Source organism: Limnobacter litoralis (assembly GCF_030160455.1).
In the GTDB taxonomy this organism is placed as follows: Bacteria; Pseudomonadota; Gammaproteobacteria; order Burkholderiales; family Burkholderiaceae_B; genus Limnobacter; species Limnobacter litoralis.
The window spans coordinates 57,672-115,342 of sequence record NZ_BSOJ01000012.1 but is presented as its reverse complement, the minus strand read 5'-3'; the positions used below and the strand labels follow the sequence as shown (position 1 = coordinate 115,342).

The following is a 57,671-nucleotide window of genomic DNA, read 5'->3' as shown; positions in this document are numbered from 1 at the left end:
GTTAAAAAGAAGTGCCACCCACTTCCCTTGAGCCCGACCATGCGCAACTATCCAAACCGCAGCGCCTTTTCTCTGAAAATCAAGCTGGCTGTGCCCATTTTGGTCAGTTTGCTGGGGTGCGTGTCTGCGCTGGTTTTTGCACTTCAGGCCAATGAAGTAGAAAGCGGGCAGCTTGCGAACGCCCGCAAAGCGATCGCACTGGTAAAAGTGACTCAACCTTGGTTCAATGCCGTTCAACTCGAATTGAACCAACGGGTGTACCCCGTCAAAAACTTCAAATCCAGGTTAAATGACACTGAAAAAGCATTTACGCAAGCATTTGATCGAGCCCCCGCCCAATTCAAATTGAAAAGCCCGGCTGCTGATCTGCAAAAAAAATCAGCAGAACTGATTCAATCGATCAAAGCCACCAGCAAGCCCGACGAGGTGGCCGCCCTGCTCAAAGAACAAAATGCATTTTACTGGTCGATCATTGATCAATCCGGATTGGCGCTACCCCCAAGCCTGGAGGCCAGCTATTTGCTGAGTACCGGAACTCAAGGTATGCCAGAGCTGATGCAAGACCTGCGCAGCACACTGGCACAACTGGGATTTGCTTTGGTGGGTGGGGCGGACAAGCAAAAGGCATTGTCAGCCATGGCTGTGCTCAAGAACTCTGCGATCCGCCTTGAAAACCTTTTCTCGAGGCGTGCAGCGCAGGACCCGGTTCATCAAAATGAACTGAATGCGTCACGACAAAACATCGAACACATCGTGACTGCGCTTGAGCCAAAAATCAAAGAAATGACCGACAATCTCGAACTTGGTTTTGAATATGTCTCCGATGCAGCCGCACTTTTGAATACTGCGGCCACGCAAGCCATGTTTTCATTGGAAGGACTGTCAGCACAAGATTTGGGCAACACAGATCAGGCCCTGCTTACAAAACAGGAAACGCTGAAAAAACAAAGAACCGCCCTTTTACTGGGTGCGGGTCTGGCCATTTGCCTTGCACTGGGCGCCACAGTCGCCATCCTCCGGGGGCTGCTCAAGGCGGTCAAGCGCATTCAACAACAAGCCAGCCTGTTTGCCCAAGGAGATCTGACCAAGCAAATACAGCCGCTGGGCAGCGATGAAATCAGTGACATTTCCAGAGGACTCGGCCATGCGCAGAACACCATGAGGCAATCACTCCAGGCCATTCGCAACACGGTCAACAGCGCCGCAGACCATTCACGTCAGCTGGTCAACATCAGTCAGGCCATTGAAACGGTGACTCAAAGCCAAACCGGCGCTTCGGCAAGCCTGTCAAACACCTTTGAGCAACTCAGTGATGCACTGGGCAGGGTTTTCGAACAACTGGACACTTTGAAAGCCCTGGCGCTGGACGGAGAACGAAAATGCGGGCAAGGCCAGGCTATCGCCGACAACGTCAGTCGAAACTCCACCTTGCTTAAACAGCAAGCCCAGAATTACCAGCAAGTGATGCACAACTTGGCGGAAGAAGCCAACGCCATACAGGCGGTTACCTCAGTCATCGATGAACTGGCCGAGCGTACCAATTTACTGGCACTCAATGCGTCGATTGAAGCGGCACGCGCTGGGGAACAGGGACGCGGCTTCGCGGTGGTTGCCGACGAGGTTCGACGCCTTGCCGATCAAACCACGACAGCGACTCAGACCATCCGTGAGCGGCTTGGCGGATTGTCTTCAAACACTGACAACGCCTTGTCTCAACTCAAGCAATGGCTGGAAATCGTCGCGCAATCCGGTCAGCATGCAGAAAACGTGGTGGGGCACATTGGTGATCTGGGTCAATTTGCAAGCCACACCTCGGGCAGCCTCGCACAAATCGCCTTCATGCTGGAGGGCCCGGAAAAGGGCAGCAAAGCCATTGGTTTGGTCATCAGCCAACTCAATGACTTGATACGTCAGGGTCAAAGTGCCGCGCAGGAACTGCTGATCAACGCCGGTCACATCGAAACAGGCGCGCAAAATGCCACCCAGGCCATGCAACAGTTCAAAATCGACTGGAAGAACTGCGGCGCTTCACGCATCGGGCAACCACCAATTCCCACAACAGAGCCAACTTGGGTATCCTTTCAGTATCTTTGAAAGGACACCTGCAGCATGAACGCCCCCACAGAAGAGTTCCAGATTTCTCTGGCGCAACGCAACGCCGTGATTGAAGGCTTGAAGAAAATTCTGCCTTCCCATTCGGTGCTGGATGACTACGAGCGGAAGAAGCCCTACGAATGCGATGGCTTGTCGCTGTTTCGCGAAATGCCGCTGGTGGTTGCATTGCCAGAAACCGAGGAACAGGTGGTGGCCATCTTGAAGCTGGCCAAATCGTTGAATGTGCCCGTTGTTGCGCGTGGTGCAGGCACAGGCCTTTCCGGTGGTGCACAGCCCCACCCCGCCGGCATTTTGCTGGGCATGGCCAAATTCAACAAAATCCTGAAAGTCGACCAGCATGCGCGCACGGCTCTGGTTCAGCCCGGGGTGCGTAATCTGGCCATTTCCGAGGCGGTTGCCCACCTGAATTTGTACTACGCGCCAGACCCCTCCAGCCAGATTGCCTGCTCCATTGGCGGCAACATCGCCGAAAACTCCGGTGGCGTGCACTGTCTGAAATACGGCCTGACCGTGCACAACGTTCTGAAAGTGCGCGCTGTCACCATCGAAGGCGAGATTGTCGAGTTTGGTTCCGAGGCACCCGACAGCCCCGGGCTGGATTTGCTGAATGTGCTGATTGGCTCTGAGGGCATGCTGGCAGTGGCCACGGAAATCACCGTCAAACTGGTGCCAAAACCTGCCCTGGCGCAGGTCATCATGGCGTCATTCGACAATGTGGTCAACGCTGGCAACGCGGTGGCTGCGGTCATCAAGGCGGGCATTATTCCGGCCGGTCTGGAGATGATGGACAAGCGGGCTTCGCAAATGGTCGAACCCTTTGTGAACGCCGGTTACGACACAGAGGCTGAAGCCATTTTGTTGCTTGAATCCGATGGCACCCCCGAAGAAGTGACCGAAGAAATTGAAGCGATGACACAGGTTCTGAATGGCTGTGGCGCCACTGCAATCAAGGTGTCGCAAAGCGAAGCCGAACGCATGCGTTTCTGGGCAGGTCGGAAAAACGCCTTCCCCGCAGCAGGTCGAATCAGCCCTGACTATTACTGCATGGACGGCACCATTCCCCGCAGCCAGCTGGCGCGGGTATTGACGGCAATTACCGAAATGGAAGTGAAGTACAACATGCGTTGCGCCAATGTGTTTCACGCGGGCGATGGAAACCTTCACCCATTGATTCTGTTTGATGCCAACAAACCGGAAGAAATCAAGCGTGCCGAAGACTTCGGTGCTGAAATTCTGGAACTGTGTGTGGAAGTGGGTGGCACCGTCACCGGTGAACACGGCGTGGGCATCGAGAAAATCAACCAGATGTGCGTTCAATTTTCACGTGCCGAACTGGACACTTTCTTTGCCGTGAAGCGTGCATTCGACCCGGTCGGCCTGCTGAATCCGGGCAAGGTCATTCCCACACTGGCGCGATGCGCCGAATACGGACGCATGCACGTTCACCACGGCAAAATGCCGTTTGCCGACCTACCCCGTTTTTAAAAGCCAGACATGAGCGATTTCATTGAAACACTGTGCGCACAGGTGGAAGCCTGTGCGCGATCCGGAACGGCACTGCGCCCGCAGGGTGCAGGCAGCAAGCACTTTTACGGCGGCCCGCTGCAAGGTGAAGCGCTTGATATGCGCGCGCACAGCGGCATTCTGGAATACGAACCCACGGAACTTGTGATCACCGCCAAGGCGGGCACACCACTGGCTGAAATTGAAGCTGCGCTGGCCGAAAACCGTCAAGAACTGGCGTTTGAGCCGCCCCGATTTTCTGCAGAATCCACCCTAGGCGGCACAATTTGCGCCGGGCTGTCCGGGCCGGGCCGCCTGGCTCGTGGCCCAGTCAAGGATTACGTGCTCGGCTGCACGGTGGTGGATGGCAAAGGCCAACTGCTGCATTTTGGCGGTACGGTCATGAAAAACGTGGCTGGATACGACGTGTCACGCATGTTGCCCGGCAGCATGGGCACCCTGTGTATCGCGGTGGATTTGTCGATCAAAGTGATGCCGCAGGCCCCGGCGGGTGCAACACTGCGGTTCGATTTCAACCAGAACGAAGCCATCAGCCAGATCAACACCTGGCTTGGGCAACCCCTTCCCATTTCAGCAAGCGCGTGGGAAAACGGTGTACTTTGGGTTCGCCTGCGTGGCGCGCAAGCCGCTGTCACAGCCGCCATTCAAACCATGGGCGGCGAGGTGGTTGCAGAAGAGGTGGCCAGTGCATACTGGCTCTCACTGCGGGACCAAACCCACGCATTTTTCAAGACCAGTGCAGACATTTGGCGTCTTGCAGTGCCCCCCACCACGCACGACCTCGGCCTTGAAGGGGACATGCTGGTGGAATGGGCAGGTGGCCAGCGTTGGCTGAAAGCTGTGCCCGGCTTGTCTGCCGACATGATTCGCGGCGCAGCAAGCCGCGCGGGCGGCCATGCCACGCTTTACCGCACCGAATCTTCTGACGCCCGCCTGAATGCGTTTCAAATGCCTTCAGCCGCGATGCTGACCCTGCAGCGCCGCCTTAAACAGGAACTGGACCCCGTCGGGATTTTAAGCCCACAACGGATTGCGCCAATCCTCTAACCTAGCCAGAGACCCCATGGATACCCATTTAGCCGATTGGATCAAAGACACCCCCGAGGGCAAAGCCGCTGAAACCATTCTCCGCAAATGTGTGCATTGCGGATTCTGTACAGCCACCTGCCCAACGTATCAAATACTGGGGGACGAACTGGACAGCCCGCGGGGCCGGATCTACCTGATCAAGCAAATGCTGGAAGGCAAAGAGGTTACCCGCAAGACCCAACAGCATCTGGACCGCTGCCTGACTTGCCGCAACTGCGAAACCACTTGTCCCTCTGGTGTTCAATACGGCAAGCTGATCGACATCGGCAAGAAAATCGTGGATGAACAAGTGCCGCGCCCCGCAGCAGAGAAAGCCATGCGTGCAGGCTTGAAAGGCCTGATGACCAACCGTGCCTTGTTTGACACCGGCATGGTCATGGGGAAAATGGTGCGTGGCCTTCTGCCCGCCAGTGTGAAGGCCAAAATACCGGCCAAACGCTACACGCCGGCTTGGCCCACAAGCAAGCACACCCGCAAGGTCATCCTGTTGAATGGGTGTGTTCAACCGGCCATGATGCCCTCCATTGACCCGGCTACGTCTGTCGTGCTGGATGCACTGGGCGTGCAAGGCATGATTGTGAATGAATCGGGTTGCTGCGGCGCAGTGAAATACCACCTGAACGACCATCAGGGTGGGCTCGAACAAATGAAAGCCAACGTGGACGCCTGGTGGCCTTTGATCGAGAGCGGTGAAGTGCAGGCACTGGTGATGAACGCATCCGGCTGCGGCGTCACCGTTCGGGAATACGGGCACTACCTGGCCGACCATCCAGACTACGCTGCCAAGGCAACGCGTATTTCGGAATTGACCATGGACCTTGGCGAATTCGTGGCGGCTCAAAGCACAGAAGCTCTGCATCAGCTCGCCCCCAAAGTGAAGGCTGCCATTCAGGCTGAAGCCATTCCCGGCAAAATTGCGTTTCATCCACCCTGCACCCTTCAGCATGGCCAAAAAGTGAAAGGCGTGGTCGAGAATGTGCTCCGCACACTGGGCTTCGAACTGACCCCAGTTCAAGACAGTCACCTGTGCTGCGGCTCCGCCGGCACGTATTCGGTGTTGCAGCCTGAACTGTCGGCCGAACTGAAAAAACGCAAGTTGGCGAGCCTGATGGCAGGCAATCCGCAAGCGATCGCCTCAGCCAATATTGGTTGCCTGGGTCACCTGGAAAGCGGTGCCAGCATTGAAGTGCGACACTGGGTTGAATGGGTGGCAGAGGCGCTGGGCCGATAGGCAGAACGGAACCTTGCGGGAACCAGAGACGATGGGACGGTAACGTAGGCCGTCTTCTTCTGGAGGTTCCGCAAATGCAAAATTACATCAACCCGGCTTCTGCCGCCGGCAGTTCAAGTGCATCCCACCCAACCGACATTGCACCAACACCTGCCACTGGCCCCATTGAAAGACCAGTCTATTTTAGTCAGTCCGCGAGCTTCATCGCGCAACACATTGTTGCCAGGGCACCCTTTCTGGCCAGTCACTGGCGACAGCTGGCACAGTACATGTTGAATCGCGAGGCCAGCCTCAACAGTGCCGTATTTGCGCAAGTGTGTCTTTCCAATCAGTCCGCTGAAGCCATGAATGCAACAGGCGCAGCAGTCATCGCACTTCAATTGCATCCGCAATCACCCGAAAACTGGGACACCCTTGCGAACATCATTCGACCTGATGAATTCATACCCCTATTTTTGCAGGGTCAGCATCGTGTCTATAGTGGTGAATCGCTTCGGCAAGTTGCGGCTTTGCTCAGGCAACAAAGCCAAACCACACAAACCTAAGGTTTTCTGCAGATCAACTGTTTGCGCGTGTAAAACCCGGGGTGTGAACGGTCCATCACCATGCTCACACCCCCGTCATCGATGCTTGCCAATACGTCACTGCTGCAAGCCACAATGTCCAGCTTGGCCAGCCACTTGACTGCCTGCTCATCGGCGTCCAGCTCGAATTGACGATTCAGGGCATCCAGCTTTTCCTGCTGAACAGGCTGAGAAGCCAGCGCCTCAAAGGCCATCTCCGGGGTTGGCAATGCCGCCAACTGCATGGCCTCGACACCCAGCTTTTCCTGATGGTGAAAATACACATGCGCGTACTCATGGGCCACAACAAACAACAACGCTGTCGGACTGATGAAATTCAAAAAATCCGGGTCAATGGTCAAGACTGACCCACCCTGCTTCTCTGACACATAAGCACGGCTGCGAGTTCTCTCAACGGTGTAATCGAGTTTGAAATCCGGAATGATTTTTGACAGCTGAGTAATCACGGTCGGCAAGTCCGACTCTTCAGCAGCCAAAGTGACCGCGGGAAGAAGGCACATGAATGCAACCAACCAGGCCATTGACCAACGCACCATGAACACTCCTTGAAATTACATAGCACACGAAACATTTAACACATGTGGGAACAAATCAACAAGGAAAACCACTTAAGCGTTCTTTCAAAATTGATTTCCAGGAAAACCGAACCATGGGCAACTTTTATTCTATCGACACTCCTCCACCCGCCGTAGACCGGGCTTTGCTGGCCCGCTTTGCAAAACTGGCGAACTACTCGCAAAACAACCCAAGCAGCCTTTGCGTGGTTGTTCACGACATGGCCAAACTGTTTTTAAAGGACCATGCAACCAGCCACGAGGGTGGCGCACCCGTGGATGTATTTGAGATTCAAAATACCGCTTTGAAAAACCTTTGGCAAAAAGCCGAGGCAGGCACCGCCACACAGGAAGACTGGCAAAAACTGTCAGATGAATTCTCGAATCATGACAAACAGGCCAATCGCCGACTTGCTTATCAGCGAATTGGACGACAAAGCAACGCATTCATGTTCACCGCCTTGAACTGTGCCACCAAGGCACTCGAATTTGGTGAATCATCCGACGCCTTGGAAAGCCTTCAAAACGCACTGCAGCCCGGCGAAGTAACTACCGTCAGGGCTGACGGGTTCATCAAGACCTATTACAAAACTGAAGAGGACTTTCTTGGCATGGAACAGCCCCTTCTAGATCCGGGTGCTTGGGTTCACCGCGACGTGAAATAATCAGGCAAGCTCAACCTGCTTGCGCTGCTTCTCATACAAGAACGTGAGCACAGCGTGTCGATAATGGTTGTACTGGGGGTCGTCGGCCAGTTCAAGCCGATTTCTTGGGCGAGGCAATTGGACCTCCAAAATCTCGCCCACCGTTGCGGCCGGGCCGTTGGTCATCATGACGATTCGGTCCGACAGCAACACCGCTTCATCCACATCGTGCGTAATCATGATCACGGTGTTGTTCAAGTCGCGCTGAATGTCCATTAAGGAATCCTGCAGGTGGGCGCGCGTCAGCGCATCCAGCGCGCCAAACGGCTCATCCATCAACAGCACCTTGGGTTCCATGGCCAAGGCTCGGGCAATTCCCACACGCTGCTTCATGCCGCCTGAAATTTCGTCGGGGCGTTTGTGCATGGCGTGCTCCATGTGAACCAAGCGCAAATTGTGTTCAATCCAGTCCTTCATTTCAGCCCGGCTCTTCTGACCCTTGAAGACCGTTTTTACCGCCAGCTCCACGTTTTGGTAGGCTGTCAGCCAGGGCAACAACGAGTGGTTTTGAAACACCACCGCGCGCTCTGGCCCGGGTTCATTGACCTCACGACCGTCCAACACCACCGCACCTTCGGTCGCTTTGTACAGGCCCGCAACGATGTTCAGCACGGTGGATTTGCCACACCCGGAATGCCCGATCAAAGACACAAACTCGCCCTTGTCAATCTTCAGATGAACATCCTGCAAGGCTTTAAAACGCCCAGTGGGCGTGGGAAATTCAATGCTGACCTTGCTCAACTCCAAATGTGCCTGGGTGCTCATAAAATGCTCCTTTTGCTTATCGCACGGTCATGGTTTTGTCCCAGGACACGCGACGCTGAATAGCCAGCATGACGCGGTCCAGAACGAACCCGATCAAACCAATCACCAACACCGCCACCATGATGCGGCCCAGCGAATTGGACGATCCGTTTTGAAACTCGTCCCAAACAAATTTGCCAAGACCTGGGTTCTGAGCCAGCATCTCAGCCGCAATCAACACCATCCAGGCCACACCCAGCGAAAGCCTGAGGCCCGTAAAAATCATGGGGACCGCACTGGGCAGCACAATACTTCGGATGTGTGTCAATCGACCCAAACGCAAGACGCGTGACACGTTCTGCAGGTCTTTGCTGACCGATTGAACACCCACCGCCGTGTTGATTAAGGTCGGCCAAAGAGAACACAACAACACCGTGATGGCAGAGTTGACAAACGACTTCTCGAACATCGGGTCATTGCTGACATACACCGCACTGACCACCATCGTGACCAGCGGTAACCAGGCCAGCGGCGAAACAGGTTTGAACAACTGAATCAGGGGGTTCATGGCGGCGTAGGCCCCCGCACTCAGACCGATCAATATGCCCAAAGGAATGGCGATCAGGCTGGCCAACAGGAATCCGGTTAAAACCGTGTAAAGGCTGGTTCCGATCTGGTCGATGAATGTCGACTTGCCTGTGTAGGGTCGAATTTTGGCATCGTAATTCGGATCTTGCGCCAAACGCTCTGCGTTGCGCTGCACCTGCCGTTCATAAAAGGCAGCCGCTTTGGCCCGCTCTGCAAAATGCTCGTCCATCAAGCGCTGCGCCTGTTGATACACCTGCATCGGCCCCGGGAACTGCCCCAGGGAAGTGTTGATGCGTGGAGCCACCGTGGCCCACAGTGCCAGAAACAGCACAATGCCTAAAAAAGGAAGTCCGATTGCCTTGATTGTGGCATCCACAGACTGCCTGAAGCGGGGTGATTCACTGGCCTTTTGAGCCAGGTAAGGCACCAGTGGCGTTCGCCTGACCGTTTTTGTTTCAGGCAGCTTAGGCAGTTCAGACACCAATGCATGCGCTTGGTTGACTTTCATGTCCATCTCGATTCTCCGGTGGAGGGTGTCCACATTCACTCAAGGCTGCTGGGTTTCTTTCAGCCCGATCTTGAATTTGTCGATGTACGCGTTGGGGGTGTGACCGTCGTAAGTCACGCCATCGATGAACTCCTTTTGAGGAGGCTTGAATCCGCTCTCTTTCGCAAAATCCGGAAAGTCACTGGCCTTGGCTTTGCCCTCGGCAATCAGCTCTTTGGCCGCCACCGAATAGATGTCGGGTCTGTAGACCTGCTTGGCTGTGTCGATGTACCATTTGTCCGCCTTTTTCTCGGGGATTTGCCCCCAGCGTCGCATCTGGGTCAGGTACCAAATGGCGTCTGAATAATACGGATAGGTGGCGTTGTAGCGGAAAAAGACGTTGAAATCGGGCACGCTGCGCGTGTCGCCTTTTTCGTACTCAAAGGTGCCCGTCATCGAATTGGCAATCACTTTGGCATCAGCGCCCACGTATTGCGACTTGGACAGAATCTTGACAGCCTCTGGTCGATTGGCGTCATGGTTGGCATCCAGCCACATGGCTGCGCGAATCAGCGCTTTCACCAAATGAACCGTGGTGTTGGGGTATTTTTTGGCGAACTCGGCAGTGATGCCAAACACCTTTTCTGGGTTGTTCTTCCAGATTTCATAGTCCGTGATGACCGGCACGCCAATGCCTTTGAACACCGCCTGCTGGTTCCAGGGCTCACCCACGCAGTATCCATTGATGGTGCCAGCCTCCAGCGTCGCTGGCATTTGTGGCGGCGGGGTTACGCTCAACAGGGCATCGGCCTTGATGGTGCCCGATGTGTCGCCCTTCTGAGGTGCGTAATAACCCGGGTTGATTCCGCCGGCGGCCAGCCAGTAGCGCAATTCATAGTTGTGCGTCGAGACGGGAAATACCATGCCCATCTTGAAAGGCTTGCCCTGGGCTTTGAACTGATCCACCACTTTTTTCAAGACATCCGCTTTGATGGGGTGGACCGGTTTGCCATCTTTGCCCTTCGGAATGAAAGGCAGCATTTCCTTCCAGACTTCATTGGAAACGGTAATGCCGTTGCCGTTTAAGTCCATGGAAAAAGGGGTGATGATGTTGGCCTTGGTGCCAAAGCCAATGGTGGCGGCCAGCGGTTGCCCGGCCAGCATGTGCGCACCGTCCAGTTGCCCGGTGATCACGCCGTCCAGCAAAACCTTCCAGTTCGCCTGCGCTTCCAGCGTGACGTACAGGCCTTCATCTTCGAAATACCCCTTTTCATAGGCGATCGCCAAAGGGGCCATGTCTGTCAATTTGATAAAGCCCAGCTTCAGCTCTTCCTTTTCAGGTTTACCCACTGCCGCCATGGCATGGCTTGCTACCACCAACGCTGCTGAACAGGCCAATGCGCCTGCCAATTTTTTCACAAACATGGATTTCTCCCAAATAAAACGGCACCCACAACCCACCCAGCCTGAAAGACCAGTGAACTGTGAGCGCCGTTGCTCGATTCAATTCGGACCCTCATTGGCCCGCCATTGGTTATCTAGCAGAAACCATGCCAGTTAAAATAGGGGTAAACAACGCCAAAACAGGGCGAAAAGCGCACTTTTATTGCGCAGTGCACAATGCCGGTGCTGCCTTATTCGGGCGCGTTGTAAAAAATCTTGCGGGCTGCGTGCAGGTCGTCCGCCAGCGCAGAGTCATCGCCACGAATGGCAAACGTCTCCACAATCAAAGGATCAAGCTGATCCTCTGGCGCTGAACTCAAGACCCCACCGTCAAACCGAACAAAGGGTTGACCATTGACTGTGGCCAGTAGCGCACGCTCAATCAAAGTGGAAGGTACATTCACGTAATCCGCCTCTGAAAGCCAAACAGCGGCCCGACGGCGATTGTCGTCGTCCTGTTCAAGCCAATGGCAAGCCTGCTTGACCGCCCCGCAGAAGGCCTGCAAAGGCGCGTGATTCAACAACGCCCAATCCGCAGTGCAACCCACAATTTTTTCAGGGGCATTGGGCCACAGCGCCAGTGAACTGGACACCATCGCACCAATACCTTGCTCTTCAGCCATGGAGTTGTAAGGCTCACCCACGCAAAAACCGTCAATCAAGCCGCTCTGTAGGGCTTCCACCGTGCGCACAGGTGGCACCACCCGCAACCGAACATCCACCTCAGGATCGAGGTCATGGCTGCGCATCCACCTCCGAAGCAACAAGGTGTGCATCGAAAATGGAAACACCGTACCGAGGGTCAAGCCTTCAGGCATTTCACCACTCAATCGCAGAGCACGCACCCTCCCGCCCAGGGTTTCGCCTGGGCCCAAACTGTCCAGAATCGACTTTAAGTGAGTTGACACCGTGATCCCGTTGCCGCCTCGATTCAGAACCAGCGGTGCCTTCATCAATCGCTTACTGCATCCACCAAAACCCGCCTGAATGGCAATCGGCATGGGGGACAACATTTGCGCCACCTGCAATTCACCCACAATCAGTTTGTCACGCAGGGTTGCCCAGGAAGTTTGCCTGAGCAGGTGAACATCCAGCCCGGCCTTGTGAAAAAACTCCAGACGCTGCGCAGCCACCAAGGGGGCCGAATCGGTCAGCGCCAACACCCCCACGTTCATCAAAAAGCGGCTCACACTCCACCTCCATCCAGCATGTTGAACACCTCGATCACATTGCGTGCGGTGTCCACCAGCCGCTGGTTGCGTTCCATGGCCAGTTTGCGCATGGCGTGGTAAGCCTGCTCTTCGTTAAAACTTCGGTGCTTCATCAATAAACCTTTTGCCTTGTCGATCAGTTTGCGGTCAGCCAACTGGTCACGCGTCTTTTGCAATTCAGTGCGCAAAGCCTGGAATTCCCGAAACCGGGCCACCGCCACCTGAATGATCGGCTTGATCCTTTCCGGTGCCATTCCGTCGGCCACGTAAGCGCTGACCCCCGCCTTGATGGCCTGGGTAATGCTGGTCTCACTGTCTTCATCCGAAAAAAGAATGACGGGCTTCGGGTTGTCGCGAGACAACACGGCCATATTCTCCAGACAATCCCGATCCGGAGAGTCAATGTCAACAATCACTACATCAGGCGCAAAAGCAGCCACGTGCTCAGCAAGTTTGTGGGTGGAATTCAACTTGCCCACTATTTCGTGCCCAATGTCTAGCAAGGCGCGTTCCAGAATGGCGGCGCGGCCGGGCTCTTCGTCGATCAACAGCACTCTCAAGGGTGTGCTTCTTTGTGGATCCGATAACTTTCTGGGCATTGTTCAGGAGACGTCGTTAATAAGGAACGGTGAAAAATGATGACACATCAAGACCGTCTGCTTTAAACATTTTTTCAAAGTGACGAGGGAACTTTGAGTCGCAGTCGGCTACGAAGTGCTTTCAATCGAGATAGGAGTCAACATGCAAGCAGAAAGCAATGCCAGTCGCGAGTGTCCAGTCTGCTACAACAATTATTCATCTCAAGGTGGGGCGGAAGTTCTTCACAATCCCAGCGGACGCGATTCCGACTACCATAAAATATGCCGAGAATGCGCATTACGGCTCATTCAACCAGTTGCAGGAAATCAATTTCGCTGTCCTATTTGCAGAATCGATGTAGATGCAAATCTACTCAGTCAGAGTCTGCGAAACGCACTTGGAATCGTTCAACGCACAGGCCTGACCGCAGATCCAGCGCCAACGCCCGCAAATAACCGAATGGCCGAATTGGCTGGAGCATTTGGTCAACTTAACGACGTCATGGCAGAAATCGCAGATCTGCAGCGATTGGTACAGGGGTCTGGCAATCCACAACCTACCTCTATAGCGGCAACATATAGACACCCCGACACCGCTCAGGCATTGAATACGGCTGTCCATGCCAACGCTCATCTGGATCGAATCGGCGAACTTCGTCGAAGCGGGAGAACCGCCACAGATCCAGCAGCAAACGCGCAACTGACCCAAATGCTTGGGGATCTGGTCGGAATGACCGACAATTTAACAAGCCAACTCAGAAATCTTAGATCAACCTAAGGTGCAAGACGACTCAGGGTCCAGCCTTGTTCGTCTTGCGAATAACTCAACCGGTCGTGAAGACGGGAGGGTCGACCCTGCCAGAACTCAAAATAGTCGGGCCTCAGGCGATACCCACCCCAAAAAGGTGGACGCTGAGGTCCCTCGGGATACTGACGCTTGATTTCGGCAAGTCGTTGATCAAGTTCGTCGCGCGTGGAGATTACCTGGCTTTGGGGAGAAGCCCAGGCACCAAACCGGCTACCGATTGGCCGTGAGTGATAATAGGCGTCAGACTCTTCTGCGGATATCTTCTCCACAAGCCCCTCAATGCGAACCTGCCTCTCAAGTTCAGTCCAGTGAAACAGCAAGGCAGCATGCGGGTTTGCATTTAGCTCACGCCCTTTGCGACTCTCATAATTTGTAAAAAACACAAAGCCACGTTCGTCAAACCCTTTGATCAACACGATGCGCGCAGCAGGTCGGCCAGTTGCGTTCACTGTGGCCAGTGTCATGGCATTGGGCTCTGGCAAATCAGCCTGTAAAGCCTGATCAAACCACACTTTGAAAAAATCAAACGGATTGGACAAAGCGTCTGACTCATCCAAACTGGCTTGGGTGTAATCTTTGCGTAAATCTGCGATTGACATACCACTGCTCCAGGGCCACAAGCCCGCAACTGCTCGAAGCCTTCATGATACACAAACTGATTGATGAATTTTGCAACCAGCTTTGGCTTGAGGAAGGGCTTGCAGACAACACCTTGTCTGCCTATCGGGCTGACCTTGAACAATTCGCACACTGGCTAGAAGCGTACCAAGGTCCGAACCCAGATCCATTCGGACTAAGCCGCGACAATTTGAACGGCTATGTGCAAAGCCTGGAAGCATTAAAGCCAGCCAGCCTGAACCGAAAACTGAGCGCGATCAAGCGTTTCTATGTGTGGGCCCTTCGCGAAAAGCTGACGGACAGCGATCCCACCGCCCAATTGCACAGCGCAAAGCAGGGCTTACGCTTGCCAAAAACACTGACAGAAGAACAGGTCAACGATTTACTGAATGCCCCAGACCCAAGTGTTCCTGAAGGAGCCAGAGACTTGGCCATGCTGGAATTGCTCTATGCCTGTGGTCTACGTGTTTCTGAGCTGGTCAACCTGCCGTTGCGCGCCGTAGACCTACAGGCAGACTCAATATTGGTCACCGGGAAGGGCAACAAAGAGCGGCTCATCCCCATGGGCGAGCCTGCGCGATTGGCAATCACTTATTACCTGGCGCAGGCCAGACCTCAAATCTTGAGCGGTCAGTTAAGCGAGAGCATGTTTGTGACGCGCCGAGGCGGCGCAATGACTCGACAAAGCTTTTGGAAGCTGATTAAACAGTATGCACTGAGGGCAGGCATTAATAGCCCGATTAGTCCGCACGTACTAAGACATGCTTTCGCAACCCATCTGGTGAACCACGGTGCAGACCTGCGCGTGGTGCAGTTGCTTTTGGGTCATGCGGACATCGGCACCACCCAAATCTACACGCACGTGGCCAAGGAACACTTGCGCAGCATTCTGCAAAGCAGCCACCCAAGGGCGCGTTAAATCGCTACAATCGGGCAATTACAACCACCTCAAAAAGGACTGCCTGTGCTGAATCTGATTGCTGGCCTCGTAGTGGCATACCTGCTCGGTTCCATTTCCTTCGCCGTCATCGTTTCAAGATTTTCAGGTTTGGCAGACCCCCGAACCTACGGTTCAAAAAACCCAGGGGCTACCAATGTGCTTCGCAGCGGCAACAAAAAGGCGGCCATCCTGACCCTGCTCGGTGACGCCATCAAAGGCACAGTTGCAGTGGCCATCGCCTATCACTTCCAGGACGCGCTGAACTACAGCCAAGGTGACATTGCATTCATTGGCCTTGCGGCATTCATCGGTCATCTTTACCCGATTTTCTTCAAGTTTGAAGGCGGCAAAGGCGTGGCGACTGCGCTGGGCGTTTTGCTCGCCCTGAATTGGGTGCTCGGGCTGGCCACGGCAGCAACCTGGCTGATTATTGCCTACTTCTTCAGGTACTCCTCATTGGCTGCACTCATTTCCGCGGTGTTCGCCGTGTTTTACGATGCGCTGCTGTTTGGCATTCAACCGGAAACCGCCGCCATCACCGTGATGTCAGCATTGCTGATTTACCGCCACCGGCAAAATATTGCCAACCTGATTGCAGGCAAAGAGAGCAAAATCGGTCAGAAAAAATCCTGACCGATTTTCGCGTCCATCAAGCTATCGAGTTTCCTTCAGGCGCATAAAAGTGCTCGTCAGTTCCACGTTTAACTGCTCTTTCGTGAATTCATCTGCCTCAGGCAGAAGGACATTCAAGGCACGATTCATTCGTTCGTAGAGCCCGTCTTCATCGGCTTGAGAGAGATCGAATCGATCTGCTGCGGCACCCTCTGTCAGCTGACGAAGCAGATTTGCCCGCAAAGCAGTTTGATGCTCGTCGCTTAAAGGAATGTCGGGAAGTGGATTTTCGAAAACAGTTTGAATGGTTCTACGCATAAGTCCGTTGAATCGACTCATTTCTACAATCCGCGACCCTTGTCGTTGAGGCACAACCCGAGGCACAACTGGTGGCACTGGCGCCGGAATCGCCGCTTCAGGCTCAGCTTCGGGTACACGATCCAGAATTTCGTTCTGAGCCTCTTTCCTCGCCGTTCTTCTCAAAGTAAAGGGATCAACCTTGCCGCTTCTCTTCTCTTGATCTGAGACCCCATTGGCGCTGTATGCACCGCCTACAGTAACCTGCCTATTTAACTCGTTATGCAAGCCTGCCGACAAAGAATCCCCATCAGCACGCATCAAAAATAGCACCGAATCTCTAAGCACTTGTTTGTCTGCCACCTTGGCACCCACAGCTGAACGTTTTTCGAAGTCAAACGATTTCTCCAACAAAGCGGTTCCAGCACGGGTTGCCAACCGACGTTCACCGGCGGCCACCGCCACAAGCAGACCAATCTGATACAACTGCGCACAACTGGTGGATTGTTCAATCATTTCGTTTACCCGATCTAGGGTAAGTCTATTTTCATGAAACAACAGCGATTTGGCGATGTTTGCCTGCAGCGTTCTTTGAATCTTAAGGGCTCTGCCTGCTGTGTCGTCACGCATCACCGGAAGGCCAATTCGGGTGATTTTATTTAGAATACCGTTGTTGGCTGTTGGATTTTCCGCTTCTTTAACAGCCATAGATCGCGCTGTCAGGACTATTGGTTTTTGAACCTGCTTTCCGGGTTCTCTCGCCCTTTGCACGGAATGGCTGTCTACTCCACTGGCTACAAGCGAGCCTTCCACCAAATTTCTGAACACACTTTCCAGTTCGCTATTGCGATGCACGTTGAGCTTGGGGTCTACCAAATCCACCAGGCTTTGTCCCAACTTTTCCAATTGCCTACTTGCTTCGTCCGTCAATTGGCCATTGCCAGGCCGGGGCTGCCCACTTGCTGGTTTTTTGATCATCTGTTTGATCAGGCCGCTGGCTTCATCGCTGCTGCCCGTCAAATATTGAACATAGCCCACCACCGATTGGGCGATTGCATTGCGTCTTTGCGACTGGCTCATGCCCCACTTGGCATAAGACGCAACAGCGCCTTTTCCAAAGATTTCAGTCGCTTGTTTAAGTGCGTGAACTGCAGCAGAGGTGTTCCCAGTGGCTGAAGCGCCTTTCATCTGCAATTCCGAAATGAAATTTTTGATGGCATTCGTTCGATTGGCATCCAGCCCCATGTCTCGACCAATTCGACCCACCATGGCTTTGTGCAAAGCTTCCTCGGAGATTTTAGTTAACTCATTTTCATAAACCTCGGGTTCGGTGGCCCTGGTCTTCTGATGAAAGGCCAGATCGAGTGCTTTGGCATTGACGAAATTGTTCAGTATTTGCGCATCGAAAAGAGTATCTGGAATGCCTGGGGAGTTTCCGATAGCCTGTGAAATCGACTTGACGTCCGCCATGTGATTTTTAAGGGCTTCCGGAGCATCCGGAGCGTCTGCCGCCTCCAGTCGATTCCTCAAAACAGCACCAAGATCGGACAATGGACCTGCGTCGATTTCTTGAAATGCGCCATCCAGATCAAGTGCAGCAGCCAGTTCAGTGGGTAACTCTCGATTCAATAGCTGTTTTGTTTGATGCCGAATTTCTTCAGCTGAATCGGCGAATACTTCAAAATCATCAATCGGCCGGAATGTCGGCTGAAGAACAGGATCGGGTTCAGCACGTCCTCCAGCGCGGGCTTCGGCGGCGCGAGCCGCTGCATCGCGAGCATTGGCAGGCGCTGCTGGAATCTGGACAGGCAAAGGTGTCAAGGCACAAGACAAAAGTTTGAAGAAGCCATCAGCTCGAATGGTTTGAATTTTTGACGCGACGTGACGGGCCGTGGTTAAGTGTTCGTCTGGCAAGGCCGTTTTGATCTCGTCTAACCACTGCCTGGCCACATCATCAAGGCGCTCTTCCGATAGAAGACTCAAAGATCTGCACTTGATACTGCTATTGATGGAGCCTGATTCTATGCTTTCCTTCTTGGACAATTCCTCAGCCGCCACCTTGGCACTTTGCTTGAGACGGTGCACAAACGATTTGGGCAAATTCAAACCATCAATCTCTGACAACACATTGTTCAGTTCACGTTGCACCGCGACCTTGACAGAAGCCGGAGAGCTTGATTTCGTCTCAATCAAACCAGAACTTTGCAAGCCTGAAGAAACGCCTGCTCTCGTTGCCTGAAGAAGATCAATCACTGCCTCCAATGACTTTTTCATCTCTGGGAAAAGTTGATCGAAGCGTTGGCCTTGACCATTTTTCTGGTCTTCGTACAACATTTTCGCAAGGTTATTCGACATTTCCGCCAAATTGACTGCCTGAGTCAATTGACTATTCACGACAGCCGAATTCACAGGGTTTGAAACTTGATCAGCAATTGGATTTGCACCGGGCATATCAGACTCCAACGAGAAATTAATTCGGATGTTCGGTTAATTCGGCTGCTCGGGAATTGCATCAAGCATTGCCTGCACTTCTCTAAGGCGTGTTGCTTTTGAATGCTCCAAAGGTGAATTCCCTAGAGTGTGAAGCGTTCCTTCGATTGAGGATCGAACGCCATTCAGAGGAACTTCCAGGGCGGACGAGATTTTTGAGCTCGCTGCAGGAAAGACCTCGGACGCAGAATTATTCTGGGAAGAGGGCAGGACGGAACTTGGTTGTTCACTGGCGCTGGATAGGGCCGAGGTGACTTCCCTATCACCTTTTAGCTGAGCAGCGAATTTGGCGAATTGTTCATTTCGTGGATCAACTTTTCGAAGATCGGCTGCTATTTCGCTATATTCGCCTTGATTTCTGGACACCAATTCAAAGCCATTTTTCTTCGCATGAAGGTTCTTTAACGCCTTGAATTTTTGAAATTGAGATTTCAATAATCTGATGTGTTGATCTTTCAGCTGTCCATCGATATTTTTCAACACAGATTCCAGCGTGGCCATTGCCCCATTCAGCAAATGAATATCGAGCGCAGCTCCATTCTTTAGATTAAGAGACTGAATGGCTGCGGCACACACTTCACGAGAAGTGGCAGCAATATCAGCCACAGCTTCATCAACTCCACCTTTCTTCGTGAAGGAAGAAATGACCATTTTCTCGTCATGATCCCAAACCTCAGTGACTGGACTGAAAGCCTGTTTGCTGATGTACGATTTGGCGTCAAATTGTGCTGGCATCTTGCTACCCGTTCGAAATGTGACCGACCAGAACTTGCCCTTCGGCGGTATACCCGTTTAGTTTGGGTGGTCACCGAAGAGCTTGAAGTTCCCGATCAATGCATCAAAAACCGAACTAAGTAGCAATTAAAAAAAGTTGGTTCCTTTACCCTTTGTAAAAATCGTCCAACGCCTTGGCGGTGTGACTGACCAGCCCCTTGCGAACAGGTTTCAATTGTTGAGGCACTCCCTGCGCAACGAGTTGACCTCCGCCCACACCGGCCTCTGGCCCCATGTCGATCACCCAATCCGCTTGGGCAATCAGATCCAAATCGTGTTCAATCACCACCACCGTGTGCCCCGCATCCACCAAGCGATGCAAGACAGCAATCAGCTTTTCAACATCGTTCATGTGTAGACCCACGGTGGGCTCGTCCAACACATACAGGGTGGGTGGGCTCATCTGCACACCGGCTTTGTTCTCGCGCACCTTCACCAGCTCGGTCACCAGCTTGATCCGTTGTGCCTCGCCACCACTCAAAGTCGGGCTGGCCTGCCCAAGGGTTAAATAACCCAAACCCACGTCGTGCAACAAACTCAAAGGATGGGCGATGGCGGGATGGGCATCAAAAAACGCCACCGCTTCGGTGACATTCATGTTCAGAATGTCTGCCGCCGTTTTGTCGCGCCAGGCCACTTGCAGCGTTTCCGGATTGAAGCGTTTGCCACGGCAGGCTTCGCAAACCACCTTCACATCCGGCAAAAAATTCATTTCTACGGTCTGCATGCCCTGCCCTTCACAGACTGGGCATCGGCCAGGCCCCGTATTAAAGCTGAACCGGTTGGCGGCAAAACCGCGCATGCGCGCTTCCAGGGTGTCGGCCAGTACATTGCGTATGCGGTTCCAAAAGCCGATGTAAGTGGCTGGGCAACTGCGTGGGGTCTTTCCGATCGGCGTTTGGTCCACTTCCAGCACGCGTGAAATCAATTCGGCGTGGTCAATGCCCTCACACGCAAACCAGTCTGTTGAAGCGCCGGCCTTGCGATTCACGAACTGACGCATATTGGTCAGCAAAATGTCTCGGGCCAGGGTGGATTTGCCACTGCCAGAAACCCCCGTCACTGCAACCAGCCTACCCACTGGAATTTCCACATCCAGGCCATTGATGTTGTGTAGGCGCGCACCGCGAAGCATCAAGCGTGGCGTGTCTTTGTCCACAGGTCGCAACGGCGACTTCAATCGGGGGATCGGTTCGCGCAAGTAGCGACCAGTCAGTGAGGCCGGATCGTGTTTCAGTTCATCCACAGTACCCTGGGCCATAATCTGCCCACCCAGCTTGCCCGCCCCTGGGCCGATGTCCACCAAACGGTCTGCGCGGCGCATGGTGTCCATGTCGTGCTCAACCACCACCAGGGTGTTGCCCTTGGCCCGCAGTTCTTCCAGCGCGTCCAGCAAACGGTGGTTGTCACGCGTGTGCAGGCCAATGGTAGGCTCGTCCAATACGTAACACACACCACGCAGGTTGGTACCCAGTTGCGACGCCAGCCGAATGCGCTGGGCTTCACCGCCACTCAAGGTAGGCGCACTGCGGTTCAGGTGCAGGTAATCCAGTCCCACCTGCTTCAGGAATTTCAAGCGCCCCTGCATTTCCAGCAGAATGTCTTTGGCAATGGTCTGCTCCCTTTCATCCAAGGTGAGCCGTTCAGACCAGGTCAAGGCGTCTGCCACGGTTTGATCGGCCACCTCGGCAATACTCTGGCCCTTGAAGCTGACCGCCAGTGCCGTGGCGTTCAACCGTTGCCCGTTGCAGCTTGAGCATGTCAGGCTGTTGCCCAGATAAACACTGTCGCCATCGTCTTCAGCGCTGCGATCTTGTTCAGACAGCCAGCGCCCCTCCTCGCCGGTGGTTTCGGCATCAAACCCATCGATTTTCTCGCCGACCCCAAAGCAAGACGGACACCAGCCGTGCTTGCTGTTGTAGCTAAACAGTCGCGGGTCGAGTTCAGGGAAACTTCGTGCGCAACTCGGGCAGGCGCGCTTGGTCGAGAAGTAGCGCACTGAACCCGCCTCACTTTCAACCATCACATTGCCCTTGCCATGCTCCAGGGCAGTCTCCAACGCTTGCCGAATACTCTGCTCGGCTTTGGGCTCCACCAGCAGTGTTTGCACCGGCAATTCGATGTGATGCTCCTGGTAACGGGCCAGCTTCGGCCAGGGGTTGGTGGGCACATAAGCCCCGTCGACTCGCAACCTTTCATAGCCACGGTCCACAGCCCATTTGGCGATTTCGTTGTAAATGCCTTTGCGGCCCTGCACCAGCGGTGCCAACAGGGTAACGCTTTTGCCTTTGTAGCTTTGCATGATCTGCGCCAACATGCTGGCCATGCTTTGGGGCGCAATCGCCACCGAACAGGCCGGACAATGCTGAATGCCCAACTTCACATACATCAGGCGCAGAAAGTGATACACCTCGGTGACCGTGGCCACGGTACTTTTGCGACCACCCCGACTGGTGCGCTGCTCAATCGCCACCGTCGGAGGAATTCCAAAAATCGCATCCACATCCGGCTTGGCGGCGGGTTGCACAAACTGACGCGCGTAAGCATTCAGGCTTTCCAGATACCGGCGTTGCCCCTCGCTGAACAAAATGTCGAACGCCAAAGTTGACTTGCCACTGCCCGACGGCCCCGTGATGACCGTCATCTTCTCCCGGGGCAAGGTCAGGCTGACATTCTTCAGATTGTGTTCACGGGCGTGCAAAATTTCTATGCCTGCGGTCTGGGCGCGCTTCAATGCGCCAGTGGACCCATAGGCAAGGCCCACATCCTCCACCATATCGATCGATGCATTCAGGTCAGCGGCCTGCAGCAAATCGGATTGGTTCAAGTATTGGGCAATCGCCTGCCCAGTGTGGCTGCCGTGGACCTTGGCAAGTTCCAGCGGTGTGCCCTGTGCCACCAGCTGCCCTCCTGCCTCGCCTGCTTCAGGCCCCAGGTCAATCACCCAGTCGGCAGCACAAATCACGTCCAGATTGTGCTCAACCACCAGCACGCTGTGCCCCGCCTCTTGCAGCAGTCGCAGCGATCGCATCAACTTTGCCACGTCGTCAAAATGCAAACCCGTGGTGGGTTCATCAAACACAAACAGATCGCCCTTTGTAGCGGTCTTTTGTCCACTGACGCTGGTTTTGATGCCCGCCAAGAATCCGGCCAGTTTCAGGCGTTGTGCTTCGCCGCCGCTCAAAGTCGGTACTGGTTGCCCCAAGCGCAAATACGACAAACCCACCAACTCCAGTGGCTTCAGTGTTTTCAGCAAAGCGGTGTCATGCTCGAACAAATGCAAGGCCCGTTCTACAGTCAATTCGAGCACTTGCGCCATGTTCAAGGTTTCGCCTTTTCGCTCCAGCGTGACTTCCAGCGCCTCGGGGCGATAACGTGTGCCACCGCATTCAGCGCAGCGCAGATACACGTCACTCAAAAACTGCATTTCAACGTGCTCAAAACCATTGCCTGCACACACCGGGCAACGGCCGTCACCGCTGTTGAAACTGAAAAAACCGGGCTTGTAGCCGCGCTCAACCGACACGGTGGTTTTGGCAAACAGCTTGCGCAATTCATCAAACGCGCCCACGTAACTGGCTGGGTTGCTTCGAGTGGTCTTCCCGATTGGACTTTGGTCCACGAAGGCCAGGTTGGCAATCAGATCTGCCCCGGTCAGGCCATCCAATTCGCCAGGGGGCTCCGTCGGCTCGCCTTTGATTTTTTTGATGGCAGGAACCAAAACATCTTGCACCAAGGTGGATTTGCCCGAACCGGACACACCAGTCAGAACCACCAAACGGTTCAAGGGAATGTCCACATCCAGATTTTTCAAATTGTTGGCCCGCACACCATGCAACGCAATGTGCTGCCCGGAATCGCCCAATGGCGTAGAGGCCTCCACGACTTTTCTCTGACCTTTCAAATACTGCGCAGTCAGTGAATCAGCATGGACGATGTCAGCTGGGCTGCCGTCAAACACAATGTTGCCGCCCGCTTCACCCGGACCAGGCCCGATGTCGACCAGGCGATCCGCCTGGTTCATCAATTGCGGGTCGTGTTCAACCACGACCAAAGTGTTGCCTGCCGCTTTCAGACGTTGCATGGCTTGAGCCACACGGGCGATGTCGCGCGGATGCAGCCCTACGGACGGCTCGTCCAGTACAAAGAGGGTATTCACCAGCGAACTGCCCAGAGCCGTGGTCAGATTGATGCGTTGCACCTCGCCGCCAGACAAAGTTCGGCTTTGGCGATCAAGCGTGAGGTAACCCAGGCCGACCTGCACCAAAAAGCCCAGGCGGGTTCGAATTTCCTGCAACACAAGGTCGCTTGCTTCATCCAGCGCACCCTGCAAACGCAAGGTATCAAACAAAGACTTGACCTGGGTAACCGGCATTTTCATCAAGTCGTGTATGGTGTGTCCTTCAAGTCGCCACAGCAGCGAATCGGGCTTCAAGCGGGCACCGTTACAGGCTGTACAAGGGGTGTAGCTGCGGTATTTCGACAACATCACTCGCACGTGCATCTTGTAAGTGCGGGTTTCCAGCCATTCAAAAAAGCGGGCCACGCCATAAAAGGTGGGGCCTTCCCAATTGCCATCAAAATTGGCGTCCCCTTCAATCACCCAAAGCTTGTCCTCCTCGGGAAGATCACGATAGGCAATGTCGGTGGCAATGCCCCGCTTTTTGGCGTATCGAACCAGGTCTTTCTGGCAGGGGTTGAAACTTTCGGTTTGCCAGGGCTTCACACACCCCTGCGCCAGGCTTTTGCTTTCATCTGGAATGACCAGTCCATAATCAATGCCAATCACCCGGCCAAATCCACGGCAAGTGTCGCAAGCGCCCAGGGGTGAATTGAACGAGAAGTGGCTCGGCAAAGGCAAGGTGTACTCGAGGTCACATGTGGCGCAATGCAGGCCTTCTGAATAGCGCCATGGCTCAGGCTCGGGTTGACCCTCTTCAGCCAGCACAAACACATTCAGCTTGCCCTTGCCGCGCAGCAAAGCGCTTCCCGCAGCGTCGCTTAACCGACTTTCTTCCACACCGCCAACCCGGAATCGGTCTTGCACCACATCCAGAATTTTGTGGCTGTTGGTGCGTCCCTTTTTCACCACGGTTTCCCGGTGAATGCGCGTGTAACCTTGGGCACTTAAGAAATCTGCTACCTCTTGCGCGTCCATTTTTGCAGGAACCTGCACAGGGAAAGTAATCAGGAGGCGGGGATCACCCAGATCGGCCGCGCGTTCAACGATCGAATGACGAATGCTGGCCACTGTGTCTTGCCTGACCCATTGACCGCATTGCCGACAGTGCAGATGGGCAGCCCGTGCATAAATCAGCTTCAGGTGATCATTGATCTCGGTCATCGTACCGACAGTGCTGCGTGACGTGCGCACCGGGTTGGCCTGATCGATCGCAATCGCAGGCAACACGCCTTCGATGCAGTCCACATCCGGCTTGTCCATGCGATCCAGAAATTGCCGCGCGTAAGGCGAAAAAGTCTCGACGTAGCGGCGCTGACCTTCCGCATACAGCGTGTCAAACACCAGCGAGCTTTTTCCACTTCCAGACACCCCCGTAAAGACAGTGATTTCACCAGTCTTGATGTCAATGTCAACGTCGTTGAGGTTGTGTTGGCGAGCCCCGCGAATGCGAATGAGGTTGCCGAGATACTGCGTTTCAGCGCTTGCTTTGCGGGTGGATTTCATAAGGCGTGAGTCTGATTTGATACAACAATCTGGCTTTGATTGTAATGGGCAATGGAACCAAATGGCCCGCGTGTCCCACAGAGTCGTGCTTCATATTGCCAATTTTTCTACTTCACTTAAATTCATGCAATCAACTTCAAACCACTTTCAATTTCACGGCAAAGGCGCTGAATTTTTCAAAATCTGGGTTGTCAATGTTCTACTCACGATTGTGACCTTAAGCCTTTACCGTCCATGGGCGCGGGTACGCACCAAACGATATCTCTATCAAAATACTGAAATAAACGGTCAGCGCTTCGACTTCCATGCGAATCCCAAATCCATGCTTGTTGGTCATGTGCTGGTGATGGTTGCATTGGCTGTATTCGCCGTCTGTTCGCTGTTTGCCGCTCCAATTGCAGCCTTATTGACTGTCGTATTCTGGTTTGCCTTTCCTGCGCTGCTGGTGCGCAGCGTGCGTTTCAATTTGAGCAACACCAGCATCGGGAATGTGCGCATGGGGTTTTCTGGGTCGGTTGGCGATTATTACATCGTGCTTTTTAAATTCCTCGGAATGCTGATTCTTTGCGGTGTGCTGGCAGGCTTGCTTGGGGGGCTGACTGGGCTTGTTTTTGCAGATGCGCCAATGCTTAAAATGTTGATCACGGGCCTGAGCCTTGTGGTCTTGGAAGCAGGTGCAATCGTTTACCTGATCTGGAAGCAGGCCCTGTTTTTTGGAAACAACGCCCAATTTGGCGACATGCAGTTTCAATCGGAATTGCGTTTTCCGATCCTGCTGCGCAAAGCTGCCGTGTGGGTCGCGGTGTGCATCGGCGGCACAGCTGCCCTGGTTGCCGCTGCAATATTTGCAGTGATCTCGGGGGGTGGCCTGCCGAACCTGGCGACAGTTGCCGGGCGAATTGTCTCGGCTGGGCCCGAACTGCTGTTGGTCATCCTGCCGCCACTGGCCTTCTGGGCCTACAAAGCATTCGTGCAGGCAAGCGCCCACAACCTGTACTGGAACCACGTCAACCTGAACCATCGGCATCCGTTCAAAAGCGCCTTGCCCCTGGGATCCTTCATTGGTCTAAGCCTGATCAACGGGGTATTGACCCTCTGCACTTTCGGGCTGTACTACCCAGTGGCAAAGGTCAAGATCATCTCCGCCAAGCTGGAATCCCTGTCACTGGGCGATTGTGACCAACTGGTTGCTGAATTCAAGCCAGTTGAGCCATCCAAAGGGATGGTTGCTGACAGCATTTTCGACAGTTTGAATATTGACCTTGCCCTTTGAGCAACTCATTGATGCGCGGAGTCTTTCAAGATGGGCAAAACTCGCAGAGACATGCGGTGGAAGTCCGCATTCTTGAGGATTCCGTATGCCTTGAGAATTCTGAGTCCATTCGTTCATTCGATCTGTCTTCAGTGCAAATCGTTGAGCCAGTGCCGGGGGCACCACTCAAGTTTGTTCTGAATGGCCAAGCCATTTTGGAAATTGACCGTCAGTATGCAAAAACGCTGCCAGAACGCTTGCGGACACCGACAAGTTGGTATGACCGAATGGTTCGGTCGTACTGGCATCTGATAACCACAATTCTTGTCAGCCTGATGCTGGCCTATGGCTGCTACAAAGTGCTTCTACCCCTCAGCGTTCAGGTTCTGGCTGAGCAATTGCCGGCCAACACCCTCAGCAAACTGAGCGACAACACGCTCCAATTGTTGGACAAACAGATTTTTTTGCCCTCATCGCTTGCAGTGAAAGAGCGCAAGTCGTTGATCAAGCAATTTGATGCACTTCGAAGCCAGACGGAAGATCACATCCCCATGCGACTCGTATTCCGATCTTCAGCGATGGGGCCCAATGCATTTGCCTTACCCGATGGAAACATTGTCCTCACCGATGAACTGGTCAAATTGGTCAACGACAACGACGCCATCATGGGTGCTTTGGCCCATGAAATCGGTCACATTCAGAAACGCCATTTGCTCCGCCAAGTCATTCAAACCAGCGTTTCAGGCGTCTTTGCATTCGCCCTTTTCGGCGACAGCTCCTCCATTCTGGCAGCGCTGTCCACAGCCGCTGTCAACGCCTCGTACTCCAAAGAATTCGAGACCGAAGCGGATCAATTCGCGATTGCACGATTTGAGAAAAAGCAGCTTTCGCTGGAAAGTTTGCTGAAACTACACCAGAAATTGGCCACACTGGACCCAGAAAACACGGCGGGCTCCTTTCTGAGTAGCCATCCAGGCAGTGAAGCACGGCTTTCCATGATCAGAAAAGCCATGCACAAACCCCATTAATCAGTGACCTACCTGAGCCAACCTGCGTTTGCGCACGCCAGCGGCCAGTGTTTCCAGCACAGCCTCGCTGTCGTCCCAGCCCACGCAACCATCGGTGATGCTTTGCCCGTAGGTCAGCGGCTTGCCTGGCTCCAGGTCTTGCCTACCCTCTACCAAGTGGCTTTCAACCATCACACCCATGATGCGGGCGTCACCGGCAGCCAACTGTTCGGCGATGTTTTCACACACGCCCACCTGGTTCTTCGGCACCTTTGAGCTGTTGCCATGGCTGGCGTCAATCATGATGCGGGCAGCCAGACCTGACTTGCCAATCTCGGTCGCGGCAGCTTCCACAGAGGCTGCATCGTAATTGGGGGCTTTGCCACCACGCAAAATGATGTGGCAGTCTTCATTGCCCTGTGTACTGACGATCGCACTGCGACCCTCTTTGGTGACACTCAGGAAGTGGTGTGGATGTTGCGCTGCCTTGATGGCATCGACTGCAATTTTGACGTTTCCGTCTGTGCCGTTTTTGAAACCCACGGCACAAGACAAACCGGAGGACAGCTCACGGTGAATCTGGCTTTCAGTGGTGCGCGCACCAATCGCCCCCCAGCTAACCAGGTCAGCAATGTATTGCGGCGTGATCATGTCGAGAAACTCGGTGCCCGCTGGCAAACCCAGGCTGTTGATGTCAAACAGCACCTCACGGGCCATTTTCAAGCCTTTGTTGATCTGAAAACTGCCATTCAGGTCGGGGTCATTGATCAAACCTTTCCAGCCCACTGTGGTGCGCGGCTTTTCGAAGTACACGCGCATCACAATCTCAAGATCTTCGGCATATTGTGCGCGTTTGGCCATCAGCTTTTTGGCATATTCCATGGCCGCCTTGGTGTCGTGAATTGAGCAGGGGCCCATGACAACAATCAGGCGATCGTCTGCACCGTGCAGAATCTTGTGAATGGCTTCACGACAGTTCGACACGGTTTTAGCCACGTCCGCGGTCATGGGCACATCCGCAATGACAGACGCTGGGGTGTTCAATTCTTTGATTTCTTTGATTCTCAAATCGTCAGTCACCGTGTTCATTTTCAAAATCTCCTGAATGCAAAAAAAAACCGCCAGGTTCTACTTCCTGGCGGTTTGGTGTTTGTTTGCTTTCAGTTTCGCTTAAGCACAACCCTCTTCCGCCGCTTGCCAATACCAGGCAAAGAAGCCAAAAAAAGCGTAAAAAGAGTGAGCGATTACTGAAGTCATAGCAGCAATTTAACCAATTTGGACTGTACGCGCAAGGCTCACCACACGCCGATCCGCATTTTAGCAAGCAATGTGAACTAAAACCCACGTGTTGCAACGAAAGACTTTCATTTGAATTCAACGCTTTTCATGCATCCAATCCAAAATAGTCAGATACCGACGAACGCCCCCATCCCTGTCACAAACGCCAGCACCACAGAGCAGGGCTTGAATCTGCGAGCTCAAAATCTGGCAAATGATTTCTTAAAGGACATTCGGGAAAACCAGCTTGAACAAAGATACGGCCCGGAAATTGGCATTCCGTTTTCACCGCATGTCTTCAAAGCCACAGCGGCTTACACATTCGATCGATTAGAACACTTGTTACTGGACGCCCGAGACACCGGAACGCCGTTGAATGATGCGGCCAGGCAGCAAGTCAAATCTGTCCTCGAAAAAGGGCTTGAGTTACACCCAAGCAGTCATCTGGGATGGTATCTGGCCAGTGATTTCCTGAAAGACGGCGAGCAGATTCGAGTCAACGGCGAGGAATACTCCGGGAAAAGGGCAATAAGGGCTGCAAAAAACCTGGCCACTGACTCCACCACGCACACTTTATTGAGTTTGCTGGAGGACATTGAGGAGGAGGTTCAGCAGCCTCCTTCACCACAGCCCCGACAGCACTAGGCTAGTGCTCATTGCGTGCCGCCCATCACCAGACCGTCAATCCGGAGGGTGGGCTGCCCCACACCGACTGGTACGCTTTGCCCTTCTTTGCCACACACACCCACACCTTCATCCAGTGCCATATCGTTGCCAATCATGCTGACCTTGGTCATCGCGTCGGGGCCATTGCCGATCAAGGTTGCCCCCTTCACTGGGTAGGTCACCTTGCCATTTTCAATCTTGTAAGCCAATGAGGCAGAAAACACAAACTTGCCACTGGTGATGTCCACCTGTCCACCACCAAAATTCACGGCGTACACGCCATCTTTCACACTGGCGATAATTTCCTCAGGCGGGGTGTCTCCGCCCAGCATGTAAGTATTGGTCATGCGGGGCATGGGCAAGTGCGCAAAGCTTTCACGGCGACCATTGCCAGTGACTGGCATTTTCATCAGTCGTGCATTGGTCATGTCCTGAATGTAGCCCTTCAAAATGCCGTCTTCGATCAAAACGGTGCATTCCGTTTTGTTGCCTTCGTCGTCTACATTCAGTGAACCACGTCGGTTAACCAGCGTGCCATCATCCACAACGGTCACGCCTTTGGCTGCCACCCGCTCGCCAATTCGACCGCTGAATGCGCTGGAGCCCTTGCGATTGAAGTCCCCCTCCAAACCATGGCCCACCGCCTCATGCAGAAGCACTCCAGGCCAGCCTGGGCCGAGCACCACAGTTTGTGCCCCGGCAGGCGCAGGCCTGGCTTCAAGATTAATCAGGGCTTGATCAACGGCCGTGTCAGCGTAGTGTTTCAATCGCTCATCGTCGAAGTACGCAAAACCAAACCGACCGCCGCCGCCTGACGAGCCAGTTTCTCTTTGACCTTTGCTTTCCACCACCACACTGACATTCACACGAACCAGCGGTCGAATGTCGGCGGCCAAATGCCCATCACTGCGTACTACCATCACCACATCGTAGGCCCCGACTACATTGGCCATCACCTGAATGACCCTTGGGTCACGTTTGCGTGCGAATTGCTCAAGCCGGCGAAGCAGCTCCACCTTCTCGGTGGAGGTCAGGGTCGGAATCGGATTCAGCGGACCGTACAGATTCAGGCCTGCTCCGGCGTTCAAGCCTTTGCCGGTTTTCAGGCTTTTGCTGACTGACTTGCCAACACCCGCAATTTCACGAACAGATTTGGCGGCTTGCAATATCGGCTTCAATCCGATGTCATCGGAATAGGCAAAGGCTGTTTTTTCACCGCTGACCGCACGAACACCCACACCCTGCTCGATGTTGAAACTGCCTGATTTCACGATGCCTTCATCCAGCGACCACCCTTCGATCAGGCTGTGCTGAAAATACAGGTCTGCAAAGTCCACTTTGTGACTGAAAATCTCGGCAAACGCCTTGTGTACATGCTCTTCGTTCAGGCCGTAGGGCGTCCAGAGAATGTCCTGAGCGGTGGCGATGTGGTTAATTGCGGTTTCAACTGCTTTCATGAATTACACCTGTCAATGGGCTTGCCTCACATCACACGGTGCGTCAATGCGGGCAAACTGGTTCTTACCTGGTCTATCTTATCAGTGTCCAGCACACCGCACACCACGGCAGCGCCTTCTTTTTCGCAGGCCAGCACTTCACCCCACGGGTCAATCAGCATGGAGTGCCCAAACGTTCTACGTCCGTTTTCATGTTGGCCGCCCTGACCACACGCCAGCACATAACACTGGTTTTCCACCGCGCGCGCCCTCAACAGCAATTCCCAGTGGGCCTTGCCAGTGGTGTAGGTGAATGCCGCCGGCACGACGATCAGATCCAGCTTGCCCATGGCCCTGTACAGTTCAGGAAAGCGCAGGTCGTAACACACGGACAGCCCCACCCTAAGACCAGCCAAGTCGACTACCACAGGCGTTTTGCCCGCCACCAGCGTGTTGGCTTCGTTGTAGGATTCCCGGCCATTGTTGAAGCAGAAGAGATGAATCTTGTCATACCGACCCATGCATTGCCCATCTGGATCGAACACCAGGGTGCTGTTGTAAACACGGTCTTGTTGATCCGATTCAATCGGCAAGGTGCCTGCAATGATGTAAACCTCATGCTGACGGGCCTGTTGAGCCAGAAAGTCCTGAATTGGACCTTCGCCGTACGGCTCCTGTATGGCCAACTTGGCACGGTCGCCCATTCCCATGATGCAAAAGTACTCAGGCAGCAGCATGACCTTCGCACCACGGTCTGCCGCCTCGGCGATCAGGCGAGCCGCCTCCAGAAGGTTGGCCTTCCAGTCGGGGGTTGAAATCATCTGCAAACTGGCAACGGTGACTTGGCTCATGGCAGGTGCCTCATTGTTTGGGAGTGGCTTGTTCGGGGCTTTGTTGGCCCTTGACGCGTTCAATATTGGGGGCATCCCATGCCCCTGTGACCTTGTACTGGAATGAAAACACCTTGGCCAGCGGGTCCTTGAATACAAAATCGGCAATGATGGAGGCCAAGCCCACAGCCGGGTTTGCTGCAATCAGCGAATACAACAAGGATCCCCCCGTCGGATTCAAATCAGGCAACACCACCACATTGAGGTTCTGGGTTTCCTCTTTCAGGTTCAGGTCGCCCTGCATCAGCACGGTGGCGCTTGGGCCCTGCATTTTAAAATTTCGGGTGGTGGCCACCCCGCGCTTCAGCGTGACGTCTGCATCAATGCTGTCGTAAGCAAAGCCCTTTGAAAAAATGTCCTTGAAGTCGAGTGCAAACCGACGCGGAATGCTCTGCAACGACAACACGCCGAGCAATTTGGCCACACCCGGGTCGGCTTTTAGAAACTGGCCATTCTTGCTGACCAGTTTAAACTGCCCCGACAGTGAACCGTAATCAATCGCGGTGGGCGCATCGTCCCACTTTAATCGGCCTTTCAAAGTGCCCTCTCCGCCTTTGAAAACACCCGCCATCCCGAGCCGCGTCAGCAGGCCGCCCGCGTCTTTCACAGTCTGGTCAATTTGCAGATCCGTGCTTTGGCTGGACAGCTTCTGCCCGTACTGCCAAATCCCATTGGCGCGCGTGACGGATTCCGGATTTTCAAGCACCAGTTTTTCAAGTCGCCATTCCTTGGGCTTGTCGTTCAAAGTCGCCCTTGCACGTTCGTCGCGGGTTTGATTAAACGCCAGCAAACTCAGCTTGCCCAGTTTCAGTCCATTCAAAGTAAAGTCGTCCGCTTCAATGTCCAAAGCAGGAATACTGGACACCGGATCTTCGACCGCGGATTTCATGTCGCTGTCCAGCGACTTGGGAATACTCAATTTCTTGAATCGGGCCAATACAGCGCCATCGGGTCGCGTCTCATCAGACACCCAGGACAAATAGCCATCCACCCCGGCTGCACGGACGTCAAATTGCCAGCGGTTTTCCACGGTTCGAGCAGTTACCCACACCGAATCAAACTGCTTTTTGCCAAACACCAGATGATCCGCCTGCAGATTGACCCGCGTTTTTGGCAACCCACCCTTTCCTGTTCTGAGCAAACCCAACAAGGAGTCTGAAGATTGCGCTTTGCCCGACAAAACCTGGATCGGATCGAACAAACCCGAGAAAATGGATTTCCAGCGGTCCATGTCGATGTTCTGGGCCCGCACAGTGCCATTGATGCCACTACTGCTGTTCTCCAGCGGAACGCCAACGGCAAAATTCAGTGATGCAAACCGGCTGTCATTGCCATCCGGCACAAAGCGAGCCTTAAGCAGACCCACCAGCGAATCGTCCTGCCCCAGAGACACATTCCAGTCTTCTCCAGAATCACCCACGGTCTGCCTGATTTTCAAGGGCACCGCCGAATCGGCCGACTTGCCAAAGGGCGGCGGCAAATTCACACCCAGCCCTTGAAGGGTGCTGTTCACCAGCACATTTAAACCGGATTTGTTGGAAACCACGTTCACCGTAAATGGCGTAGCGCCTGACATGTAGGGGGCAAAGGTCGAGTCCACGTAGTCCGCCAGCTCACGGGCGCGGGCCTGACCAGTGGCCCGAATGGCGATCTGGCCCTGCGCATTGGTGCTGCCTGAAATCAGCACAGGTTCGCCAAGAGCAACTCCCTTCAGACCGTCGATTTTAATGCCCTTGTCAGAAAATCCGAGGTTACCGTTCAGCGCGCTCACCTTGGGCATTCCGCGAAGCAGTTGAACGGTGTTCTTTTCAAAGGCCAGCGTGCCATTGACTGTGGTGTCCGCGAGCTTGTTCAAGGGCAAATTCAGGTCGAGCTTCAACAGGGCATTGCCCTGCGCGCGTGCAGTGGTCAACAAGCCACCCACAAAGCCGTTCACAGGGCTGGCATTCACATAGCTCACCATGTCTTGCAAGGCACCTTTGCTTGTCCCCTTGATTTTCAGGACGGGTTCCCAAGCGTCCAGATTGTCAATGTCCGCATTCACCCCCTGAAGCAATGCACCTTGCGTTTTGGCGCTTTCTGCCAAAATGTGCATGTTTTTGCCTTTCAAGCTGACGTTGCCTTTGATGTCGGTAATCGCAGGCCAGTCTGGCGCGAATTTCAGTTCCGCCTTTTCCACAGGCACGGTGATGCTGAATACGCCAACACCCGGCGTTTCATGAAACGGAAACTGATCAAGCGGCCCCTTCAACACCAGTTTGCCTTTGCTGGCCAGTCCGCCTTTCAAGCTGCCCGCCAGCCATTCCCGGGCCTGCGGCCCGACAATCAGCGGGAGGTACTTGGGAACTGCGGCCACTTCGGCGCGATTGAGGTCTCCATTCAGATCAATCACATCCGAAGATTGATGATTCAATTGATAAGTGCCCTGAACGGACGCGTCGACATCCCTGTTATTGACATGCAAACGATCCAGCTTGACCAGCAAGGGGTTTGACGGATCAAACAAATGGGACCAGCTTCCCTGGCCGTCCACCTGATCAAAGTCCAGAAAAGAGGCGGCAAACACTTCGGGCAAGGCCAGATCAACCTTCTTGCTGTCCACTTTCCAGCGACCTTCACGGTTGTTGCCCTTGAATTCGCCGGTCAGTCCCTTAAACCCGGTCACGCTCACCCCACCATCGGGCTGCACCTTGGAATACAGAATGGACAAATCCTCAACATTCACATCGGCATTGAAAGCAAGGGCATTGAAATTGGGCTGATCTGAATTCAGTGGTGTTTGCCAATCCAGTTTCACCCGATTCAGATTGCCATTCAGGGTGTAGTTGGAAAGCCCTTGCATCGCCTGGCCCTGACCCAGATTTTGACCCACCTCCAGAGTAAGGCGGCGGGCTTGGGCTGCGTCCAGATTTTGTGCTGTCAAGGTCCAGTTTTGCGCACTGTCACCATACGACCTGGACACCGAAAAGTCAGCCGGCCCAAAGCGTTCCCCGTCCGAAAATCGCATCCGAAGCCCACGAACGGAAACCGCCGAAGGATGACGCAAACTGACTTGCCCCGACAGATCAAACAAGGCGGACACCTCTGAGACCTGCAAAGGTTTGATCTCGGGCTGCCGGGCATTCAAGGCCAGTTGCCCAATGGTGGTCTGAAGTGTGGCCTTCGTAATTTCACCCGCTTGGAAATCAAGCCAGGCGCGCGAACGCACGCCTGCGACAGCCACATTCACAGGCAGCGAACCCAGCCAAGGCTGAAAAAACGCCAGATCAGGCAAAGCAAATTGCGCATACGCCGTGCCCTTCCAGCTTGACCAGTTGTCCAGCTGACGCTCCCACACCGGAATGCCAAAATCGGCTGTCAGCGACAATGCATCTGGCGTGAGCGCCGGCACATTGGCACGTACACCCAATCGATGTCTGCCAAAGCCGTTTTTCAGGATCAGGTCTATGTCTGACACGGCAAGGTTAGGCGTCTGACCCGTGAGGTCGCGCCAATCCAACTTTGCTTGATGCAAGGCAAGCTGCCCTTGATGCAACAACCAGTTCAAACCCGGATTGGAGGTGTCCTTGCTGGCCGGAAAGGCGATGCCAGCCACATGCAAAAGCCCATCGCTGTCACGCCAAGCGCTCAATTGCGGCTTCTCAAGTTCAATCTGACTGAACCGGGGGCTGAAGGTCAGCAAGCTCGTCCAGCTGAGCCGCACAAACGCCGCATCCACATTCAGACCGTCATTGCCGTCCTTGTCCTGAACGCGCAGGTCTTTGATTTGCAGCGTGGGCGACAGGCCGCGCCATTGCGCCTGAATTTGCCCGATTGTGAAAGGAGCCCCTATCTGCTGACTAACCGCGCTCTCAATCCACGGACGATAGGAATCGGCCCTGGGCAAAATCCACCACTTCAAGGCAATCAAACCCAAGGCCACGGCAATCAGGACGGCACAGGCAAACAGGTGTGCAAAGTGCAACAACTGCTTGTGATTGATCCGATTCCAAATGGCATTCAATTGCGACAAGGCCCTACCCGAGATTTCTGCTGTCTGTAGTACGCTATTGTAGAGCCAAGCCCCTAGACGATGCGGTTTTACAATGAGCGATGCACAGGATTTCTACCAAAACGTGTGGCCGGGCCACTCGGAATACGCCAAGCGGTGGTTGAACCGTTTTCCAGCCTGGAACGACTCCTCGTCAGACTCTGAACATTTGTTGTCGTTGATTGAACAGTGGTTGTTGCCACTGCACGAACTGACCGACGAAGCAGCACTGATGCGGGAACTGAGACTGGTTCGACAACGCAGCCTGATCGAGATCATGCGGCGTGATCTCTTGGGGAAAATTGAGCTTTTTGATGTCACCGAGGCCCTGTCCTTTCTGGCCGACGCGGCCATTCAATTGGCGGTGGGTTTTGCGCACCGCGCTCAGGCAGACCGGTTCGGTCAGCCTGCCGATGGAGACTGCCTCATGGTGGTGGGCATGGGCAAGTTGGGTGGCCTGGAACTGAACGCATCCAGCGACATTGACCTGATTTTTCTGTACGCCAACGATGGCGACACTTTGGGTGGGCCCACGGGCAAAAGCCAGTCTCACGCCGAGTTTTTCACACAGGTGGGGCGCAAGGTCATTAAAATCCTCAGCGAAGTCACCGACGAAGGGTTCGTGTTCCGGGTTGACATGCGGCTGCGACCCAACGGCGACGCAGGTCCTCTGGTGGCCAGCCTCGACATGCTCGAAGAATATTTTGTGGTGCAAGGCCGTGAATGGGAACGTTACGCCTGGATCAAGTCCCGGGTGGTCAACTGGTCCGTCAACCCCGATCAGGACAAGGCATTTCAGAAGGCGCTCGACACACTATCCGAACTCGTCAGGCCATTCGTCTACCGCAAGTACCTTGATTTCGGCGCCATTCGTGCACTGAGATCCCTGCACGATCAAATTCGCACCGAGGTCAATAAAAACGAGCTGAAGCACCCAGGCACCGTGCACGTCAAATTGGGCAGGGGCGGCATTCGTGAAATCGAATTCACAGCGCAGGCCTTCCAGCTAATCCGCGGCGGTCGTGAACCCAAACTGCAACTGCGCCGCACAGTCGATGTGCTTGAAGTGTGCGCAGAGTCTGGCCTGCTGCACCGCGAAGACTGTGACCGACTCATTGCCGCCTATTACTTCCTGAGAAACCTGGAGCATCGCCTGCAATATGTCGAGGACGCGCAAACCCATCGCTTGCCCGCTTCACCCACAGAGGTGCTTCGGATTGCACGATCCATGGGTTACGAAGACCCAGCAATCTTCCTACGGGCGCTGGCGACGCACCGTGACTTTGTCGCGCAGCACTTTGATCACTCATTTGGTGACAAACAAGAGGACGAAGAAACCCCGGATCTCAGCGTACCCTGGTCGGAAAAACTGACGAAAGGGTTTGAAAATCCGCAAGACGCGCAAGACAGATACACCAGGCTGATGGAATCGAGCCGGGTGAAAATGCTTCCACAGGCCCACCGCGAGCGAATCGACCGCTTGATGCCAACCCTGCTGGCAGCAGCCACCGCCACAGCGGCGCCAGACAGCTGCTGGCGATACTGTCTTGAACTGATTGAGACCGTCGCTCGGCGAGGTGCTTACTTGTCGCTGCTGGAGGAGTATCCGATTGCCCGCATGCGCGTCACCCGCATGCTTGCATCAAGCCCGTGGGCTGCCCACTTCCTGATTCGACACCCTTTGCTGCTGGACGAGCTGATTGACACCCGCACCCTGTTGGCTGAGCCCAACCTGACGCTGTGGGCCGATCAACTTCGTGAAGCCCTGGCCAATTCGCGAACGCCAACCGGTCAGGCCGACATTGAGCGTCAAATGGACCTCATCCGGGAACAACACCATGCACAACTGTTTCGCATCCTGGCCCAAGACCTCGAAAATCTGCTAACGGTCGAGAAAGTCAGCGATCTGTTGTCTGAACTGGCCGACCGCACACTGGAGGTGGTACTGGAAAGAAGCTGGGAAGAATTGCCCAACCGGCACCGCGCTCAGCCCAAATTTGCCATCATTTCCTACGGAAAGCATGGCGGCAAAGAGCTCGGATACTCATCCGATCTGGACCTGATCTTCCTTTTCGATGACGAGGACGATCGGGCGGCAGATCTGTATTCCAGATTGGCCAAGCGAATCAATCACTGGCTGACCACCCAAACAGCAGCCGGCATTCTGTTCGAGACCGATTACCGTCTGCGCCCCAACGGCGATGCGGGCTTGCTGGTCAGTAACATGGCTGGCTTCGAGGCCTACCAAAAACGCCAGGGTGGTGTAGGGGCTTGGTTTTGGGAATATCAGGCATTAACGCGGGCGCGCTTTTGTGTGGGTGATGCCCAAATTGGCGAGCGTTTCGAGCAGCTGCGTTCAGACATTCTTCAAATGCCCCGCCCATGGGAGGAGGTGCGCAATGAAGTACTGGCCATGCGTCAGAAAATGCTGGACGGCCACCCCAACGCGACAGGCCTTTTTGACGTCAAACATGACCGTGGCGGCATGGTCGATGTGGAATTCATGACCCAGGCACTGGTTCTCGGACACAGCGCCAGCCATCCGGAATTGGTTGGCAACATTGGCAACATTGCATTGATCAAAATGGCGGGGCAACTGGGCTTGATCGACACGGACCAAGCCCAAGCGGTGGCCGATGCCTATCGGTCGCTGCGCGCCAAACAGCATGCATTGCGCCTTGCAGGGCACAACAAATCCAGAACAGACGACCCGGCCATGCTGGCGCTGCGCAAACCCATCATGGCCCTGTGGGAAGCACTATTCAGGCAAAACTGAAGCAAAGCCCGGCCAGTCGGTGCAAGTCAACGGGGCACATAAACCTGGTACATGCGCATTTGCACCGTTGCGGTTTTTCGGGCTAGAAAATTGGAACCCGGATGCCGATCAAAATAGCGGGGCGCGGGCAGCATGCTGGCCATTTTGGCCGCCTGATAACTCGAAAGCTGCGACGCATTCACCCGGAAGTAGTGCTGCGCTGCAGCCTGTGCGCCGTAAATGCCGTTGCCCCATTCAGCCGTATTCAGGTAAACCTCCAGAATGCGGTGCTTGCTCCACACCGCCTCCAGCATGAAGGCAATCAACAACTCCTGGCCTTTTCGAATATAACTGCGCCTGCTGGTCAAAAACAGGTTTTTGGCCAACTGCTGCGTGATCGTCGAACCGCCGTGAATGACCCGGCCGCCCCGGGCATTTCGCTTCATGGCCTCTTCAATGGCATCCACTTCCACGCCATTGTGATTCACGAAATTGCTGTCTTCTGAAGCCACAACCGCCCGCTTTAGATTCAGCGATATTTGCTCATAAGGCACCCACTGCTGCGTCAACTGCGCCTTGGGGTCTTTCTGCCGGAGTTGGGCCAGACGCGTCTCCATGAAACTGGTCATGGATGGATTGACCCTTGCCCAAATCACAATGTGTGCAAAGTACCAAAGCTGCAGCAACACAAACGCCATCACCGACCACATGACAATGCGGCCGAACCAGAAGAAAAATCCACGCTTGCGAGTCTTGGCTGTCACTTGCTTTCTCCGGTCAAAATCGTCCGAAGTGCATTCAATGTCAAGACAGCGTCAGGTCGTTGACCCGTCCACCATTCAAAGGACAAAGCCGCCTGATGAACCAGCATTCCCAAACCATCCGACAGCAAGGCATCTGATGACAAACGGGGGCCGATGTCGCGCATGAACGCAGTTGGCTGGGCTGCGTACATCATGTCGTAGGCCAGGACCGTGCCCGAATACCACCGCTCGTTCAACGTGGGTACCTCGCCCTTCAAACTGCTTGAGGAAGCATTGACAAGCACCACGGGGATATTTTCAAGGTCACCTGGAAAATCGAGCAAGCCGCCCCCCCACGCCGGCAACCGGATGGATGTGGCACGCTGGGCCAATTCCACGGCCTTGTCTGCCGTGCGGTTCAGGATAGACAAATGCTTGACGCCAGCCTGCTTGAATGCGGACACACAACCACTGGCAGCACCACCGGCACCCACCATCACCACTTGCACTTCGGCAAGCGAGAGCGATTTCGTCGCCAGCCTGTCACTCAGGTCACGGCAAAGGCCCATGCCATCGGTGTTGTCCGTCTGAATCTGGCCGTCTGGCAGAAACTTCAAGGTGTTGGCTGCCTTTGCAAATGCCACCGCGTCGCTGTGAACATCGCCCAGCTCGAAGGCCTGCTGCTTGAAAGGCACCGTGACGTTGGCCCCCTTGTAGCCTGCTTCTTGCATGGCCCTTACTGTACCCACAAAATCATCCAGTGGCACCAATTGCCGGCCGTAGTCCAGATCAAGTCCCAATTGCTTGGCAAAGTGGCTGTGTATCCAGGGGGATCGACTGTGGGCAATCGGATTGCCAATCACTGCGTATCGGTCTGTCATGTCAGTGCATCAAACTCAAAATTGCGTACTCACTTTGTCGCGGCTGAACACCCAGGTTCTCGTTATGGCCAGAATATCTGCTTTTTTACGCATTTCGGCCGGAAAAGGCGGGAACGGCGACGATCTGCGAACAATCATCATGGCTGCCCGATCAAGCACAGCAGACCCTGAAGACTGGTCCACCTCAATGTCATCCAACTTGCCATCGGCGCGAATGTAGACCGTCATTCTCAGTTTCCCGTAAATCTTGCCTTTCAACTCCTCGGGGTAATGGCTGTTGCCCTCCTGCTCCACGTGCAAACGCCAAGCCTCTTCGTACAGGGCGAAGGCGTAAGGGGCTGTGGCGGGTGAAAAGAAGTATTTTCGCGGTCGCTCGTTGTACTTCTTGATCTCCTGTGCGACTTGCGCCTGCAACTTTTTAATTTGAAGCTCGCGCTGCGACTTGGGGTCGGCACCTACCTCGCTTTGCCCCTGCCGATTGGTGTCTGGCACTGCGTCGATTGTCAAACCCCGACCCTGAAGCTGGCTCTGAATGGCCTCCAAAGCTTGCAAACGGGCTTTGGCCGCATCCAGTTGCCGTTGCGACACAGGATCGTCGGCGTCGACGGGCAGCGTCGTCGCGCGGCCCTTGTCCGCCTGACCACCCCCATCCAGTGCGACCTGAGCAAGCGCCTTGGCTTTGTCAGGCGTGTGGTCACTTTTGGCGTTGACCAAGATGACCTCAAGCGGCGCACTGTAACGGGTGGTCACCTTCGGGGCTGAAAAATGAACCATGAACAACAGAAGATGCACAATCACCGACAAGGCAAAAGCCCTGCGCAAATCAAACGGTGCGCGCATCAAAGCCACCGACATGATCAGGACTGCCCCTCGTCTTGTGGCGCCACTGCTTCGCCAGGCTCCACAAGTGCATCCGCATCGTCGGGCAACTCGTCTTCGTCATCCAGCAAGCGGGTTGCACGCCCCTGCTTCAAGGCGATCAGCTTGCACGACACCGTCAGCGTCAGCTCATCCACCTCATCCAGCTCAACCTCCACCTGCACCCCACGGCCTGGCGAGGTCACGCCGACCAGGCGCACAAACAGCGGAATTTCCTCCAGACGCACCAGTTCGTCTTTCACCACCACACCGTTGAACTTTCGAATGCCTTTTTGCTGAATCCAGCGCAAGCACCAGTAGCGCTCCATGTTTTGCTGAAACTCGGCATAGGCCTTGTAAGTCACATCAAAACTGTTCACCGCCGACAGCAAATCGGCATCGGTCGCCGAGTAAGGCGCGGGTGAACCCTGAATGACGGAGATCAGCTGTTGCTGGTTGATCAAGTCCACGTAGCGGCGCAATGGCGAAGTGCTCCATGCATACTGAGGAACACCAAGCCCGGCGTGCGGGGCTGCGTGGGTCGACATGCGAACCCGCCCCATGTGCGGCTGAATGCGGTAAATACCGGTAACCTTGTGGTCATGCAGCAAACCGCCCCACTGGTTGTTGACGAAGATCATCCACTCCGCAACCAGTAAATCCAGCGGAGCGTCGCGCCTGCGCGGCACGATTTCCACCTTACCGTCCTCATCCACGTAGAAATTGAAATCGATTCGTGCGTGTTTCTCGGGCTGCCCGCGCACCAGCTCACGCTTGTGCTTCAACACCTTGGTCCCCAGCCAAAGCACTTTCAAGGCCGGAAAGAACTCTCCCACTTCCGGCACCGACGCCACGGCAGGATCTTCCAACACCTCTTGAGAGACAGCCTGATCCATCAAATTGTGCCGAAGGTTGGCCGCAATCGGAACGCGCTCAACGCGTGACACCGGGTCACCGATCAATTCGCCCGAGGTCAGGTCAATGTCTGTGTAAATCGACAGGCAAGGGGCAACGGTGTCCTCGGCCAGGGTGCTCAATGCCACCACATCGTCCGGCAGCATCGTGATTTTGTCGCCTGGCGCATACACGGTTGACAGGCGCTCGCGCGCAACCCGGTCGTGGGGGCTGCCGCGCTCAATCAGCAAACCCGGTGCCGCAATGTGCACGCCCACTCGCGCCCTTTCGTCGCTGAGCCAAACCACGCTGAACGCGTCGTCTATTTCAGTGGTCGATATGTCGTCAATCGAAAAAGCACGAACCTCAGCCATGGGCAGACGTTCAATGAATTCGGGTACGGCGGGGGGCGGCAAATCAATTCGAGTGCCTTTCGGAAAGTACACGGCTGCGAACTTGGCTCGCATCAATTCATGCACCGTTTTGAAAGCCCCGCACTCGATCATCAAGACGTCAGGCGAACGGCCAGCCTCGGTGCAGGCCTGCATCAGGGCCTTGTACTCCAGGCTGTTTTTATCGGGGTTGACCAACAATTGCGCGACATGGGCCTGAAAGCCAGCGGGCAACTCACGACGAACCAGGGCCTCTGCCCAGGTCTGCTGCTGTTCGGCGGCCAAGCGCTTTTTCTCCAGCCCAGCCAGGGCCGCCTTTAAAATATCGGGCGGCGCAGCCCGGTAATTGCCCTTGCCTTTGCGATGAAAGTAAACCGGTGCGGCATGCAATGCCGTCAACACCGCCGCCTGCTGCACTGCTGAGGGCTTTTCACCAAAATACTCTTCCGCCATGGCCGTGAATTCAAATTCACCTTCGGGCGCACAGTCCCACAAAAAACTGGCATCCATCTCGTCTGCCAAAGCTTGCATCTGCTGGGAAAATTCAGCACACGTCGGACTTTCAAAGCGCAACATGACACTGCTGCCTTTAACCTTGCTTCGCTTACCGTGCAGCGTTTCCACCTGAAAGGCGTTGCCTTGCTCCAGGATGACTCGCCCTACCTTGAAAGCACCGGCCTCTTCATAAAACAAATTCATTCACTTTTCCTGGTTGACTTCGTTCAAAGCGGGAACGAAAACTTCAAATACCCACATGGGCGTTGCGCCCGGTTTGCGCAAATATCTGGCACACCTGACATACCAACCCGACACAGGGCACACATCGGGCAGGGCCAGTGCTTTAATCCACGCCTGCCGAGCCGGTAGCCGTGCAAAATACAGGGGCCCACGCTGCACCATGGGGTCTGAAAACAGGGCGGTCCCCAAAGAACGTCGCCCAAGGCCACGCCAGAACGGCCAGTCGTTGCGTACACCTTTGACCTGCACCACCGTTTTGGCCAGCACCACCGGGACACCGTTGAGCCGCAGTCTGACCAGGCGAGCCTGAACCTTGGGTCGCCCTGCCAGATCCAGATGCCACGCGTCGCGGCCGGTCAGGGCTTGCAAGCCCTGTCGCACGGGTTCCACTTCAAACCGTCCGCCAGTTGAAACCAACTTTCGGGTCAACGAGCCCCGTGTTTTTGCCCACTTTTTGGCCCAGCCGGGCCAACTGGCCGGGCAATGCTGGCGCCAAGGGCCCGCCCGATTCATTTCACCCCCAAAAAGAGCAAAAGATAGGGTAAAAAGTCATCAAATTCGGTCATTGCGTGGTCAGACCCTGAAAGCCGAAGCTGATGCGCCTGCGCGTAAGTGCGGGTCATTTGATCAAAATCAAGCACTTCGTCACCGCTGGCTGCCATCAAAAAATACCGGCTCATTCCTGTCAAGCGGCCGACTCGCATGTCCTCTAACGCCCGAAGGTATTCAGGAACAAACTCAATTTCCTCTTCGCTGAAATACACCTTCTGGCGACCGATTTGAGTTTGCAGGTCCAGATGCGGCGTCACAGCCGGGTTGATCAGCACCACTCGGCTGGAAGGCACCTCTTCAGCGAGCACCGTCGCATAAAACCCACCCAGTGAACTGCCCACAAAAGCCAAACGCAAGTCCGGATGGTGATGCAAGCGAGTCCGGACTTCGGTGCGAATCATGTCGATCGCATCCACCGGCGAGGCGGGCAGCGCTGGCACCCACAGTCGATTCAAAAGTCCTGCCTGCAGAAACGCCTGCACCACGCGCTGGGCTTTTACCGAGGCAGGTGAAGAGCGGAAACCATGAAGGTAAACCACCCAATCTGGCGTGTAATCTGCACCGGGCAAAAACTGCCCGGGACTTTCAAGTACAAATGGCAGCCCGGTCAATGGCCTGCTCCCTTGCGCTCAGTCAACGCCTGCAACAACTGTTGGTGCACCCCACCGAACGCACCGTTGCTCATCGCCACCAACCAATCTCCGGTGGTGGACTGGGCTGCCACCTGATCGACCAACTCAGCCACACTGCCAACCAGATGAAGTCTTTCCCCCAAGGGGGCCAACGCATCGGCCACGTCCCAGGTGATGCCTTCGGTCAGACAAAACACCGCATCGGCCGCTGCAAAAGAGTCTGGCAAAGCCGCTCGCAAAGTACCCATTTTCATGGTGTTTGATCGAGGCTCAAACAGGGCAATCAAGCGCCCCTGCGGCGCGCCTTGCTCATTCATGGCTGCCCGAGCGCCGCGCAGCGTGGTGTCAATGGCAGTAGGGTGATGCGCAAAATCGTCGTACACGCGAATGCCGTCAATCTCGCCGCGCAGCTCCATTCGACGCTTTACCCCCGGAAACTCACAAAGGGCCTTGCAGGCATCGGCGGGCAAAACACCGCAATAGTGAGCAACCGCAATCACGGCAAGTGCATTGTTGACGTTGTGCAGACCCGATGCCGACCAACTCACACGCCCCACGGTCTTGCCGTGATGCAATACGTCAAAATCAGACGCACCCAGAATGGAAGCCGACCAATCCGCCTGTTGGCTTTCAGCTGAAAAATGGCTGACGGGCGTCCAGCATCCTTTCTTGATCACCCTTTCAAGCGCCGGAGAATCCAGCGATGCCACCACGCGCCCTTTTGAAGGCACTGTTCTTACCAGGTGATGAAATTGCGTCTCAATGGCTGCAAGATCCGGGAAAATGTCAGCATGATCGAATTCAAGGTTGTTCAAAAGCGCAACCACCGGCCGGTAGTGCACGAACTTGGAGCGTTTGTCGAAAAACGCGGTGTCGTATTCGTCGGCCTCAATCACAAAAGGCAAGCCTTCGCCCACGCGGGCGGACACGCCAAAACCACCGGGAACCCCACCAATCAAGAAACCAGGTTGCAGCCCAGCCTTGTCCAACACCCAGGCCAACATGGATGAGGTGCTGGTTTTGCCATGCGTGCCCGCCACCGCCACCACCTGACGACCGCGCAGCACGTGTTCGCCAATCCACTGGGGGCCGCTGGTGTAAGGCAGGCCAGCATTCAGGATGGCTTCCATCAGCGGGTTGCCGCGACTGACCACATTTCCGACCACCCACAGGTCAGGTTTGAGGTCCAGTTGCTCAACGCCCCAACCTTCTGTCAGGCCGATACCCGCCTGCTCCAGCTGCGTGCTCATGGGCGGATAGACATTGGTGTCACAGCCTGTGACCGTATGCCCCAAAGCCTTTGCCAGCTGGGCCACACCGCCCATGAAAGTGCCGCAAATGCCTAAAATGTGGATGTGCATGTTTTTATCCTTTCCGACAACCCGTTATTGTAGACCCTGCGAATTTGGATACACTGCCTCCATGGATGAATTCTTCGAAGCACATGACGATCTGCGCACGGAAATTGCGATGACGGCGGCCCGCTTGATTGCCGAAGATGGCTACGATTACCCGTCGGCCAAGGCCAAAGCGATCAAACAGCTGGCCGGAAAAAGTCGACTACCCAAAGACCGCATACCCAGTGACCAGGAAATTCAGGATGAGTTGCGGGCTTATCAGGCACTCTACCTGTCAGACACTCAGCCCGCCCAGCTACAGTCCCTTCGCACGGTCGCGCTTGAATTCATGGCACAAATACCGGAATTTGAACCCATCATCTACGGCGCCGTTGTCAACGGCACGGCCAGCGACCACTCCGACATCCACTTGATCGTCTTTTCAGACGACCCCAAAGAAATCGATTACTGGCTATTCAATCACAACCTGCAGGCAGAACCTTGCGACGACGCCCTGCTCGCCGGCAAGACCTACCCGGCAGTGGCCTTTCAATGGAAACGCCGATGGTTCAAGCTGGGCGTTGCAACGCCCACCCATCGAAGGGGTCTACTGAACCGAAACAACCAGGACGAATTCACCTTCCAAACCGATCGAAATGGACTGCAAGCCCTGTTTGACACCTACAACCCACCTGCTGGACTCTCGACATGAAGAAAACCGCACTCACCATTGGACTGGCCGTTCTGGCACTGGTCGTCGGCGTTTTTGTGGGCACTTTGCCCAAACACCCAACGGAGGGCTACCCCCTGACCGGCCATACATTCAACACCTTCAAAGGAGGCTCACTGGATCTTGCAGCCCTACGCGGCAAAAAAGTGGTACTGAACTTCTGGGCCACCTGGTGTCCCCCCTGTGTCGAGGAAATGCCCGAACTCAGCGCGCTTTACCCAGCACTGAAGGCCCAGCAGGTCGAATTGATTGGAATTGCTGTCGACAACACCGCCAACGTCAACACGTTTCTTGAGAAAACCCCGGTGAGTTACCCGGTTGCACTGGCCGGATTTGGCGGCTCGGAGCTGGCCGAAAAACTGGGGAATTCCCAAGGCGGATTACCCTTTACTGTAGTTTTAGACGAAGATGGTAATGTTTTAATGAAAAAAGCAGGCCGAATTCAGATGAGCGAGATCAAAGCGGCGCTCGGTCAGTAATTTTTGGAGTATGCTTTCGCATCGCTGCGGTCATCGCACCGGGCGCAAAGGCACTTCCCGTGATTTGACCTTGCAACCCCTGCCAATCAGGGGGCACAATAAGCGAAGTTACAAGAAATTGCCGATTTTTCGCATTAAAACTAAAAGATAACATCCCATGATGGAGCTCACACATGGACCTCAGAAAGCTAAAAACCCTGATTGATCTGGTTGCCGAATCAGACATCTCCGAACTTGAAGTCACCGAAGGCGAAGGCAAGGTACGAATTGTCAAAAGCCAACCGCCCCAGTTCCAGATGATGGCCGCCCAACCCATGATGGCGCCGCAAGCGGTTCCTGCAGCATCTGCCCAGGCAGCTGCTGCACCACAGGCAGGCGCCAGTGCGCCAGCTGCCGCCGCCGAAGCCGGGCACAAGGTCGCCTCTCCAATGGTGGGCACGTTTTATCGCGCCTCCAGCCCCGGCGCACCCAACTTCGTCGAAGTGGGTTCAAGCGTCAAGGAAGGCGACACCATCTGCATCATCGAAGCCATGAAACTTCTGAATGAAATCGAAGCCGACAAAACAGGCGTGATCAAGGCCGTGTTGGTCGACAATGGTCAACCCGTGGAATTCGGCCAGCCCCTGTTCATCATCGAATAAGCGGAGGCGATCACCATGTTTGGAAAGATCCTGATCGCGAATCGGGGCGAAATCGCCCTGCGCGTTTTGCGCGCTTGCCGTGAAATGGGCATCAAGACGGTTGCAGTGCATTCACTGGCCGACACCGACGCCAAATACGTCAAGCTGGCCGATGAGTCTGTTTGCATAGGCCCGGCACCCTCGCGCGAAAGCTACCTCAACATCCCGGCCATCATCAGCGCGGCTGAAGTCACCGATTCCGAGGCGATTCACCCCGGCTACGGCTTTCTGTCTGAAAACGCCAGCTTTGCAGATCGCGTTGAGAAAAGCGGCTTTGTGTTCATTGGACCCCGAGCGGAATCCATCCTGTTGATGGGCGACAAAGTGTCTGCCAAGCAGGCCATGATCGCCGCAGGCGTGCCCTGTGTACCCGGTTCCGAAGGTGAATTGCCCGACGATCCCCGCGAAATCGTGAGAATTGCACGCCAAATCGGCTACCCCGTCATCATCAAGGCGGCCGGCGGCGGCGGTGGGCGCGGCATGCGGGTCGTGCACACCGAGGCGGCGTTGCTCAATGCCGTCACCATGACCAAAACCGAGGCGGGTGCCGCATTTGGCAACCCGGCGGTTTACATGGAAAAATTTCTGGAAAACCCGCGCCACATTGAAATCCAGATTCTTGCCGACGAACACCGCAACGCGGTCTGGCTGGGCGAACGGGACTGCTCCATGCAGCGCCGGCATCAAAAGGTCATCGAAGAGGCACCAGCGCCGCACATTCCACGTCGTCTGATCGAGCGAATTGGTGAACGGTGTGCTGAGGCTTGCCGGAAAATTGCGTACCGAGGCGCAGGCACGTTTGAATTTTTATACGAGAACGGTGAGTTTTATTTCATTGAAATGAACACCCGCGTGCAGGTGGAACACCCAGTCACCGAAATGATCACGGGCATCGACATTGTTCAAGAGCAGATTCGCATCGCCTATGGCGAAAAGCTGCGTTTCAAACAAAAGAACATCGAACAGCGCGGTCACGCCATTGAGTGCCGAATCAACGCGGAAGATCCTTTCAAGTTCACCCCATCGCCTGGCCCCATCAAGTCCTGGCATGCACCGGGCGGACCTGGCATCCGGGTCGATTCACACGTCTACAGCGGCTACAACGTACCCCCTCACTACGACTCCATGATTGCCAAGGTCATCAGTTACGGTGAAACCCGTCAGCAGGCGATTGCCCGCATGCGGCAGGCCCTGTCTGAACTGGTTGTGGATGGCATCAAAACCAACACGGCACTTCACCGCGAACTGATGGAAGACGCCCGCTTTGTGGAAGGTGGTACAAGCATTCACTACCTTGAACACAAACTGGAGCAGCGTTCCAAATGACCCAAACTGACCTGTCAGCAGCCCCACCCCTGACGCAGGCAAAGCTCACCCTGCCTTTTGCAGCGGCAGACGAAGTGTCTGACGCTTTGATGGAGTTGGGTGCGTTGGCGGTCAGCCTTGAAGATGCGCTGGCTGACAGCGATGAAGAGCAACCCTTGTTCGGCGAACCCGGCATGGAGCCCGAGTCGGCAGCCTGGGACATCAATCACGTGGTCGCGCTGTTTCGCAACCGACAGGAAGGCGAGCAAATCTTCGCTGAAATTCCGGCAGACCTGCTCGACGGGGTCAAGGTCGAATTCAGCGACGTTCCCCAGGAAGACTGGGTGCGTTTGACTCAATCCCAGTTTGACCCCATTCCAATCACCGACAAGCTCTGGATCGTGCCCACCTGGCACGACACCGAAGCCGACGATCGCCGAATCAACCTGCGGCTGGACCCCGGCCTGGCCTTCGGCACCGGCTCGCATCCAACCACCGCCTTGTGTCTCACCTGGCTTTGCGAACATGCGCTAAGCGACATGGACATACTCGACTACGGCTGTGGGTCTGGCATTTTGGGCATCGCAGCCTTGAAACTGGGTGCCCGCGCTGCAGTGGGTGTGGACATTGACCCTCAAGCGGTTGAAAGTACGGCCTACAATGCGGAGCGCAACGGGGTGACCATGCCATGCGGCTTGCCCGACTATCCGGCCGCCAAACGACAGTTTCCAGTGGTGGTGGCCAATATTCTTTCCAATCCACTCAAGCTGCTGGCCCCCAGCTTGTGTCAGCACGTTGAAGAGGGCGGAGACCTTGTGCTGTCGGGGGTGCTTGCCCGACAGGCCGACGAGGTGATCGCCCATTACGCCCAATGGATGCCCATGCGCGTGTGGGCCGAACGCGACGGCTGGGTTTGCCTGCACGGCCAAAAGGGCATATCCGACACCACAGCATGAGTCTTGCAACCCGTTGCCCCCGATGCAATACGCTGTTCAAGGTCAGCGCGGGGCAACTTCAACTGCACGATGGCCAGGTTCGATGTGGGCAATGCAAGTCCGTTTTTTCTGGCATTGAACACCTTACCGCGGCAGACTCCACAGTGTGGGCCAATCTCAAACTTGGTGCCTCCGATGAGTCCAGCCCTGCCCCGGCCACGGAGACACTACCCGATCTACAGGGCTTTTCAACACCCGCGCCAAGGTTGACCCAACGATTCATGGGCTTGCCCGTCTGGGCCCGAATTGCTTTACCCAGCCTGATACTGCTGCTGGCCATGCAAGTGGCCTTGGGCTTTCGAACCACCCTGCTTCAGCAGTTGCCCCTGAACAATCAAACTCTTTCCAACGCCCCCGCCTGGCTTCAACGCTGGACAGCATTGCCCGCCACTGCGGCATTGAGAATTGAAGGCAGCGGGCTGAACAAGCGCAACTCCGACGAGGTTGTGCTTGAACTGACACTCAAAAATCAACAACATTTGCCAGCCCACTGGCCACATTTGCGCGTCACGCTGGTCGACTCCAATGAGCAAGTGCTTGCCGTGCGGACGTTAAAGCCCGCTGATTACCAACTTCGGGACAAGCACATTTCACCGAATCTTCCCGTGCCCCCGGGGGCCACGCTTGAATTAAGTGCCTATTTGAACCTGAGCAAGCTCAAGCAACAACTGCCAGAGCGAGAAACCGCCGGCTTCAGGCTAGAATTGCTGGACGGCAGTCCCGATTTCATTTGAACCACCAAGGATTTAACCCATGAGCAGCAAACGAGTCCTGATTTGCGGATCCATCGCCTTTGACACCATCATGGTGTTTGAAGGTCGATTTAAAGACCAGATCCTGCCAGATCAGGTGCATATCCTGAATGTCGCCTTTTTAGTGCCCACCTTGAGAAAGGACTGGGGCGGTTGTGCAGGCAATATTACGTACGGTCTGAAAATGCTGGGTGGCAACCCAGTGCCGATGGCCACGGTGGGTCACGACGCAGCGGGCTATTTGAATCGCTTCCAGCACCTGGGTATTGACTGCAGCAGCCTGCGTACCGTTGACTCGGAGTTCACGGCCCAGGCCTTCATCACCACTGATCTCGATGACAACCAGATCACGGCATTCCACCCCGGCGCGATGACGCACTCACACCTCAACACGGTTGAATCAGCAGGCGACATTGCACTTGGAATTATTGCGCCCGATGGTCGCGACGGCATGATCCAGCATGCGGAACAGTTTGCTGCCGCAAGTGTTCCATTTGTATTCGATCCAGGTCAGGGTCTTCCCATGTTTGGCAAAGCCGAGCTGGATCGCTTCATTGAACTTGCAAGCTACGCCGCAGTCAATGACTATGAGGCCAAGATGTTGTGTGACAAGACGGGAAACACGCTGGAAGAACTGGCAAGCCGACTGGAAGCACTCATCGTTACCCGGGGTGCCGAGGGCAGCTGGGTGTTTGTGAATGGTCAACGTCATGACATACGATGCGTTAAGGCATCAGAGATCGCAGACCCAACAGGCTGTGGAGATGCCTACCGTGGCGGTTTGTTGTATGGTTTATCCAATGGCATGCCGGTGTTGAAAGCAGCCAAACTTGCAAGCTTGATGGGGGCATTGAAAATTGCGCACAAAGGCGGCCAAAACTACGCCTTTAGTCGCACGGAAATCGAAGAGCGCTTCAAGGCCGAGTTCGGCGAAGCGCTGTAAGTCAACAAACAGGAACAGTATGATGAAAAACGGAATTCAATCTTGGAAAGCAATCGGTGCCATTGGTTTGATTACCCTGGGCGCACTCACTGGCTGTGCCTCACAAAGCACATCGGGCTCGGTCTATCGCGAAGGTGAGGCACGTCGCGCCCAGTACATTGAACAGGGTGTGGTTGAGAGTGTGCGCACAGTCACCATCCAAGGCGACACCAACAATGTAGGCACCGCAGCGGGCGCCATTGTGGGCGGTGTGGCTGGTAGCAACGTGGGTGGTGGCAAAGGCAGCACAATCGGGGCGGTGCTGGGCGCACTGGCAGGTGGAGTTGCTGGTCAAGCCATCGAGAAAAACGCGTCAACCCGCCAAGGTCTGGAGATTACAGTCAAGATGGACAACGGCTCGCTACGGGCTTATGTTCAAGACGCCGACGAAGCCTTCCGCCCAGGTGATCGAGTGCGAATCATTACTTCAGGCGGCACCTCACGAGTCAGCCACTAAGCTGTTCAGAAGCCCTGCCCGGTTGTTACATACCGGGCATCAGGCTTTGCAGCACCATCATCACAATCTGTAGCAGCAAGAAAAACACCAGCGGAGACAAATCCACGTTGCCCACTTGCGGCAGAATGCGTCGCAAAGGCTGCAAGAACGGATTCGACAATTCGCTTAAAATCGAGGCGATCGGTGAAAACGGATTGACCCAGCTGAGCAGCACTTGAATTAGAACAATGCCCATCAACAAATAAGCGATGTTGCGCACCAACCAGAAAATGGCCAGCGGGATTGTCAAAGTGACCAGCGCAACCAGCCCAGGCCCGCTCATTCCGGAAAATGCAATCGACAGCAAAACCGTAAGCACCTGAAGCAAAAAACCCACCAGAAAGGCGCCGAAGATGGACGCCCAGTCCAGACCACCGTAACCCGGAATACCTTTTCTCAAGGGTTTGACCAACCAATCGGTCATCGAGAAGATAAAGGGCGACAGCGGATTACTGGGGTGTATGCGAACCCACTGCATCAAGGCGCGCAACAACAGGCAAAACGTCAACAGGCTTGCTGCAGTCTCAAGCAACAACCTGACAATATTGATGAGCAACATCAGAAAAAAGTCCTTCGATCAGGGGCGAGAGCCAGTTGGAAACGGCCATGTAGTGGTGGCACCCTTGAGCTTGCGGGGCTTTGCCGCGCCTGAGCGGCGGCGACGAACGGGCTTGGTTGGAGCCAGAAGCTCCAGAGGAGTCACCTCGGCTGGCGACAATGCTGTTTTAGAAGGCTTGCGGGACGGCGCCGCCGCTCGGCCTTTTGACGGCGCTTGACTCACTGTCTTGGTCGCAGGCATGTCGAAACTCCTTCATGACAAAACTTGAACAGCCTGTCAGTTTAGCGTTTTAGCAACAAATACTCAATTAAATTAAAGCGAACTAAACAGGGGAAGACCCCGCAATTGACCCGTTTTGCCCGCCTAGACAACACAGGGCGGCCGAACATCCCAAGCCCAATCCGGCCAATCCAATCAACACGCCACCGACGACCTCCCTGTGAGCGCTCAATGTGTACCCGCCCGCAACCCCCAGCAAACCCGAAAGCACCAGGCCGATTGCGCTGCAAATGAAACGTCCTCTTTGATGCAGCACCTGGGGACTCGGCGGAACATAAGCGGGCCTTTGCGCTGTTGCCTGTGCGCCATTGTTAAATTGCTCAGCTTGTTGAACTTCCATGGCATGGTGAGCAGCGCCGTAACCCATCCATTCAGCCACGTCAAAGTCTGGATGATGATCATCTCCAATTGACAAAGACCCCATCGACCCCGAAAAATCGCTCATCGCCATGCCTCTAAAATGCAGTGAGTAGCTACAAGCCACTCAAGAGTTCCCCAGTGCAATCTCGATAAAGTCACGGTGAACGGTTGGCAGGGGCACTTTTTCTTCAAACCAGCTTCGCACGTCTGCATCAAGCCCAATGCCGTGCATGTAATTGTAAAGTGCCTTGTTGAGAGCGCGCCCCATGGCCTCATGGTCCACACCGGTTGGGTCTACAAAACCAATGTCATTTTTGGCAAAGGTGCCTTCTGGTAAAGGCAGCAATTCCACACCGTACTCTTCGGGATTTTTCCCGACCGGTGAATGAACCGTGCAGGTGAATCGGTGAAAAAACCCGGACTGAATACAACCCGCAGCAAACAACTGGCGCACGTATTCAAGAGCATCCACCGTGTCTTGCACAGTCTGCGTGGGAAAACCGTACATCAAGTAGGCATGCACCAGAATGCCTGCATCGGAAAAATCTTTGGTCACACGCGCAACCTGCGCCACCGACACCCCCTTCTTCATCAGCTGGAGCAAGCGGTCCGAGGCAACCTCCAGCCCGCCACTCACCGCGATGCAACCCGCTTCAGCCATTTGCTGGCACAGCTCTGCATCAAATGACTTTTCGAATCGGATATTGCCCCACCACGAAATGGCCACATTGCGTTTGATCAACTCGGCTGACAGGGTTTTGAGCGCCTTGGGCGGCGCGGCTTCATCCACAAAATGAAAGCCAGTCTGCCCCGTTTCAGCCACAATGGTTTCAATCCGGTCCACCAGGGTTTCAGCGGTGGTGGTTTCATATCTGGAAATGTAGTCCAGACTGACGTCACAAAAGCTGCACTTCTTCCAGTAACAGCCATGCGCCACGGTCAGCTTGTTCCAGCGGCCATCGCTCCAAAGCCGATGCATCGGGTTGAGCATGTCGAGCAAGCTGAGATAGTCGCCCAGCGGCAGACCGTCCCAGGTGGGGGTGCCCACATCGGAAAAGGGAACGTCCGGCTCATTGAGGTTGATGTACTGCACCTCGCCCTCTTCGTTGCGCACAAAGGTGCGAACCAACCTCTTCAGGCCTCTTCGGCCTTCAAGGTATTCCAGCAGGGCCAACAAGGGCTTCTCCCCGCCGTCCAGTGTCACAAAGTCCACAAAATCGAACAGCCGGGGCTCTTTCAACTCTCGCAACTCCGTGTTCACATAGCCGCCCCCCAAGCTGATGCGCACGGCCGGGAATTCCTGACGAATGGCTTGGGCCATTCTGAGCGCAGCATAAACCGCACCAGGGAAGGGCACCGAAAGCAGCACCAGCTCGGGCGCTTCATCGCGAACCACCTGCAAGGTCAGGCTGACCAACACTTCGTCAATCAAGGTAAATGGCTGAGCCAAGGCCTGCGCCAAGGGCTCAAAACTCGGCTGACTGGCGGCCAGGCTTTCTGCATAACGCACAAACTCAAAACGTGGGTCGATGGCGTCTTTGATGACATCCGAGATGTCATTGAGATAAAGGGTTGCAAGGTGTCGCGCCCGGTCTTGCGCGCCCAAAGCACCAAATGCCCAAGCCAGGGGATCTTCCCCCTCTTCCTCCAGATAGGCATTCAGTTGTTCAAACCGTGGACCCTCGGGAAGAAATCGCCCCGAATTGATGCGATGGGCCAGCGTGGAATCTTTGCCTTGCAAAAAGTGAATGGTCGGCTCAATGGTTTGCCGGTAACGATCCAACTGAGACATAAACAAGGCGACACGCTCGGTCACCTCTTCTTGCTGCTCGATTTCATCGGCAATGGCGTCCATGCCCTCTGCAGAAAACAGGCTGAGAACCAGATCCAGCGCAATGTCTGCTTGCGTGGCCGACACCCCCTGCGAACGCAGAAAACCGGTCAGGTAGGCGGTGGACGGATAGGGCGTGTTGAGCTGGGTCATGGGCGGGATCAGCGCCAGCACCCGTGTCGAAAATGTCTGCATGTCGCGATTATCCGGTAAAACGCCCACGCATGAAAGCAGGCTCAACGCGGTTTAATCCAATATCCACACAGGCAAGTACAAGTCCTACACACCACACAATTCGCACCTGGAGATTTCATGCTAACCCCCCTGCTCAAACGCGCGGGACTGACACTGCTGGCAACCGCATTCCTGTTGGGACTCGGCGGTTTGGCCGTGTCGCCAACCATCCGGCCTGGGGACGTGGACATCGGGTTTGCACAAAGCATGATCATCCACCACAACCAGGCCTTGCAAATGGCCCAGATGTTGCGCAGTGACAACTCGGCTGAAGCACAGGGGCTGGCCAGCACCATCTACAACAGCCAACTGCTTGAAATTGGGCAGATGCAAGGCTGGCTGGGCGCATGGGGAAAGCCGGTTGTCATGGTCGGCCCGCCCATGCAATGGGTACAACATGCCCAAGGAATCACGCGGTTGGACGACCTGTTGTACGTGTCACGCTGCAATGGTCTGGACGGTGCCATGGAAGGGCTGGCTACGCCAGCGCAACTGACATCACTGCAAAATTTGAAAGGCACCGCCAAAGAGCGGTTCTTTCTTGAACTCATGATGCGGCACCATCAGGCAGCGCTTGAGATGGCTCGCTTTACTGAACACAACGCCCACACAAATCTGGTTCGAGCCTTCGCAAAAAACGTCATTGCGGAGCAAACCAGTGAAATAGGCTGGATGCAAAACCGGCTGGCAAGCCTTAACCAAACTGGAGACAATCCATGAAACAAGCATGGTCAATACTGTGCATCGCCTGCCTGGCGGCCACGGGCTGCATGGGCAACAAAGACGCTTTTACAACAGGCAGTAGCGGAGGCGGCACCGTGCAGGCAGCAGCGGCGGACGGTGCACTCATTCCTGCCACGCCTCAAGGCACATGCGGTCCAGGCTCTCATCCTGAAACAGGCATGCAGGGCCGAGTGTCGCAGGCTGACCACGACTCTGGAGCGGCCGCTTTGGGCTTTACCTGTAACACGCAACTGGTGGGCTCACTGGTGACGGCCAATGCCATCGGCACGGTGGGCGGGTTCAAAGTGGAACGTTATGTGGACGCCAGTGGGCACGATTGCGCCTACTACGACAGCACCTTGCTTTACCCCACAAACCTGGCTGACAAACAACAGGGCGTCGCCGTCATTGACATGAGCGACCCCACGCACCCGGTCAAAACCGACTCATTGGTTACCCCGGCGATGTTGTCCCCCCACGAAAGCCTGGTGGTCAGTCAGCAAGGCGGTGTTCTTGCCGCAGTGCTGGGCAACCCGGCATTCGGCCCAGGTGTGGTCGACGTGTACGACATTTCGAAAGACTGTCGTCACCCCGTGTTTAAATCATCCACCCCGCTGGGCGTGTTTGGTCATGAAAGTGGTATGTCGCCCGATGGCAAAACCTTCTATTCCGCTTCGCCATCCACCTCCACCATCGTGGCCTTGGACATTTCCAACCCTTCGCTGCCAAAGCCGATTTGGGCGGGTTACTACCCTTCCCACGGCTTGTCGATCAGTGCGGATGGCAATCGGGCTTATGTGGCTGGCATCAGTGGCCCGGCTGGCGTGATCATTCTGGATGTGTCAGAAATTCAGGCCAGAAAGCCCAATCCGCAAGTGAAAGAAATTTCCCGGGTCACCTGGGACCTGGTGACAATTCCTCAGAATGCGATTCCTATCACCATCAAAGGCAAGCCTTACCTGGTTGAAATTGACGAATACTCGAACGGCGACGGCAGCCCAGTGGTGTCATCCAACGGCCCCGTGGTGGGTGCGGCCCGGATGATTGACATCTCCGATGAAAAGCACCCCAAGGTGATCTCAAACATGCGGCTGGCTGTGCACAACAAAGAAAACCGCGCCACCATCGCCAACGACCCCGGTGCAAGCAACCCGGCAGGCGGCTATGCAGGGCACTACTGCAATGTACCTACCCGCACCGACCCGACGATTGTGGCCTGCAGCATGATTTTGTCCGGCTTGCGTGTGTTTGACATTCGCGACCCAGCAAACCCCAAGGAAGTGGCCTACTTCAATGCACCGGTTCAGCCTCGGGTTTTGACGGTGCCTGCCCCTGCCAGCGACTGGGCCATGTCCAGCCCGGCCTTTGTGCCGGAGCGAAAAGAGATCTGGTACACCGATGGCTACAGTGGGTTTTATGCAGTTCGGGTGACCAACGGCGCCTGGAAATAAGGAAAGGCGGCGCGCCTAGCCACAATCAAGGCGCGCTGTCTTCCAGCTTGACGGTGTATTTCACACCGGCAAATTCAATCGAGTCGCCCGACATGATTTTCTTGCGCTTTTGCAATTCCACAGCGCCGTTGACCTTCACCTGGCCGTCGGCGATCACATTCTTGGCACCTCCGCCACTGTCGGCCATGCCCGTAAATTTCAGTATTTTGTACAGTTCCACCGGCTCGCGATGAATGTGAATGATTTGTTGGGTCATACCTCAGCCGATTTTTCTAAATCACTTTAACCATTCATCATAGCTGACCACGGAACAAAATCGACTTCGATCTGCTGGTTTGCGTTGTTGGGCAGCCTTCGGCTGGTCAATCGACCAGTCCAGCAAGCAAGCTTTCAACGA

At 54.9% G+C, this 57,671-nt stretch carries 50 protein-coding genes (1 of these 50 only partly in view); 23 read left to right on the top strand and 27 right to left on the bottom strand.

The features are described 5' to 3' along the window. Positions 1 to 39 precede the first annotated feature (39 nt). The 5 genes from QQJ87_RS06360 (at position 40) to QQJ87_RS06340 (ending at position 6,504) form a co-directional block, all read left to right on the top strand. Complete coding sequence (locus QQJ87_RS06360; RefSeq protein WP_284280635.1) at positions 40 to 2,094, top strand: methyl-accepting chemotaxis protein; 2,055 nt, start codon at positions 40 to 42, stop codon at positions 2,092 to 2,094. A gap of 15 nt (positions 2,095 to 2,109) precedes the next feature. Continuing rightward, positions 2,110 to 3,600, top strand: coding sequence for an FAD-linked oxidase C-terminal domain-containing protein (locus QQJ87_RS06355; RefSeq protein WP_284280634.1), 1,491 nt, complete (start codon positions 2,110 to 2,112; stop codon positions 3,598 to 3,600). Positions 3,601 to 3,609: 9 nt separating this feature from the next. Then, positions 3,610 to 4,686: a glycolate oxidase subunit GlcE gene (gene glcE, locus QQJ87_RS06350; RefSeq protein ID WP_284280633.1), complete on the top strand. Its 1,077-nt coding sequence runs from the start codon at positions 3,610 to 3,612 to the stop codon at positions 4,684 to 4,686. 16 nt (positions 4,687 to 4,702) lie between these two features. Next, positions 4,703 to 5,959 carry a glycolate oxidase subunit GlcF gene (glcF, locus tag QQJ87_RS06345; protein WP_284280631.1) on the top strand — a complete coding sequence of 419 codons (1,257 nt, stop codon included), beginning with the start codon at positions 4,703 to 4,705 and terminating at the stop codon, positions 5,957 to 5,959. A 74-nt stretch (positions 5,960 to 6,033) separates the two neighbouring features. Next, a complete protein-coding gene (locus QQJ87_RS06340; protein WP_284280630.1) occupies positions 6,034 to 6,504 on the top strand; it encodes a hypothetical protein in 471 nt (156 codons plus the stop codon). Here the strand turns inward: QQJ87_RS06340 and QQJ87_RS06335 are convergent. Continuing rightward, complete coding sequence (locus QQJ87_RS06335) at positions 6,501 to 7,079, bottom strand: M48 family metalloprotease (protein ID WP_284280628.1); 579 nt, start codon at positions 7,077 to 7,079, stop codon at positions 6,501 to 6,503. The two genes, QQJ87_RS06340 and QQJ87_RS06335, sit on opposite strands and share 4 nt — an antisense overlap. A gap of 113 nt (positions 7,080 to 7,192) precedes the next feature. Here QQJ87_RS06335 and QQJ87_RS06330 point away from each other — a divergent pair, with 113 nt between their 5' ends. Further along, positions 7,193 to 7,762, top strand: coding sequence for a hypothetical protein (locus QQJ87_RS06330; RefSeq protein WP_284280626.1), 570 nt, complete (start codon positions 7,193 to 7,195; stop codon positions 7,760 to 7,762). Here QQJ87_RS06330 and QQJ87_RS06325 read toward each other — a convergent pair whose 3' ends face one another. From QQJ87_RS06325 to QQJ87_RS06305, 5 genes are all read right to left on the bottom strand, one after another. Continuing rightward, entirely contained in the window at positions 7,763 to 8,566 is an 804-nt protein-coding gene (locus QQJ87_RS06325; protein ID WP_284280625.1) for an ABC transporter ATP-binding protein, read from the bottom strand. 16 nt (positions 8,567 to 8,582) lie between these two features. Further along, positions 8,583 to 9,641: an ABC transporter permease gene (locus tag QQJ87_RS06320; RefSeq protein WP_284280624.1), complete on the bottom strand. Its 1,059-nt coding sequence runs from the start codon at positions 9,639 to 9,641 to the stop codon at positions 8,583 to 8,585. A 39-nt stretch (positions 9,642 to 9,680) separates the two neighbouring features. Further along, positions 9,681 to 11,045 carry a CmpA/NrtA family ABC transporter substrate-binding protein gene (locus tag QQJ87_RS06315; protein WP_284280623.1) on the bottom strand — a complete coding sequence of 455 codons (1,365 nt, stop codon included), beginning with the start codon at positions 11,043 to 11,045 and terminating at the stop codon, positions 9,681 to 9,683. Positions 11,046 to 11,254: 209 nt separating this feature from the next. Beyond that, the gene (locus QQJ87_RS06310; RefSeq protein ID WP_284280621.1) at positions 11,255 to 12,253 is read right to left on the bottom strand and encodes a CmpA/NrtA family ABC transporter substrate-binding protein; all 999 of its coding nucleotides are present in this window, start codon (positions 12,251 to 12,253) and stop codon (positions 11,255 to 11,257) included. Continuing rightward, a complete protein-coding gene (locus tag QQJ87_RS06305; protein ID WP_284280788.1) occupies positions 12,250 to 12,828 on the bottom strand; it encodes an ANTAR domain-containing response regulator in 579 nt (192 codons plus the stop codon). The genes QQJ87_RS06310 and QQJ87_RS06305 overlap by 4 nt, the downstream gene beginning before the upstream one ends. 187 nt (positions 12,829 to 13,015) lie before the next feature. On the opposite strand from QQJ87_RS06305, the gene QQJ87_RS06300 reads away from it, so the two are divergent. Further along, the gene (locus tag QQJ87_RS06300) at positions 13,016 to 13,630 is read left to right on the top strand and encodes an RING finger protein (RefSeq protein WP_284280620.1); all 615 of its coding nucleotides are present in this window, start codon (positions 13,016 to 13,018) and stop codon (positions 13,628 to 13,630) included. On the opposite strand, the gene pdxH is transcribed toward QQJ87_RS06300, so the two are convergent. Beyond that, complete coding sequence (gene pdxH, locus QQJ87_RS06295; RefSeq protein WP_284280619.1) at positions 13,627 to 14,259, bottom strand: pyridoxamine 5'-phosphate oxidase; 633 nt, start codon at positions 14,257 to 14,259, stop codon at positions 13,627 to 13,629. The genes QQJ87_RS06300 and pdxH overlap by 4 nt on opposite strands. Positions 14,260 to 14,303: 44 nt before the next feature. Between pdxH and xerD the strand changes: the two genes are divergently transcribed. Together xerD and plsY are read left to right on the top strand one after the other, a co-directional pair. Continuing rightward, positions 14,304 to 15,197: a site-specific tyrosine recombinase XerD gene (xerD, locus tag QQJ87_RS06290; RefSeq protein WP_284280618.1), complete on the top strand. Its 894-nt coding sequence runs from the start codon at positions 14,304 to 14,306 to the stop codon at positions 15,195 to 15,197. A gap of 45 nt (positions 15,198 to 15,242) precedes the next feature. Continuing rightward, entirely contained in the window at positions 15,243 to 15,851 is a 609-nt protein-coding gene (plsY, locus tag QQJ87_RS06285) for a glycerol-3-phosphate 1-O-acyltransferase PlsY (protein ID WP_284280617.1), read from the top strand. 21 nt (positions 15,852 to 15,872) lie between these two features. Here plsY and QQJ87_RS06280 read toward each other — a convergent pair whose 3' ends face one another. From QQJ87_RS06280 to uvrA, 3 genes are all read right to left on the bottom strand, one after another. Next, positions 15,873 to 18,170: a hypothetical protein gene (locus QQJ87_RS06280; RefSeq protein ID WP_284280615.1), complete on the bottom strand. Its 2,298-nt coding sequence runs from the start codon at positions 18,168 to 18,170 to the stop codon at positions 15,873 to 15,875. A 444-nt stretch (positions 18,171 to 18,614) separates the two neighbouring features. After that, positions 18,615 to 19,352 carry a hypothetical protein gene (locus tag QQJ87_RS06275; RefSeq protein WP_284280614.1) on the bottom strand — a complete coding sequence of 246 codons (738 nt, stop codon included), beginning with the start codon at positions 19,350 to 19,352 and terminating at the stop codon, positions 18,615 to 18,617. 145 nt (positions 19,353 to 19,497) lie between these two features. Further along, on the bottom strand, positions 19,498 to 25,077 hold the full coding sequence (gene uvrA / locus QQJ87_RS06270) for an excinuclease ABC subunit UvrA (protein ID WP_284280613.1): 5,580 nt from the start codon (positions 25,075 to 25,077) through the stop codon (positions 19,498 to 19,500). Positions 25,078 to 25,201: 124 nt separating this feature from the next. On the opposite strand from uvrA, the gene QQJ87_RS06265 reads away from it, so the two are divergent. Together QQJ87_RS06265 and QQJ87_RS06260 are read left to right on the top strand one after the other, a co-directional pair. Next, on the top strand, positions 25,202 to 26,350 hold the full coding sequence (locus tag QQJ87_RS06265; RefSeq protein ID WP_284280612.1) for a YjgN family protein: 1,149 nt from the start codon (positions 25,202 to 25,204) through the stop codon (positions 26,348 to 26,350). A gap of 11 nt (positions 26,351 to 26,361) precedes the next feature. After that, complete coding sequence (locus tag QQJ87_RS06260) at positions 26,362 to 27,357, top strand: M48 family metallopeptidase (RefSeq protein ID WP_431310081.1); 996 nt, start codon at positions 26,362 to 26,364, stop codon at positions 27,355 to 27,357. Here QQJ87_RS06260 and aroG read toward each other — a convergent pair whose 3' ends face one another. Beyond that, on the bottom strand, positions 27,358 to 28,425 hold the full coding sequence (gene aroG, locus QQJ87_RS06255; RefSeq protein WP_284280610.1) for a 3-deoxy-7-phosphoheptulonate synthase AroG: 1,068 nt from the start codon (positions 28,423 to 28,425) through the stop codon (positions 27,358 to 27,360). Positions 28,426 to 28,722: 297 nt separating this feature from the next. On the opposite strand from aroG, the gene QQJ87_RS06250 reads away from it, so the two are divergent. After that, on the top strand, positions 28,723 to 29,259 hold the full coding sequence (locus tag QQJ87_RS06250; RefSeq protein WP_284280609.1) for a hypothetical protein: 537 nt from the start codon (positions 28,723 to 28,725) through the stop codon (positions 29,257 to 29,259). A gap of 8 nt (positions 29,260 to 29,267) precedes the next feature. On the opposite strand, the gene tldD is transcribed toward QQJ87_RS06250, so the two are convergent. Genes tldD through QQJ87_RS06235 form a run of 3 tightly spaced genes read right to left on the bottom strand, consistent with a single transcriptional unit; the run spans position 29,268 to position 35,618 of the window. Beyond that, the gene (tldD, locus tag QQJ87_RS06245; RefSeq protein WP_284280608.1) at positions 29,268 to 30,737 is read right to left on the bottom strand and encodes a metalloprotease TldD; all 1,470 of its coding nucleotides are present in this window, start codon (positions 30,735 to 30,737) and stop codon (positions 29,268 to 29,270) included. Between the two features lie 26 nt (positions 30,738 to 30,763). Next, positions 30,764 to 31,567: a carbon-nitrogen hydrolase family protein gene (locus QQJ87_RS06240; protein ID WP_284280607.1), complete on the bottom strand. Its 804-nt coding sequence runs from the start codon at positions 31,565 to 31,567 to the stop codon at positions 30,764 to 30,766. Positions 31,568 to 31,577: 10 nt separating this feature from the next. Further along, positions 31,578 to 35,618, bottom strand: coding sequence for a YhdP family protein (locus tag QQJ87_RS06235; RefSeq protein ID WP_284280606.1), 4,041 nt, complete (start codon positions 35,616 to 35,618; stop codon positions 31,578 to 31,580). A gap of 73 nt (positions 35,619 to 35,691) precedes the next feature. Here QQJ87_RS06235 and glnE point away from each other — a divergent pair, with 73 nt between their 5' ends. Continuing rightward, positions 35,692 to 38,412, top strand: a complete 2,721-nt coding sequence (glnE, locus tag QQJ87_RS06230; protein WP_284280605.1) for a bifunctional [glutamate--ammonia ligase]-adenylyl-L-tyrosine phosphorylase/[glutamate--ammonia-ligase] adenylyltransferase — start codon at positions 35,692 to 35,694, stop codon at positions 38,410 to 38,412. A gap of 26 nt (positions 38,413 to 38,438) precedes the next feature. Here the strand turns inward: glnE and mtgA are convergent, their stop codons facing one another. Genes mtgA through mpl form a run of 7 tightly spaced genes read right to left on the bottom strand, consistent with a single transcriptional unit; the run spans position 38,439 to position 45,442 of the window. Next, positions 38,439 to 39,155 carry a monofunctional biosynthetic peptidoglycan transglycosylase gene (gene mtgA / locus QQJ87_RS06225; RefSeq protein WP_284280604.1) on the bottom strand — a complete coding sequence of 239 codons (717 nt, stop codon included), beginning with the start codon at positions 39,153 to 39,155 and terminating at the stop codon, positions 38,439 to 38,441. Further along, positions 39,152 to 40,015 carry a shikimate dehydrogenase gene (gene aroE / locus QQJ87_RS06220; RefSeq protein ID WP_284280603.1) on the bottom strand — a complete coding sequence of 288 codons (864 nt, stop codon included), beginning with the start codon at positions 40,013 to 40,015 and terminating at the stop codon, positions 39,152 to 39,154. The genes mtgA and aroE overlap by 4 nt, the downstream gene beginning before the upstream one ends. A 15-nt stretch (positions 40,016 to 40,030) precedes the next feature. After that, positions 40,031 to 40,870, bottom strand: a complete 840-nt coding sequence (locus QQJ87_RS06215) for an energy transducer TonB family protein (RefSeq protein WP_284280602.1) — start codon at positions 40,868 to 40,870, stop codon at positions 40,031 to 40,033. Positions 40,871 to 40,872: 2 nt separating this feature from the next. Continuing rightward, positions 40,873 to 42,858 carry a ribonuclease catalytic domain-containing protein gene (locus QQJ87_RS06210; protein WP_284280601.1) on the bottom strand — a complete coding sequence of 662 codons (1,986 nt, stop codon included), beginning with the start codon at positions 42,856 to 42,858 and terminating at the stop codon, positions 40,873 to 40,875. After that, entirely contained in the window at positions 42,859 to 43,410 is a 552-nt protein-coding gene (locus tag QQJ87_RS06205) for a chorismate--pyruvate lyase family protein (protein ID WP_284280600.1), read from the bottom strand. Continuing rightward, positions 43,407 to 44,060: a YqiA/YcfP family alpha/beta fold hydrolase gene (locus QQJ87_RS06200; RefSeq protein ID WP_284280599.1), complete on the bottom strand. Its 654-nt coding sequence runs from the start codon at positions 44,058 to 44,060 to the stop codon at positions 43,407 to 43,409. Before QQJ87_RS06200 ends, QQJ87_RS06205 begins: the two co-directional genes overlap by 4 nt. Continuing rightward, positions 44,057 to 45,442 carry a UDP-N-acetylmuramate:L-alanyl-gamma-D-glutamyl-meso-diaminopimelate ligase gene (gene mpl, locus QQJ87_RS06195; RefSeq protein ID WP_284280598.1) on the bottom strand — a complete coding sequence of 462 codons (1,386 nt, stop codon included), beginning with the start codon at positions 45,440 to 45,442 and terminating at the stop codon, positions 44,057 to 44,059. Before mpl ends, QQJ87_RS06200 begins: the two co-directional genes overlap by 4 nt. A 61-nt stretch (positions 45,443 to 45,503) precedes the next feature. On the opposite strand from mpl, the gene QQJ87_RS06190 reads away from it, so the two are divergent. The 8 genes from QQJ87_RS06190 (at position 45,504) to QQJ87_RS06155 (ending at position 51,798) form a co-directional block, all read left to right on the top strand. After that, positions 45,504 to 46,130, top strand: coding sequence for a UDP-N-acetylmuramate--alanine ligase (locus QQJ87_RS06190; RefSeq protein ID WP_284280597.1), 627 nt, complete (start codon positions 45,504 to 45,506; stop codon positions 46,128 to 46,130). Continuing rightward, a complete protein-coding gene (locus QQJ87_RS06185) occupies positions 46,127 to 46,627 on the top strand; it encodes a TlpA disulfide reductase family protein (RefSeq protein WP_284280596.1) in 501 nt (166 codons plus the stop codon). The genes QQJ87_RS06190 and QQJ87_RS06185 overlap by 4 nt, the downstream gene beginning before the upstream one ends. 173 nt (positions 46,628 to 46,800) lie before the next feature. Beyond that, positions 46,801 to 47,268 (top strand): acetyl-CoA carboxylase biotin carboxyl carrier protein, encoded by a 468-nt coding sequence (gene accB / locus QQJ87_RS06180; RefSeq protein ID WP_284280594.1) that lies wholly within the window; start codon positions 46,801 to 46,803, stop codon positions 47,266 to 47,268. A gap of 15 nt (positions 47,269 to 47,283) precedes the next feature. Further along, complete coding sequence (accC, locus tag QQJ87_RS06175) at positions 47,284 to 48,633, top strand: acetyl-CoA carboxylase biotin carboxylase subunit (protein WP_284280593.1); 1,350 nt, start codon at positions 47,284 to 47,286, stop codon at positions 48,631 to 48,633. 29 nt (positions 48,634 to 48,662) lie between these two features. Then, positions 48,663 to 49,568: a 50S ribosomal protein L11 methyltransferase gene (gene prmA / locus QQJ87_RS06170; RefSeq protein WP_431310086.1), complete on the top strand. Its 906-nt coding sequence runs from the start codon at positions 48,663 to 48,665 to the stop codon at positions 49,566 to 49,568. Next, positions 49,565 to 50,341, top strand: a complete 777-nt coding sequence (locus QQJ87_RS06165) for a zinc-ribbon and DUF3426 domain-containing protein (RefSeq protein ID WP_284280591.1) — start codon at positions 49,565 to 49,567, stop codon at positions 50,339 to 50,341. Before prmA ends, QQJ87_RS06165 begins: the two co-directional genes overlap by 4 nt. Positions 50,342 to 50,360: 19 nt before the next feature. Continuing rightward, positions 50,361 to 51,302, top strand: a complete 942-nt coding sequence (locus QQJ87_RS06160) for a carbohydrate kinase family protein (RefSeq protein ID WP_284280590.1) — start codon at positions 50,361 to 50,363, stop codon at positions 51,300 to 51,302. Positions 51,303 to 51,324: 22 nt separating this feature from the next. After that, on the top strand, positions 51,325 to 51,798 hold the full coding sequence (locus tag QQJ87_RS06155; protein ID WP_284280787.1) for an outer membrane lipoprotein: 474 nt from the start codon (positions 51,325 to 51,327) through the stop codon (positions 51,796 to 51,798). Positions 51,799 to 51,823: 25 nt separating this feature from the next. Here the strand turns inward: QQJ87_RS06155 and QQJ87_RS06150 are convergent, their stop codons facing one another. The 4 genes from QQJ87_RS06150 to QQJ87_RS06135 all read right to left on the bottom strand — a co-directional run bounded on the left by QQJ87_RS06150 (position 51,824) and on the right by QQJ87_RS06135 (position 55,061). Then, complete coding sequence (locus QQJ87_RS06150; protein ID WP_284280589.1) at positions 51,824 to 52,396, bottom strand: YggT family protein; 573 nt, start codon at positions 52,394 to 52,396, stop codon at positions 51,824 to 51,826. Positions 52,397 to 52,414: 18 nt separating this feature from the next. Beyond that, the gene (locus tag QQJ87_RS06145) at positions 52,415 to 52,636 is read right to left on the bottom strand and encodes a hypothetical protein (RefSeq protein ID WP_284280587.1); all 222 of its coding nucleotides are present in this window, start codon (positions 52,634 to 52,636) and stop codon (positions 52,415 to 52,417) included. An 82-nt stretch (positions 52,637 to 52,718) separates the two neighbouring features. Further along, the gene (locus QQJ87_RS06140) at positions 52,719 to 53,120 is read right to left on the bottom strand and encodes a hypothetical protein (RefSeq protein WP_284280586.1); all 402 of its coding nucleotides are present in this window, start codon (positions 53,118 to 53,120) and stop codon (positions 52,719 to 52,721) included. Between the two features lie 39 nt (positions 53,121 to 53,159). Beyond that, entirely contained in the window at positions 53,160 to 55,061 is a 1,902-nt protein-coding gene (locus QQJ87_RS06135; RefSeq protein WP_284280584.1) for a B12-binding domain-containing radical SAM protein, read from the bottom strand. Positions 55,062 to 55,178: 117 nt separating this feature from the next. Between QQJ87_RS06135 and QQJ87_RS06130 the strand changes: the two genes are divergently transcribed. Both QQJ87_RS06130 and QQJ87_RS06125 read left to right on the top strand, forming a co-directional pair. Beyond that, positions 55,179 to 55,820 (top strand): DUF305 domain-containing protein, encoded by a 642-nt coding sequence (locus QQJ87_RS06130; RefSeq protein WP_284280583.1) that lies wholly within the window; start codon positions 55,179 to 55,181, stop codon positions 55,818 to 55,820. Then, the gene (locus QQJ87_RS06125; RefSeq protein ID WP_284280582.1) at positions 55,817 to 57,274 is read left to right on the top strand and encodes an LVIVD repeat-containing protein; all 1,458 of its coding nucleotides are present in this window, start codon (positions 55,817 to 55,819) and stop codon (positions 57,272 to 57,274) included. The genes QQJ87_RS06130 and QQJ87_RS06125 overlap by 4 nt, the downstream gene beginning before the upstream one ends. 25 nt (positions 57,275 to 57,299) lie before the next feature. Here the strand turns inward: QQJ87_RS06125 and QQJ87_RS06120 are convergent, their stop codons facing one another. Continuing rightward, the gene (locus tag QQJ87_RS06120; RefSeq protein WP_284280581.1) at positions 57,300 to 57,530 is read right to left on the bottom strand and encodes an RNA-binding S4 domain-containing protein; all 231 of its coding nucleotides are present in this window, start codon (positions 57,528 to 57,530) and stop codon (positions 57,300 to 57,302) included. A gap of 106 nt (positions 57,531 to 57,636) precedes the next feature. Then, positions 57,637 to 57,671, bottom strand: the end of a protein-coding gene (locus QQJ87_RS06115) for a TetR/AcrR family transcriptional regulator (protein ID WP_284280580.1). 538 nt of this gene lie beyond the right edge of the window; only the last 35 of its 573 coding nucleotides appear in the window; its start codon lies off the right edge, out of view; it ends in the stop codon at positions 57,637 to 57,639.

Excerpts from the sequence above, each read along its gene's own strand:
- QQJ87_RS06340 (WP_284280630.1), top strand. The coding sequence starts at position 6,034 with ATGCAAAATTACATCAACCCGGCTTCTGCCGCCGGCAGTTCAAGTGCA.
- QQJ87_RS06335 (WP_284280628.1), bottom strand. The coding sequence starts at position 7,079 with ATGGTGCGTTGGTCAATGGCCTGGTTGGTTGCATTCATGTGCCTTCTT.
- QQJ87_RS06155 (WP_284280787.1), top strand. The coding sequence starts at position 51,325 with ATGAAAAACGGAATTCAATCTTGGAAAGCAATCGGTGCCATTGGTTTG.
- QQJ87_RS06135 (WP_284280584.1), bottom strand. The coding sequence starts at position 55,061 with ATGCAGACATTTTCGACACGGGTGCTGGCGCTGATCCCGCCCATGACC.
- QQJ87_RS06240 (WP_284280607.1), bottom strand. The coding sequence starts at position 31,567 with ATGAGCCAAGTCACCGTTGCCAGTTTGCAGATGATTTCAACCCCCGAC.
- QQJ87_RS06320 (WP_284280624.1), bottom strand. The coding sequence starts at position 9,641 with ATGAAAGTCAACCAAGCGCATGCATTGGTGTCTGAACTGCCTAAGCTG.
- QQJ87_RS06165 (WP_284280591.1), top strand. The coding sequence starts at position 49,565 with ATGAGTCTTGCAACCCGTTGCCCCCGATGCAATACGCTGTTCAAGGTC.
- QQJ87_RS06360 (WP_284280635.1), top strand. The coding sequence starts at position 40 with ATGCGCAACTATCCAAACCGCAGCGCCTTTTCTCTGAAAATCAAGCTG.
- QQJ87_RS06190 (WP_284280597.1), top strand. The coding sequence starts at position 45,504 with ATGGATGAATTCTTCGAAGCACATGACGATCTGCGCACGGAAATTGCG.
- QQJ87_RS06185 (WP_284280596.1), top strand. The coding sequence starts at position 46,127 with ATGAAGAAAACCGCACTCACCATTGGACTGGCCGTTCTGGCACTGGTC.
- QQJ87_RS06145 (WP_284280587.1), bottom strand. The coding sequence starts at position 52,636 with ATGCCTGCGACCAAGACAGTGAGTCAAGCGCCGTCAAAAGGCCGAGCG.
- aroG (WP_284280610.1), bottom strand. The coding sequence starts at position 28,425 with ATGAACACGGTGACTGACGATTTGAGAATCAAAGAAATCAAAGAATTG.
- QQJ87_RS06260 (WP_431310081.1), top strand. The coding sequence starts at position 26,362 with ATGCGCGGAGTCTTTCAAGATGGGCAAAACTCGCAGAGACATGCGGTG.
- QQJ87_RS06140 (WP_284280586.1), bottom strand. The coding sequence starts at position 53,120 with ATGAGCGATTTTTCGGGGTCGATGGGGTCTTTGTCAATTGGAGATGAT.
- QQJ87_RS06125 (WP_284280582.1), top strand. The coding sequence starts at position 55,817 with ATGAAACAAGCATGGTCAATACTGTGCATCGCCTGCCTGGCGGCCACG.
- QQJ87_RS06250 (WP_284280609.1), top strand. The coding sequence starts at position 28,723 with ATGCATCCAATCCAAAATAGTCAGATACCGACGAACGCCCCCATCCCT.
- QQJ87_RS06300 (WP_284280620.1), top strand. The coding sequence starts at position 13,016 with ATGCAAGCAGAAAGCAATGCCAGTCGCGAGTGTCCAGTCTGCTACAAC.
- QQJ87_RS06160 (WP_284280590.1), top strand. The coding sequence starts at position 50,361 with ATGAGCAGCAAACGAGTCCTGATTTGCGGATCCATCGCCTTTGACACC.
- glnE (WP_284280605.1), top strand. The coding sequence starts at position 35,692 with ATGAGCGATGCACAGGATTTCTACCAAAACGTGTGGCCGGGCCACTCG.
- QQJ87_RS06120 (WP_284280581.1), bottom strand. The coding sequence starts at position 57,530 with ATGACCCAACAAATCATTCACATTCATCGCGAGCCGGTGGAACTGTAC.
- QQJ87_RS06215 (WP_284280602.1), bottom strand. The coding sequence starts at position 40,870 with ATGTCGGTGGCTTTGATGCGCGCACCGTTTGATTTGCGCAGGGCTTTT.
- QQJ87_RS06150 (WP_284280589.1), bottom strand. The coding sequence starts at position 52,396 with ATGTTGCTCATCAATATTGTCAGGTTGTTGCTTGAGACTGCAGCAAGC.
- QQJ87_RS06355 (WP_284280634.1), top strand. The coding sequence starts at position 2,110 with ATGAACGCCCCCACAGAAGAGTTCCAGATTTCTCTGGCGCAACGCAAC.
- QQJ87_RS06315 (WP_284280623.1), bottom strand. The coding sequence starts at position 11,045 with ATGTTTGTGAAAAAATTGGCAGGCGCATTGGCCTGTTCAGCAGCGTTG.
- uvrA (WP_284280613.1), bottom strand. The coding sequence starts at position 25,077 with ATGAAATCCACCCGCAAAGCAAGCGCTGAAACGCAGTATCTCGGCAAC.
- QQJ87_RS06205 (WP_284280600.1), bottom strand. The coding sequence starts at position 43,410 with ATGAATCGGGCGGGCCCTTGGCGCCAGCATTGCCCGGCCAGTTGGCCC.
- accC (WP_284280593.1), top strand. The coding sequence starts at position 47,284 with ATGTTTGGAAAGATCCTGATCGCGAATCGGGGCGAAATCGCCCTGCGC.
- aroE (WP_284280603.1), bottom strand. The coding sequence starts at position 40,015 with ATGACAGACCGATACGCAGTGATTGGCAATCCGATTGCCCACAGTCGA.
- QQJ87_RS06130 (WP_284280583.1), top strand. The coding sequence starts at position 55,179 with ATGCTAACCCCCCTGCTCAAACGCGCGGGACTGACACTGCTGGCAACC.
- QQJ87_RS06275 (WP_284280614.1), bottom strand. The coding sequence starts at position 19,352 with ATGCCAGCACAATTTGACGCCAAATCGTACATCAGCAAACAGGCTTTC.
- mpl (WP_284280598.1), bottom strand. The coding sequence starts at position 45,442 with ATGCACATCCACATTTTAGGCATTTGCGGCACTTTCATGGGCGGTGTG.
- glcE (WP_284280633.1), top strand. The coding sequence starts at position 3,610 with ATGAGCGATTTCATTGAAACACTGTGCGCACAGGTGGAAGCCTGTGCG.
- xerD (WP_284280618.1), top strand. The coding sequence starts at position 14,304 with ATGATACACAAACTGATTGATGAATTTTGCAACCAGCTTTGGCTTGAG.
- QQJ87_RS06210 (WP_284280601.1), bottom strand. The coding sequence starts at position 42,858 with ATGAATTTGTTTTATGAAGAGGCCGGTGCTTTCAAGGTAGGGCGAGTC.
- QQJ87_RS06325 (WP_284280625.1), bottom strand. The coding sequence starts at position 8,566 with ATGAGCACCCAGGCACATTTGGAGTTGAGCAAGGTCAGCATTGAATTT.
- QQJ87_RS06330 (WP_284280626.1), top strand. The coding sequence starts at position 7,193 with ATGGGCAACTTTTATTCTATCGACACTCCTCCACCCGCCGTAGACCGG.
- tldD (WP_284280608.1), bottom strand. The coding sequence starts at position 30,737 with ATGAAAGCAGTTGAAACCGCAATTAACCACATCGCCACCGCTCAGGAC.
- pdxH (WP_284280619.1), bottom strand. The coding sequence starts at position 14,259 with ATGTCAATCGCAGATTTACGCAAAGATTACACCCAAGCCAGTTTGGAT.
- glcF (WP_284280631.1), top strand. The coding sequence starts at position 4,703 with ATGGATACCCATTTAGCCGATTGGATCAAAGACACCCCCGAGGGCAAA.
- accB (WP_284280594.1), top strand. The coding sequence starts at position 46,801 with ATGGACCTCAGAAAGCTAAAAACCCTGATTGATCTGGTTGCCGAATCA.
- QQJ87_RS06265 (WP_284280612.1), top strand. The coding sequence starts at position 25,202 with ATGCAATCAACTTCAAACCACTTTCAATTTCACGGCAAAGGCGCTGAA.